This window comes from Cellulosimicrobium sp. AB352, assembly GCF_049538415.1.
Classification (GTDB): Bacteria; Actinomycetota; Actinomycetes; order Actinomycetales; family Cellulomonadaceae; genus Cellulosimicrobium; species Cellulosimicrobium funkei.
Genome location: NZ_JBMVFX010000014.1, coordinates 55,323 through 112,077 on the forward strand (window position 1 = coordinate 55,323; position 56,755 = coordinate 112,077).

The following is a 56,755-nucleotide window of genomic DNA, read 5'->3' on the forward strand; positions in this document are numbered from 1 at the left end:
CGGGTCCAGGGGTAGTCGTGGAACGCGGCGGCGAGGGTGCGGGCCGCGGTGGGGACGTCGGCGGCGGTGGCTCGACGGAACGTCGGCGTCATGGTGCGGTGCCTCTCGGGGTCGGGTCGGGCTGGGGCTCGATCGCACCGGTGCGGGCGATCTGCTCGAGGGTGCGCACGTGCTGCCGGAACGCGTCGAGCCCGCGGTCGCTGATGCGGACCCACGTGCGCGTCCGGCGTCCGGCGGCCTCCTTGCGGATCTCCACGAGGCCCGCGTCGGAGAGCGCGGTGAGGGCCTGGGAGAGGGACGAGTCGCTCAGCTCGACCAGGTCGGCCAGGAAGCGGAAGTCCGCGCTCTCGACGTTCGCCAGGGCGGCGAGGATCGAGAAGCGCACGGGCGAGTGGATGAGCGCGTCTAGGCCCTTGCGCGGGTGGCTCACCGGCGTGCGCTCGCGAACGCGCACGCCGCGAACGGGGAGGCGGCGACCACACCGGCGACGACCCACCAGGCCGGCGTCGTCGCGCCGACGAGCTGGAGCGCCGGGTCGAGCATGACGAAGTACAGCACCGCCCAGGTGATGAGGGCGATGCCCATGTCGCGCACCCAGTGCCGGGGCGCCGTCCGGTGGTGCCGCGCGACGGCGGACCACAGCAGGGCGAGGACGACCACGAGCACCGTGGTGGCGGGCCACCACGGTGCGTCGAGGACGTCGATCGTGATCGTGTACGCGAGGGCGGCGACGGCGTGCCCGACGCTGAGCCAGGGGTACCAGCGGGTCGCGCGGTGGGCCTGGGCGGCGACCTCCTCCGCCTGGCCGAGCTGACGACGGGCCTGCTCCGGGGTCATGGAGTTTTGGATCATGCAATCACTTTAACACTCCTAAAGTGGTTGCTGTCCACCCGACGCGGTGTCCTCCCGCATCTCCTCGAGCGGGCGGTTCGCCGTCTCGGGCAGCGCGCGGAGCACGAGCACGAACGACGCTGCCGCGAACACCGCGTAGAGGGCGTAGCTGCCGGGGAGCGACAGGTCCCGGAGCGAGGGGAACGTGAGGTTGACGGCGATGCCCGCCGCCCAGTTCGCGGCGGCGGCGAGCGACGCCGCGCGGGCGCGCAGCAGGTTGGGGAACATCTCCCCGACGAGGATCCACACCACCGGGCCCCACGAGACGGCGAAGGCCACGACGAAGACGTTCGCCGCGACCAGGGTCACGACGCCCCACGCGTCGACGAACGCGACGCCGTCCGCGGTCTGCTGCGCCTGGGCGAACCCGGTCGCCATGACGGCCAGGGCGACCGTCATGCCCACCGACCCCACGAGCAGGAGGCGACGCCGACCCACGCGGTCGACGAGGAAGATCGCGACGACGGTCGCCGCGACGTTGACGAGCGACGTGAGGGCCGAGAGCCAGAAGGCCTGCTGCTCGCCGAAGCCCACCTGCGCCCAGAGCGACGTCGAGTAGTAGAAGATGACGTCGATCCCGACCAGCGCCTGGAGCGCGGCGAGCGCGATCCCCAGCCAGACGATGGGCTTGAGGCGGCCCGGGCCGGAGAACAGGTGGGACCACGCCGGCCGCGCCTCGTGGAGCGTCCCCTCGATGGTCGCGACGCCCAGCAGCGCGTCGCCCTCCGGGACGCGGTGGAGGCGCCGCAGCGTGCGGGCGGCGCCGTCCCGGTCGCCGCGCATCACGAGGTACCGCGGCGACTCGGGCAGCAGGACCGCCGCGACCACGTACGCCAGCGACGGCACGACCGCGACGAGGAACATCCACCGCCAGGCGGGCAGGCCGAGGGCCAGCTCCGCCTCGGCCCCGCCCGCGGCGCGGACGAGGAACGCGTTCGAGACGAGCGCGGCGAAGATGCCCAGGACGATCGACATCTGCTGCGCCGTCGCGAGCCGCCCGCGCAGCCGGGCGGGGGCGATCTCGGCGATGTAGAGCGGGGCGACGACGGACGCCATCCCCACCCCGACGCCACCCAGGAAGCGCCACAGCGCGAGGGTCGGGCCGTCGTGCGCGACGGCGCACAGCACCGACGTGGTGACGAACAGGGTCCCGGCGACCATCATGAGGCGCCGACGTCCGAAGCGGTCCGCGATCGTGCCCGCGGAGAAGGCGCCCACGGCCGCGCCGAGCAGCGCGCTCGCGACGATCACCCCGACGAGCGCGCTCCCGACGCCGAGCTCGGCCTTGAGGGCGTCGACGGCGCCGTTGACCACGGCCGTGTCGAAGCCGAACATGAACCCGCCCAGCGCCGCCCCGACGGTCGACGCGACGACGAGCGGGGTGAGGGCACCGTGGCCGAGCCGGCCCGTCGCGGCGTTCACGGCGTGCCCCGGCGGGGGGTCGTCGGGGCGGAGGTCTGCGTCATCGGAGGTCCTCTCGGAAGGTGTCGACGGGATGGGCGATCGTGCTGAACAGGGCGTTGGCGGCCTGCCGCGAGTCGAGCCGCGTGTGCTGGACGACGACGGGCGCCGACGCGACGACGACGGCCGAGTAGTCGGTGCCGCGGGGCACGGGCTCGGGGTCGTCGAGGTCGTTGAGCGTCACGTGGCGCACCCGCTCGGCGGGCACCACCACGACGTAGGGACCGGCCGGTGGGCGGTCCGCGAAGTAGAGCCGGATCTCGACGTGAGCGTCGTCGGGGCCGGCGTTGAGCAGGCACAGGCTCTCGTGGCTCGCGAGGGTGGGGTCGTCGCCCGTGCCGTACGGCGGGATCCAGCCGTCGCCGATCGCCCAGCACGTCGCCCCGACCCGGGGGCGACGTGCCGGGGCGTCCGGCGCGCTCATACGCTGATCGACGACTTGGCGAGGACGCCGCCGTCGCACCCGACGAGCGACCCGGTCGTGTACGACGAGCGGTCCGACAGCAGCCAGAGCACGGGCTCGGCGATCTCCTCGGGCCGCGCGAGCCGACCCAGCGGGACCTCGTGCTCGATCTGCGCGCGCGTCGCGGCGACCTCGTCGGCGGGCACGTTGGCCCACATGAGGGGGGTCTCCGTCGGGCCGGGGACGATCGCGTTCACCCGGACCCCGTGGCGCGCGTAGTCGACCGCGAGCGTGCGGACCATGGACGAGATCGCCCCCTTCGAGGCGCCGTACGCCGTCGCGCCCCCGGCCGCGAAGCCGACCGTCGCGGCGGGCGAGCCGCACAGCACGACACTCCCGCCGTCGCCGTCGATCATCGCGCGCAGCACCTCGCGCACGACGAGGAACGTGCCCGTCACGTTGACGTCGAGCACGCGGCGCCACGTGGCCGGGTCGAGCTCGTGCGCCGCCCCGCCCACGTCGATCCCGGCGCCCGCGAAGAGGCCGCGCAGCGGCGGTCCGGATTCCGCGGCCGTGCCGACCGCCGCCGCGACGGCGGCGGCGTCGGTCACGTCGAGCACGTGCGCGCGCCCGTCCCCGCCCGCCTGCCGGGCGAGGTCCACGGTGGCCGCGGCGCCGTCGGGGTCGAGGTCGAGCACGTGCACGAACCAGCCGTCGCGCGCCGCGCCCACGGCGACCGCGCGGCCGATCCCCGACGCCGCGCCCGTCACGACGAGCGACCGCGGGCTCACGACGCGCTCCCGAGCAGCGCGTCGACGTCGCAGTAGCGCGCGAGGCGGTCGCGGTCGAGCGTGATGCCGAGGCCTGGGCCGTCCGGGATCGGGAGCATCCCGTCCGCGTCGAGCGTCCAGCGGTGGGTCGTCAGGTCGTCGATGTAGGGCGAGCCGGTGACGTACTCGACGAGGTCCGTGTCCGGCAGGGCGGAGGCGAGCTGGAGGTCCGTGGCGAGCCCGACGGCGGTGTTCCACCCGTGCGGCACGAGCTTGACGCCGTGGTCGTGCGCGGACCACGCGATGCGCCGCAGCTCACTCGTCCCGCCGACCTTCGTGACGTCGGGCTGCACGATGTCGAGGGCGCCGCCCTCGATCCACGGCTGGAACGCCTGCCGACGCGTGAGCACCTCGCCGCCCGAGATCGGCACGGGCGAGCGCCTGCGCAGGTGCGTGTAGTCCTCGATCGCGTCCGGCGGGAGCGGCTCCTCGAACCACGCGACGCCGTACGCGTCGAGCATGCGCGCGGTGCGCAGGGCCCACTTGTAGCCCTGGCTCCACGCGCTGTCGCTGCCACCGGCGTCGACCATGAGCATCGCGTCGGGGCCGACGGCGTCGCGCGCCGCGGCGACGATGCGCTCGTCGAGCCGCTCGTCGACCCGGCCGAAGGGGCCCCAGCCGATCTTGAACGCGGTCCACCCCTCGGCGCGCAGCGCGGTGAGGTGGTCGCGCAGCGCGTCGGGCTGGTCCATGAGCAGCGACGCGTACGGGCGCACCCGGTCGCGGTACCGCCCGCCGAGCAGGCGCCCGACGGGCTGGCCCGTCGCCTGGCCGAGGAGGTCCCACAGCGCGGTGTCGACGCCGCTGATCGCGTGCGTGATCGACCCGCCGCGGCCCATCCAGAACGTCGTGCGGTGCAGCCGCTCGCTCGTGCGCTCGGGCTCGAGCGCGTTCGCCCCCAGGAGCAGGGGCCGCAGGACGTCGAGCGCGCCGCGCACGAGGTCCTCCGTGGTGAACACGCTGCCGACGCCGACGAGACCCTCGTCGGTGTGGACGGCGACGAGGGTGTGCACGACGTCGTCCTGCCGCAGCTCCTCCTGCCAGCCGCCCTCGGGGGTGGCGCCGCGCAGCCCGGCGGCGGTGATGGCGGTGATCCTCATGGGTGTCCTCTCGTCGGTGCCGTGGACCGCGACTCTAGGTCCGCAGATGGTAGATGGTCAACCATCGGCCACCCACTAGGGTGGAGCCCTCCCGAGTGAGAGGTCGCCGTCGTGCCCGTCCTGCCCGCATCGCCGCCCGAGTCCCGGCGCGACTGGGTCCTGCGCCACCTGCGCGAACGCATCGCCTCCGGCGACCTGGCCGCCGGGGACCGCCTCGTCGAGCGCGACCTCTCCGCCGCCTACGGCATCAGCCGCGGCCCGGTGCGCGAGGCGATCATGGTGCTCGAGCAGGAAGGGCTCGTCGTCTCCCACCCGTACCGCGGCGCCGTCGTGGTGGACATCTCCCAGGAGGAGATCGCCGAGATCCTCGTCCCGGTGCGGACCGTCATCGAGAAGGTCGCTTTCCGCTCGGCGGCGCGCGCGCAGGACCCCGCGCTCCTCGACGCGCTCGACCGCACGGTGGCGGCGATGGAGCGCGCGGCGGACCCGCTCGACGCCCGTCGCCTCGCCGACCTCGACCTCGAGTTCCACGAGGCGGTGATCGCCGCCGCGAGCCACACGCAGTCGCTGCAGATCTGGCGGCTCATCCAGCCGCGCGTCCGCGCGTACTTCGTCCGCGACGCGCCGCACCACGAGGACCCGCACGCCGTCGTCGAGCAGCACCGGGAGCTGCTCGCGTCGCTGCGGTCAGGCGACCCGGACCGCGCGGAGCGGGCGGTCGAGGAGCACATCGCCGTCTACCTGCAGCCCTGAGGCGCGCCCCGGCCGGTGGCCCCGATCGGTGCCCGGACGCACCATGGGAGGACGGGGCACGACGTCGTGACCCGGCGGCGCGCGGTCCCGCGTGCCGTGCCGACGACGACGGGGGCAGCGCGATGTGCACAGGGATCAGGTTCTCGGACGACCAGGACAGCGTGTACCTGGCACGCAACCTCGACTGGACGAGCGGGTACGGGCAGCAGGTCGTGGTGACGCCCACGGGCTACGCGCCGCGCTCGCCGTTCGGTGCCGTGCGCTCGATCGAGCACGCGGTCATCGGCATGGGCATCGTGGAGGAGGACACCCCGCTCTACTTCGACTGCGGCAACGACGCGGGCCTGGCCGTCGCGGGGCTCAACTTCCCGGGCTACGCGGCCTACGCGCCCGGACCGGTCGACGGCGCGGTCAACGTCGCCGCGTTCGAGCTCCCGCTGTGGGTGTGCGCGCAGTTCGCGAGCGTGGACGAGGTCGAGGCGGCCCTCGCGGACGTGGTGGTCGTCGACCGGCCCATCAACGAGAAGTACCCCAGCTCGATGCTGCACTGGATCGTCGCCGACGCGCAGCGCGCGATCGTGCTCGAGCACACGGCGGACGGCCTGCACGTGTTCCAGGACGACGTCGACGTGCTCACGAACCAGCCCGGGTTCGACTGGCACCACGAGAACCTGCGCAACTACCTCAACGTCTCGCCCGACTTCCCCGAGGACACGGTCGTGGGCCGGGCCCACCTCGCCCCGTTCGGCTCGGGCTCGCACATGCGCGGCGTCCCCGGCGACTACTACTCGCCGTCCCGGTTCGTCCGGGCCGCGTACGTCAACTCCCACTACCCGACGAAGGGCACCGAGGAGGAGAACGTCAGCCGCGCCTTCCACACGCTGCAGCAGGTCGCGATGGTCGACGGCTGCGCCGCGATGGGGTCGGGCGAGTTCGAGATCACGGTGTACACCGGGCTCTTCTCGTCCCGCACCTCGACGTACTACTGGAACACCTACGAGGACCCGGCGATCCGGAGCGTCGCCCTCGGTGACCACGCCACGGGCGGCACGGAGCTCGTGCTCGTCTAGCGCGTCACGACGCGGCGCTCTCGACTCGCGACGCGGAGCCCGCCCCGGCGCGCTCGTCCGGATCCTCGCGCTCGCCGTCGCGGTCGCCGGCGTCCGCCGCGTGGAGCGCGGCGACGGTGAGCAGCGGCACCGCCGGGATGAGCGCGATGAGCGCGATCCGCACGCCGAAGTCGTTGACGAGGGAGCCCGCGACGGCCACGATCCACAGGGCCAGCAGGGTCGGGCGCACGAGCGGCCAGGCGGCCTCCGTCCGCGCGAACCAGCGCGGCGTGAAGCGTCGGGGCCAGAACAGCAGCAGCGCGGCCGCGACGAGCACGGCGATCGTCAGCCACACCGGCACCCCGCCGAGCACGGACCGTGCCGCGTAGCCCGCCTTGCGCAGCAGCGTCTCCCACGCCGACCCGTCGACGACCTGCCCGACGAACCGGCCCAGGTGCGAGCGCTCGTCGGCCGGGCGCAGCCAGTCGAGCACGCCGACAGCGGCGACGAGCGCGACGCCCGCCGTGGCGACGAGCAGGAAGCGGCGCCACGTGACGCGCGCGCCCGAGGCGGCGAGTCCCAGCACCGCGAACGCGGGCACGACGACGAGGCCGCCGCCGAGGTCGGCGCCGAGCGTCGGCCACACGTCCACGACCATCGTCACGAGGCCGATGACCCCCACCGTCGCGGCGGCGGCGTACCGGTGGCCGCGTGCGACGAGCCACTGCGCGAGCGCCGCGGCGACGACGAGCGCCGCGACCGCGTACACGGAGAACGTCGGGTTCCCGAACCCGTAGAAGCGGGCGCCGAAGGTGGGTGCCGAGCCGAGCGGGCTGGCCCGGTTGAGCGGGGTGCCGACGAGCGCGTCGAGCGTGAGCACGGCGAACGTGATGCCCGCGACGATCCCGGGCCCGAGCCACACCGGCCGACGCGGCGCGAGCGCGCCCAGGCCGGCGACGGCCGCCGTCGCGAGGACCGTGGAGACGACGATCGCGAGCGTCTGGTTCCCGAACCGCCACCAGCCCGTGAGCGACACGAGGAAGGCGGCGGTGGGCACCGCGGCGACGACGAGCGCGGACCCGCGGGCCCAGTGCGCCGCCCGGGCCCAGCGGGCGCGCGCACGGTCACCCGTCGCGCGCGCGGCGCGCGGCGCGAGCAGGAGGCAGAGCCCGGCGATCACGAGCCCCGCGTAGAGCGGCACGTCGACGAACGCGGTGTAGACGGCGCGGCGCACGTGGTCGCGGGTCGTGAGGTCGGCGAGGGCGTCGGCGGTCGACGTCGCGTCGGCCGGGCGCGGCGAGCCCCAGGCCAGCGGCGTGTCCTGGATCCGCGCCGGCGTGGCGGCGCCCGCGGCGTCGAGCACCGTCGCGGGGACGTCGAGCACGCGCGCGACGCCGTCGGTCCGGGTGGCGGCGCTCGTCAGGTAGCGCGACTGGTCGGGGCCGTCGGACGACGGGCGCACGAGCGTCGTGCCGAGCGCGGGCCGCGTACCGGGTGTCCCGGCCACGTCCACGACGAGCACGGTCGTGCCGCTCGGAGCGGCGTCGAGCACGGCACCGACGGTCGCGTCGACCGCGGTGAGGCGGTCGGCGCGCAGGGTGCTGCGCAGCGTGGCGCGCTCGTCCGCCGGGAGGTCGGGGTCGACGACCGGCGGGGTCGCGTCGCCCGCGTCGACGACGGTCACGGGGCACGCGAACGCGTCGGAGCCGGGTGCGGTCGCGTCCGCGAGGTCGCGGTAGCGCGCGACCTGGCCCGCGGAGTCCGCGAGCGCGACCGCCGCACCGGGGCCTACCGCCGTCGCGCACACCGCGCCGTCGGCGCCCGCCGCGGCGAGCGCGTCGCCGAGGACGCCGAGGCGCGCCTGGTAGCCCGAGCCACGCTGGAGCGCGACCAGGTCGTCCCAGCCCTCGACCTGCGCACCGTCCGCGCCGTCGGGGGCGGGCTGCGCCGTCGGGCACGCCCACGCGCCGTCGGGCGCGCGCTCGGTCGCGACCTCGGCGAGCTGCCCGGCGGAGAGCGCGAGCCAGCCGCCGACGGTGCAGCGGCTCGCCGCGCCCGTGGGCTGGGAGACGCCGCCGGCTCCCGCGCCGTCGGTGAGCAGGGCGTGGAGGTTCGGGGTGGCGGACGACGTGACGTCGCTCCACGTGACGCCCGTGGTCCCGACGACGACGACCGGCCGGTCCGTCGCGATCGCGTCGGAGCGGGTCACCGACGCCTCGCCGCCCGCCGGGGCGGCGCTGGCCGCCGGTCGGAGCCCGGTCGAGGCGAGCACCGTGGCGGCGAGGAGGACGACGAGCAGGAGCCCGCCCCCCACCGTCGCGAGCATCGTCGGCATGCGCCGGATCCCCGGCTCGGGGACGGCTCCCGCGGTCTGCCGGGGTGCGGGGCGCGCGAGGAACCCCGGGACGATCATCGCGGTCGCGACCACCACGACCATGACGGCGATGATGACGCCCGAGTCGTTGAGGACGGAGCCGACGCCCGCGACGACGACGAGCGCGACGACGAGCGGGCGCAGCACCGGCCAGGTCTCGTAGGCCCGCGCGACCTCCGGGAGGCGGAAGCGCTCGGGGCGCAGCACGGCGACGGCCACGAGGACCACGAGCACCGCGGCGACCGCGCCGAGCGGGTTCGCGAGGGTCGCCCACGCGCCGAGCGCCTTGCGGCCGATCACGTCGAGCGCGGCGCCGTCCACGACGGTCTGGACGAACCCGCCGAGGTGGGACCGCCCGCCCGGCAGCAGCCAGTCGACGACCGCGACGACCACGACCACGAGCACCGTCGCGAGCGCGACGACGAGCGCGCGCAGCCACGTGATGCGGATGCGGCCCACGAGGAGCGCGAGGACGGCGAACGCGGGGACGAGGGCGAGGATGCCGCCGAAGTCGGCGCCGAACGCGGGCCAGCCGTCGATGACGACCGTGACCACCCCGACGGCGACGACGGACCAGGCCGCGAGCCGGCGTCGTCCGCGGGCGGTCGCGGCCGACGCGAGCCCGCCCGCGAGCACGAGGCCGGCGACGGCGTACACGGCGAAGGTCACGTTGTTGAAGCCGTAGAAGCGCGTGAAGCCCACGACGGCGGACGTCCCGAGCAGGGAGGCCTGCTGGAGCGTCGTGCCGGTCGCGCCGTCGACGGTGAGCACGAGCCACGTCACCCCGGCGAGGGCCGACGGCAGCGCCCAGGGGCGCCGGGGAAGGAGGCGTGAGACGACCCACGCGACGAGGGCGACGACGACCGCGCTCACCGCGAGCGCGAGCGTGAGCGCCGGGGCGGGCGCGCTCCACACCCACCAGCGGGACAGGCTCGCGAGCGACGCCGCGACGGGAGCCGCCGCGACGACCATGAGCACGGCGGAGAGCACGCGCAGGCCGCGCGGCCCCGGGCCGGGCTCGCGCCCGCGGCGGACGGCGGCGCGGCGCGCCCACAGGACGCCGCCGAGCGCGAGGACCAGGGTGGCGACGAGGAGGCCCACGAGCACGGGGTAGAGCGTGGGGATGGTGCTCGTGAGGACGTTGAGGTACTGCCGGTTCTCGACCGTCCGGGCCACGTCCATGCGACGGACCTCGCCCTGCTCCAGGGCGGCGCCCTCAAGGCCTTCGGTGCTGCCGCCCGCCGACTCCACGACGGTCGCCGTCAGGTCGGTGAGCTGGACGATGCCGTCCTTCTGCGTGCTCGGCGAGTGGAGCCACCGGCTCGTCGGCTGCCCCTTGCGCCAGTCGACGACGACCTGGAGCCCCGTCTCGCCGACCGGTCCGGCGGACACGCCGGCCACGACGACGCGCGTGCCCCGATCGACCTCGTCCATGACCCGGGCGAGCGCCTCGTCGAGCTCGTCGAGGCTCTCGCCGCGGCCGGTGGCCGAGTCGACGATCTCGCCCTGGTCGACGACCGTCACGTCGCACGCGTCGAGGCCGCCGTCGGGGAGCGCCGCGAGCGAGGGCGTGTACCGCTCGACGTGCCCGACGGCGTCCGCGAGCATCACCGCCGCACCCGGCCCGACGGCGGTCGTGCAGACGCCCGTCTCGGCGATCCGGAGCGCAGCGGTACCGGGGTCGTGCCGCGCCGCCTGCGCGGGCGTCTCCTCCGTGGCGGGCGCCGTGAGGACGGCCCAGCCGGGGACGTCCGCGGGGCGTGCGTCGGGCGTGGTGGTGCCGGTCGTCGCGGCGGCGGGCACGGGCAGGGGGAGGCAGCCGCTCGCCGGCTCCTCGGCGTCGGTGGGGAGCGGCTCCGCGGGCTGCTCCGCCGTCTGGGCCGAGACCATGCGCCCCGCCGACAGCGTGAGCCACGCGTCGGTCGTGCAGACCGTGCGCCCGAGGTTGAGCGACGCGACGGACCCCGTCCGGATCATCGACCACAGCGTGGGCGTCGCGGTGGGGGAGACGTCGCTCCAGTACAGGCCGGCCACCGCGACCAGGACGACGGGCCGCGGGTCGTGCGTCGGCACGGCGGTGAGCGGGCTCGTGGCCTCGGCGGCGCCGGCCGCGGTGCCGGAGCCTCCCGACGCGACCGCCGGGGGCGCCCCGGTCGTCGCCGCTGCCGCGGTCGTCGCCGGGCCCGCCGTCGCGAGGAACGTCAGCAGCAGCGCGACGGCGGTGGCGAGCGCCGCCGTCCGCCGCCCGAGGCCCCGGTCCCGGCGGACGGGCTGGGTGCGGGCAGGGGGGAGCGCGGTGGCCGGGAACGTCACCGGGCCAGCCTACGGGGGCGCGACGCGCCGCCCCCGACCGGCCCGACCGCGTCGGCGCAGGTCCGCGCGCGACGCTCACGCCGCCTCCACGGGGGCTGCGCGCAATCTTCTGGACGAGCAGACTTGGGAGCGTGTACAAATTGTATCCATGTACAAGTTGAAGGAGCGACGGTGCGTGCGCTGACCCGCGCCGAGGCGCGGTCCGCGATCGTCAACGTCGACCCGGCGGAGGGGAAGGTCCGCCTGCCCGGCCACTTCGACGCGCTGCGCTGGGAGGAGCTCGACTACCTCGGGTGGCGCGACCCGCGCGCGCCCTCCCGCGCGTTCCTCGTCGCGGACGTCGACGGGCGCGCGGTCGGGGCGCTCCTGCGCCAGAGCCCGAGCCACGCCGAGGCCGGCTCGCGCGCCGTGATGTGCGCCCTGTGCCGCTTCTCGCGGCGCTTCAACGAGGTCGCGCTGTTCGCGGCGCACCGGCCGTCGCGCGACCCGCGGAAGCGGCTCAGCAGCGTGGGCCTCCTGCTGTGCACCGACCTCGACTGCCACCGCAACGTCCGGACCGTCCGGTCCGGCGGTCCGCTCGACCCCCCTCCCGACGAGGTCGTGCGGACTCGTCGGGAGGGCCTGCGGGCGCGTACCGTCGCGTTCCTGCACACCCTGACCGACGGCGCCCCGACGGCGCGGACGAGGAGTCGTTGATGGCCTACCTGCCGCGCGCGGAGCGTCGGGACTCCATCGTCGCGGCAGCGGCGGCCGTCGTGCGCCGCGACGGGCTCGGCGCCGTCACCGCGCGCGTCGTCGCCGACGAGCTCGGCGGGTCGCCGGGGCAGATCCACCACCACTTCGCGTCGACCGACGAGCTCGTCGCCGAGGCGTGGCGGCGGTACGCCGACGTCGAGATCGGCGCCTTCGAGGAGGCTGCCCGCGGCCGCTCCGCCCGTGCCGCGCTCGAGCTCTTCTTCGAGGACCTGCTCGGGCCCGACGGTGACGGCCAGGCGCTCGCCCGGTGGGCGGAGGCCGGGGCGCACGCGCAGCTGCGGCCCGCCGTCGCGCGGGCGTACGTGGAGACGCTCGGGCTCCTGACCGACGTCCTGGCGGACGTCCTCGGCGACCGCGGCGACGCGCGACGTCGGGAGGCCGCGGGACGCCTGCTCATGGTCGGCGTCGGCCTCGCGGGCCTCACCCGCGTCGGCGGGGAGCGGGTCGTCCCGCCGGCGGCCGTCATGCGGTCGGCGATCGACGCGGAGACGGCCCGCGCGGACTGACCTCGTGGACCGACCGCGCGGCACCGACCGCGGACCGGGCCCGTCGCCCGCCGCCGCGCGTCAGGCCGTGCGCACCACCAGCGCACCGGGGTCGACGCGCGTCTCGATCTCGACCGCGAGGCCCAGCACGTCGCCGTCGACCTGCGCCTGCTCGCCCTCCTCGACGCGCACCCGGACCCGCCGGGCGCGCGCGTGGTCGATGCGCCCGATCTTGGCGGGCAGGTCGTTCCGCACGCCGAGGCCCTGCATGACGACCTCGCCGAAGAGCTGCGCCCACCCCACGACGCCGCCGCGCGTGTCGACCGCGGCGACGTCGAGCACGCCGTCGTCGATCACGGCGTCGGGCAGGAGCGTGATGCCGCCGGGGAGCCGCCCGCAGTTGCCGATCATGAGGGAGCGCAACCGCGCGTCGACGGGCGGCGAGTCGTCGAGCTGGATGCGGGCCCGCATGCGCCGGCCGTGCAGGTGGCGGATCCCGGCGACGAAGTAGGCGACCCAGCCGACCTTCGCCTTGAGCTCGTCGTCCGCGTCGGCGACCATCGCGGCGTCGAACCCGAGGCCCGCGATGACGAGGAAGATGTGCTCCTTGCCGGGTTCCCGGACGGGGTCGAGGGTCGTGCCCTCCACGTCCCCGGGGCCCGCGGGGTCCGCGTACCGCAGGACCGTGACCCAGCCGACGTCGATCGGGCGGTCCGACCCCGCGATGACGACGGCGAGCGCCGCGCGGGCGTCGCCCACCGGCAGGTCGAGGTTGCGCGCGAGGAGGTTGCCGGTGCCGACGGGCACGAGGCCCATCGTGCGGCCGCTGCCGACCATGCCCTCCGCGACCGCGCGCACCGTGCCGTCCCCGCCCACGGCGACGACGACGTCCGCCCCCTGGGCGAGCGCGGCGCGGGTCTGCCCGACGCCCGGGTCGGCGACCGTCGTCTCGAACCACAGCGGGTCCGGGAGCGCGGCGTCGGCGAAGGCGCGGCGCACCACGGCCTCCAGGCCGACGACGTCGGGCTTCGACGGGTTGGCGACGAACGCGACGAGCTCGCGCGGGTCGTCCTCGGGGGGCGTCTCCTCGACGGGGAGGTCCGCGCCGTGCGCGCGCCGCAGGCGCGACTGCTGGGCGCGCAGCCCCAGCGCGACGACGAGGGCCACGACGGCGACGGCGAGCGCCGCGATCGCGACCCAGAGGGTCCAGGCCATGGCGACACCGTAGCGGGGTCGTGGCTGTGGAGGACCACGACCGCTGCGCCGCCGGGTTTCGTGAGGCTGCTGGCGTGATCGACCTCCGCCTGGGGAGGACCACGACCGCTGCGCCGCTGGGTTCGTTAGGCTGCTGGCGTGATCGACCTCCGCCTCCTGCGCGACAACCCCGACATCGTCCGTGCCAGCCAGGTCACCCGTGGTGACGACCCCGCGCTGGTGGACGCCGCCCTCGACGCCGACGCGCGCCACCGCGCCGCGCTGAGCGAGTTCGAGAGCCTGCGCGCCGAGCAGAAGTCCCTCGGCAAGCAGGTCGCGCAGGCGCAGGGGGAGGAGAAGCAGGAGCTGCTCGCGCGCACCAAGCAGCTCGCCGCCGACGTCAAGGCGCGGCAGGCCGACGCGGACGCCGCGGCGGAGGAGCTGCGCGGGCTGCTGTTCCGCATCTCGAACGTCGTCGAGGGGGCGCCTCCCGGGGGCGAGGACGACTACGTCGTGCTGCGCGAGGAGGGCACGATCCGTGACTTCGCGGCTGAGGGGTTCACGCCGCGCGACCACCTGGAGCTGGGCGAGGGCCTGCGCGCGATCGACACCGAGCGCGGCGCGAAGGTCTCGGGCGCCCGGTTCTACTACCTCACGGGCGTGGGTGCGCGCCTCGAGCTCGCGCTGCTCAACGCGGCGATGGACACGGCGGTCGCGGCGGGCTTCACGCCCGTCATCACGCCGACCCTCGTGCGGCCCGAGGTCATGCAGGGCACCGGGTTCCTGGGCGCGCACGCGGACGAGATCTACCGCCTCGAGAAGGACGACCTCTACCTCGTCGGCACGAGCGAGGTCGCGCTCGCGGGCTACCACGCGAACGAGATCGTCGACCTGTCGGCCGGCCCGCTGCGCTACGCCGGGTGGAGCGCGTGCTACCGGCGCGAGGCCGGCTCGCACGGCAAGGACGTGCGCGGCATCATCCGCGTGCACCAGTTCCACAAGGTCGAGATGTTCTCCTACTGCGACCCGGCCGACGCCGCCGCGGAGCACCAGCGCCTGCTCGGCTGGGAGGAGCAGATGCTGCGCCTCGTCGACCTGCCGTACCGCGTCATCGACACGGCGGCGGGCGACCTCGGGTCGAGCGCCGCGCGCAAGTTCGACTGCGAGGCGTGGCTGCCCACCCAGCAGCGCTACCTGGAGCTCACGTCGACGTCGAACTGCACGACGTTCCAGGCGCGCCGCCTCAACGTCCGCGAGCGGGTCGAGGCGGACGGAAAGACGGAGACGCGGACCGTCGCCACGCTGAACGGCACCCTCGGCACGACGCGCTGGATCGTCGCGATCCTCGAGAACCACCAGCAGCCCGACGGGTCGGTCCGCGTGCCCGAGGGGCTGCGGCCGTACCTCGGCGGCCTCGAGGTCCTCGAGCCGGTGGTGGCGTGACGGACGCCCGGGAGACCACCGATGCGGCCGAGCCGCTGCTCGTCGCGCTCGACATCGACGGCACGCTCATGTCCTACGACCAGGAGCTGTCGGAGGACGTGCGCGACGCCGTCGCGGACCTGCGCGCCGCGGGGCACCACGTGGTGCTCGCGTCGGGCCGGTCGCTCATCGCGATGACGCCCGTCGCGGAGATCCTCGGGATCGACCGCGGCTGGGTCGTCGCGTCCAACGGCGCCGTGACCGCGCGGCTGGACCCCGACGAGCCCGACGGGTACGTCCTCGAGGACGTCGTGACGTTCGACCCGGGCCCGGCCCTGCGGCTCCTGCGCGAGCACCTGCCCGACGCGCGGTACGCCGTCGAGGACGTCGGCGTCGGGTTCCGCATGAACGAGCTCTTCCCCGACGGCGAGCTCGACGGCGTGCATCGCGTCGTCGAGTTCGACGAGCTGTGGTCCGGCGAGGTGACGCGCGTCGTCGTGCGGGCGCCGGGGTCGACGAGCGAGCAGTTCCACGAGCTCGTGGAGCGGCTCGGCCTCGACGACGTCACGTACGCCGTCGGCTGGACGGCATGGATGGATCTCGCGCCCCTCGGCGTCACGAAGGCGACCGGCCTGGAGCTCGTGCGTCGCACCCTGCACGTCCAGCCGCACCGGACCGTGGCCGTCGGCGACGGGCGCAACGACGTCGAGATGCTCCGCTGGGCGGCCCGCGGCGTCGCGATGGGCCACGCGGACGACGTCGTGCAGGCGGCGGCCGACGAGGTGACCGGCACCATCGAGGACGACGGCGCGGCGCGCGTCCTGCAGAGCCTCCTGCCCGCGCGGTAGCGCCCGGGCGCCGGGGGAGAGGCGCCCGACCGGGGCCGCACGCCTCAGGGTCGGGTGAAGGTGATCTTCCCCGCTGCGTCGCGTGCGACGGTCCCGGTGTACGAGGCGCGCACCTCGACGGGCAGGTCGCCGTCGTCCCAGAGCAGGACGGTGTACTCCGCCGTCGCCTCGTACGCCCCGTCGACGTACCGGATCTCTGGCCCGGGTTCGGCGAACCACTCCGTTCGGGAGGTCTCGCGCGCGTTCTCGACGAGCTCCGACGGGCAGGACGGACCGGCGAGGCCTTCGTCCTCGCAGGCGGCCCGCAGTCCCTCGACCGCTTCCTCCACCCCCGGCTCGACGTCGGGCCGCAGGGTCGGGGTGAACGCGAAGCCCTCGGCCACGACCCCGTCCTCCCGGACGACGTCGGGCACGTAGGCCGTGAACGACGAGCCCCGGCGCAACCCTTCGAGGAGACCGGTCGGGTCGGTGTACTCGACGGCATAGGCACCCGGGAGCAACGTGACGGGAGTGAGCTCCGCCGCCGGGTACTCGACCTGGCCGTTGACCGTCAGCGTGCCGGACACCGGCTGACCCGCACCGATCGTGTCGGCGGTGCCCAGGTCGCTGATCGTGGTGCGGTCGCCGTCGCGGGTCGTCCGGACCTCCAGGCGCACGGCGCCGTCGACGCCGTCGAGGGTGAACTCGACCGTCACGCTCGCGCCGGCCGACGAGCCGGAGGACGCCACCACGCGCGCGTCGGTGGGCCGAGCCACGGAGGCGCGGTAGAAGTCGTCGTCGACGAGATCCTCGTCGAGGTCGATCGTGGTGAGCGCCGCGGCGTCGCTCGCCCTCCCGGCCTCCAGGCTCGCGAAGAAGTCCTCGACCACCGTGACGCTCTCGGTGGTGTCGGTGTCGACCGCGCCCGGTGCGCACCCGGCGAGCACGACGGAGACGGCGAGACCGCCGGTGAGGCGGGCAGCGGCTCGCCGCCGCCGAGCGTCGCGGGGGCGGCCGGCCACCGTGGTCCGCGCCTCCCCGGAGCCTCGGTCGAGGTCGCGTCCGTGAGCGTCGTGCGTCATCCCTGCATCCTCTTCGATCGACGACGGGAACGTGGCGCCACGGCGTCAGGCGCGTCCCGGCGTCAGGCGCGTCCCGGACGGTGCGGCGGAAGGGGGCGGGTAGCGACGTCTGGCGGTGCTCGGACGTCGCTCGGCGCCCGCAGTGACGATGCCCGCCGACCCGCGGTACCGCGGCTCTACCTCGGCGGACCGGGGCTCTACCTCGGCGGACCGCGGCTCTACCTCGGGGACGGTCAGTCGCGGGGCTCGCGCGCGGTGAGCACGACGGGACCGTCCTCGGTGATCGCGACGGTGTGCTCGCTGTGCGCGCCGCGCGACCCGTCGGCGGAGCGGAGGGTCCAGCCGTCGGGGTCGGTGTAGATCTCGTCGGTGGTCTCGAGGAACCAGGGCTCGATCGCGATGACGAGGCCCGGCTTGAGCGGGAACCCGCGCTTGCGGCGGCCGTCGTTGGGGATGTGGGGCTCGCCGTGCATGGTGCGGCCGACGCCGTGCCCGCCGAAGTCGGTGTTCACCGAGTAGCCCGCGGCGTGCGCGACGTCGGCGATGGCGGCGGAGATGTCGCCGACCTTCTTGCCCGGCTGCGCGGCGGCGATGCCCGCCTCGAGCGCGCGCTCGGTCGTCTGGATGAGCCGGGCGTCCGCCTCGCCGAGCGCGCCCGCGCGCGGCGTGCCGACGACGAACGACAGCGCCGAGTCCGCGACCCACCCGTCGACGGAGGCGGCGAAGTCGATGCTCAGCAGGTCGCCGTCGCGCAGCGCGTAGTCGTGGGGCAGGCCGTGCAGCACGGCGTCGTTCACGGACGTGCAGATCACCTTGCCGAAGGGGCTCGCACCGAACGACGGGTGGTAGTCGATGTAGCAGGACTCGGCCCCGCGGTCGCGGATCATCCGGTGCGCGACCTCGTCGAGCTCGAGCAGGTTCGTCCCGACCTTCGTGGCGGCGCGCACCGTGGTGAGGACGTCGGCGACGAACCGTCCGGCGGGCCGCATCTGCTCGATCTCCCGCGGGGTCCTCAGCTCGATCATCGTGGTCCTTCCGGTTCGCAGGTGGTGGTGCCCGACGACGGCGCGGCGGGCTCGGGCGTGCCGAGCGGTGCCGAGGGCGGGCCCGACCACGATATCGGTCCCCGCGGGAGCAAGCGCTTGCATCGATCTGCTCACGATGCGGCACGGCGCCTCGCCAGGCTCCGTCCCGGCGTGGCAGCATCACCCGTCGTGGCAGGTATCGACGACGTCGCCCAGGCCGCCGGGGTGTCCACGGCGACCGTCTCGCGCGCCCTGCGCGGCCTGCCGAACGTCTCCGAGGCGACGCGCCTGCGGGTGCTCGCGGAGGCGGCGCGGCTCGGGTACGTGCCCACGCCGTCGGCGTCGTCCCTGGCGACGGGGCGGACCCGGACGATCGGCGTGCTGACCCCGTGGGTGAACCGGTGGTTCTTCGCCAACGTCATCGAGGGCGCCGAGCGCGCCCTGCGCGACCTCGGCTACGACGTGCTGCTCTACACGTTCGACGTCCGTCGCACGTCGTCGCGCCGGCGGGTCGACCCGAGCGTGCTGCGCCACCGCGTGGACGGGACGCTCGTCGTCGGGCTGCCGCTGGACGACGACGAGGTGCGCTCGCTCGTCGGGCTGGCGCGCCCGCTGGCGTTCGTGGGGTCCGGGCCGGCGGAGCAGGTCACGGTCCGGCTCGACGACGTCGCGACCGGGCGGGCGGCGACGCGCCACCTGCTGGACCTCGGGCACCGGGTGATCGGGCACGTGACCGGGGTGCCGGACCTGGTGTCGTCGTGGTCCCCGCCCGTGGAGCGCGCGCGGGGGTACGTGCGCGCGCTCGAGGAGGCGGGCGTCGTCGTGCAGCCGGACCTCGAGGTGAACGGCGACTTCGACGTCGCGGGCGGCCGCGAGTCGACCGCGGAGCTGCTGCGCCGCCGTCCGGACGTGACCGCGGTGTTCGCGGCGTCGGACGAGATGGCGATGGGGGCGATCCTCGCGGCGCGCGACCTGGGCCTGCGCGTGCCGGAGGACCTGTCCGTCGTGGGCGTGGACGGGCACGACCTCGGCGAGCTGGTCGGTCTGACCACGATCGCGCAGGACGCCTACCAGCAGGGCTTCGACGCGGCGCTCCTGCTCCTCGACATGATCAACGGTGCCCCCGTCCCCGAGAGCCTGACGTACCCGACGGAGCTCGTCCGGCGCGGTTCGACGGCGCCGCTCGCCCCGAGCGCGTAGGCCCGCCCGCGTCCCGGGCCCGCGCCGGGACGCCTCGGCACGAGCACGGTGTGGGAGCGCGACCAGCCGCACGCGGCCCGAGAGAGCGCGTACCCGGCCCGCGTGACGGAATCGTTACGCAAACTCACCTCTGCTGTGCTTGCACCCGCGGCATGCAACCGCTTGCATGGTGGGAGGGCGAGAGCGCACCCGCGCTCGCGACGTCGCGATGCGCCCGGTCCTCACCGGACCGGGGTGACGACGTCCGGACCCACGACGAGGTGGAGGCTGAGATGACCAGGACCACGAGGACCAGCGCGGCGCGTCGCCGCACGCTGGCGGTCGCCGCCGGCGGCGCGAGCCTCGCGCTCGTGCTCGGGGCGTGCAGCAGCGGGGGCGGCGGCGGGGGCGACGAGGAGTCGCCCAGCGCGGAGGTGGACTGCGCCGACTTCGAGCAGTACGGCGACCTGTCCGGCAAGACCGTCTCGGTCTACTCGACGATCGTCGACACCGAGGCCGAGCAGCAGCAGGCGTCGTACGAGCCGTTCGAGGAGTGCACGGGCGCCACGATCGACTACGAGGGCTCCAAGGAGTTCGAGGCCCAGCTCCCCGTCCGCATCCAGTCCGGCAGCGCGCCGGACATCGCGTACCTGCCGCAGCCCGGCCTCCTGCGCCGCATCGTCGCGGACTTCCCCGACGCGATCCAGCCGGTCGGCGACCAGGCCGCGGCCAACGTCGACCAGTACTACACCGAGTCCTGGAAGGAGTACGGCACCGTCGACGGCACGCTGTACGCGACGCCGCTCGGCGCGAACGTGAAGTCGTTCGTCTGGTACTCGCCGTCCATGTTCGAGGAGGCGGGCTACGAGGTCCCGACGACGTGGGACGAGCTCATGGAGCTCTCCGACCAGATCGTCGCCGACAACCCCGAGGGTGACGTCAAGCCCTGGTGCGCCGGCATCGCGTCCGGCGAGGCGACCGGCTGGCCGGCCACCGACTGGATGGAGGACGTCGTCCTGCGCACGGCGGGCCCCGAGGTCTACGACCAGTGGGTCAACCACGAGATCCCGTTCAACGACCCGCAGATCGCGACGGCCCTCGCCGCGGTCGGCGACGTGCTGAAGAACGAGGACTACGTCAACGGCGGCCTGGGCGACGTGAGCAGCATCGCGACGACCGAGTTCACCGAGGGCGGGTACCCGATCATCGACGGCCTGTGCTACATGCACCGCCAGGCCACGTTCTACCAGGCGAACTGGACGACCCTCGACCCCGACCTCGAGGTCGCCGAGGACGGCGACGTGTGGGCGTTCTACCTGCCGGGCGAGTCGGCCGACGACAAGCCGCTGCTCGGTGGCGGCGAGTTCGTCGCGGCGTTCAACGACCGTCCCGAGGTCCAGGCCTTCCACGCGTACCTGTCGAGCCCCGAGTGGTCCAACGCCAAGGCGAGCGTGACCCCGCAGGGCTGGATCAGCGCGAACAACGGTCTCGACCCCGAGCTGCTGCAGTCGCCGATGGACCAGCAGGCGTACGAGCTGCTCACGGACGAGAGCTACACGTTCCGCTTCGACGGCTCGGACATGATGCCCGCCGCCGTCGGCGCCGGCTCGTTCTGGTCCGAGATGACCGAGTGGATCGCGAGCGACAAGTCCGACCAGGCCGTGCTCGACGCCATCGAGGCGTCCTGGCCGACGTCCTGACCCGCGAGCGGCCCGGGGGCTGACGGCGCGGCGCGAGCCACGTCGTCGGGCCCCGGGCCCCGCGCGTCGACCCGGGGGCGGGGCGCCCGGGCAGGACCCGGGCGGCCCGCCCTCGGCGACCGTCCCTCGTCGTCCACCTCGTCCTCCCGGCCGCCGCCGGCCACCTCAGGAGCCTCACATGGACTGGTTGCTCGAACCCTCCGGGACGGGGGGCAAGCTCGCGGTGATGGTCGTCGCGATCCTGCTCTTCGTCGTCGTCATGGGTCTGATCCTCTTCCTCGTCGACCGGCCGAAGCGCGTGCCCGGCTGGGTCGTCGCGATCGCGTTCGCCGGGCCCGCGGTCGTCATGCTCGCGTTCGGCCTGCTGTACCCGGGGCTGCGCACCATCCGCGACTCGTTCTACAACCGCACGGGCTCCGCGTTCGTCGGGTTCGACAACTACGTCACCGCGTTCACGCGGGACGAGTTCCAGATCGTCCTGCGCAACACCGCGATCTGGGTCATCGTCGTCCCGCTCGTCTCGACGTTCCTCGGGCTGGTGTACGCGGTCGTCGTCGACCGGTCCCGCTTCGAGAAGCTCGCCAAGACCCTGATCTTCCTGCCCATGGCGATCTCCATGGTCGGCGCGGGCATCATCTGGAAGTTCATGTACGAGTACAAGCCGGCCAGCCAGCCGCAGATCGGCCTGTTCAACCAGGTCCTGGTGTGGCTCGGGCTGGAGCCGCAGCAGTTCCTGCTCAGCGCGCCGGCGAACACGTTCTTCCTCATCCTCGTGATGATCTGGATCCAGGCCGGGTTCGCCATGACGATCCTCGCCGCCGCGATCCGCGCCATTCCGGACGACATCGTCGAGGCGGCCCGGCTCGACGGCGTCGGCGGCATGCGGATGTTCCGCTACATCACGGTGCCGAGCATCCGCCCGGCCCTCGTGGTCGTCCTCACGACGATCGCCATCGGCACGCTCAAGGTCTTCGACATCGTCCGCACGATGACGGGCGGCCGGTTCGAGACGTCGGTCGTGGCGAACGAGTTCTACACGCAGGCGCTGCGCCAGGGCGAGCAGGGCCTGGGCGCCGCGCTCGCCGTCATCCTCTTCGTGCTCGTCATCCCGATCATCGTGTACAACGTGCGGCAGCTGAAGCAGGCGGAGGAGATCCGATGAGCACCCCACTGTCCGCCTCCGTGCCCGACGCCCCGCTCGTCGACGAGACCGTCGAGGAGGGCAGCGGCAAGGGCGTCGTCGCCGGCCTCGACGCGCGCGCCGACAAGGTGCGCCGCAAGGTCTCCTCGCGGCCGGCGTCGATCATCGCGATCGTGCTCGCCGTCCTGTGGACGATCCCGACGTTCGGGCTCCTCGTCACGTCGTTCCGGCCGCCGCGCGAGATCCGCCGGTCGGGGTGGTGGGAGGCGTTCGCGAACCCCGAGTTCACGGTCGACAACTACACGGATGCGCTGTTCGGCGGCTCGACGAGCTTCGCGACGTACTTCGTCAACTCCCTCGTCATCACGCTGCCCGCGGTGATCATCCCGATCACGCTCGCGTCGCTCGCCGCGTACGCGTTCGCGTGGGTGAACTTCAAGGGCCGCAACCTGCTGTTCGTCGCGGTCTTCGCGCTCCAGATCGTGCCCATCCAGGTCACGCTCGTCCCGCTGCTCACCCAGTACGTGGACTGGGGGATCGACGGCTCGTTCTGGCCCGTGTGGCTGTCGCACTCGATCTTCGCGCTGCCGCTCGCGATCTTCCTGCTGCACAACTTCATGAAGGACATCCCGCGCGAGCTCGTCGAGGCCGCCCGCGTCGACGGCGCGGGGCACGTGAAGATCTTCTTCCAGGTCCTCATGCCGCTCCTCGTCCCCGCCATCGCGGCGTTCGGCATCTTCCAGTTCCTCTGGGTGTGGAACGACCTGCTCGTCGCGCTGACGTTCGCGTCCGGCCAGGACACCGCACCCATCACGGTGCGGCTCGCCGAGCTGTCCGGCTCGCGCGGCGCGAGCTGGCACCTGCTCCCGGCGGGCGCCTTCATCTCCATGGTCGTGCCCGTGGTCGTGTTCCTGGCGCTCCAGCGGTACTTCGTGCGCGGCCTGCTCGCCGGCTCGGTCAAGGGCTGACGCCGGCCGCGGCGAGCCGGTGGCGGCGGCCCGTCCCGCACGGCGGACGGGCCGCCGTCGCACGACCGGCGTGCGACGTGCCTTGGCGGGCGCGGTCGTAGAGTCGGTCGGTGCCCACCCGAACAGCCGCCCTCGACCGCGTCCCGGCACCGGCGCTGTTCGTCGTCTCGGGCCTCACGCAGTACCTGGGCGCGGCGATCGCCGTCGGGCTGTTCGCCGTCGCCGGGGCGGTCGAGGTGGGGTGGCTGCGCATCGCGGCCTCCGCGCTGCTCCTGCTGGCCTGGCGCCGCCCGTGGCGGCGCCGCTGGACGCGGCACGACCTCGCGTGGGCCGCGGTCTTCGGGGTCGCGCTCGCCGCGATGAACCTCGCGTTCTACGTCGCGATCGACCACCTCCCGCTCGGCACCGCCGTCGCGATCGAGTTCCTCGGCCCGGTCGCGGTCGCGGCGGTCACCGGCAGCGGCTGGCGCGAGCGCGGCGCCATCGCGGTCGCGGCGGCCGGGGTCGTGCTGCTCGCCGGCGTGACGGTCGGGTCCGACCTCCCGCGCGACGACGCCGTGCTCGGCCTCGCGGCGATCGGCGTGGCCGCGGCGTGCTGGGCCGCGTACATCGTGCTCGGCCGCCGGGTCGCCGTGGGGGGCTCGGGCGTCACGTCGCTCGCGGTCGGGATGACCGTGGGCGCGCTCGCGTTCGCGCCGTTCCTCGCGCCGGACGCCGTCCCGGTGCTCGGCGACTGGCGGCACGCCCTGGCCGTCGTGGGGATCGCGCTGTTCTCGTCCGTCGTGCCCTACGCGCTCGAGCAGGTGATCCTGCGCCGCGTCAGCGCGGCGACGTTCTCGGTGCTCCTCGCGCTGCTCCCGGCGACGGCGGCCGTGGTGGGCGCCGTCGTGCTCCGGCAGGTCCCGAGCCCCCTGGAGCTGGTCGGCCTCGTGCTCGTCTCCGGGGCGATCGCCATGACCGCCGCGCGCCCGGGCGCGCGCGGGCGCGGGGAGCCGGACGACGTGCTGCCGACCGACCCCCCGCCCGCCTGAGCGGGCCCGGACCTCAGAGGTACTGGCCGGGCGAGGGGCGGCCGTCGTGCTCGTCCGGTCGCGGCTGCTGCCCCGGCATGCCGCCGGGCGCACCGGGGCCCATGGGCGGCAGCGAGCCGGGCGGGAGGGCCCGGCGCATCTGCGAGAGCTGCGCCTGCGCGGCCATCTGCTGCGCGACGAGCGCCGTCTGGATGCCGTGGAACAGCCCCTCGAGCCAGCCCACGAGCTGCGCCTGCGCGACGCGCAGCTCCGCGTCGGTCGGGACGCTGTCGTCCGAGAACGGCAGCGTGATGCGGTGCAGCTCCTCGACGAGATCCGGCGAGAGGCCCTCCTCGAGCTCCGTGAGGGACCGCTCGTGGATCTCCGCGAGCCGCGAGCGCGCCGCCTCGTCGAGCGGGGCGTCGCGCACCTCGTCGAGGAGCTTCTTGATCATGCCGCCGATGCGCATGACCTTCGCCGGCTCCTCGATGACGGTCGCCGGGTTGCGGTCGGGGTCGGTCGAGTCGTCGCTCTCGACGACGCTCACCCCCGTGCCGTCGGGCATGACCACGGTGGAACGGCCGGGCTCGTCGTCGCCCTGCGCGGTCGCCGCGGGGTCGGGAGCGGTGGGCTCGTCGGGACGGGGGTCGCGCGGTTCGTCAGCCATGGGACCAGTCTTGCGCGTGCCACCCCCGCGCGCACCGACGGGCGCCCCCGCCGTCACGGGACGAGCAGCACCTTGCCGAACACCTCGCCCGAGTCGAGCAGCTCGTGGGCGCGCGCCGCCTCGTCGAGCGGCAGCCGTGCGTGCACGACCGGCCGCACCCGGCCGTCCTCCACGAGGGGCCAGACGTGCGTCAGCACCTCGTGCACGATGCGCGCCTTCTCCTGCGGCGGCCGGGCCCGCAGCGTCGTCCCCGCCACCGTGGCCCGTCGGGCGAGGAGGAGCCCGAGGTCGAGCTCCGCGCGTCGTCCCTTCTGCATGCCGATGACGACGAGGCGCCCGCCCGTGGCGAGGACCTCGAGGTTGCGCGGCAGGTAGGCCGCGCCGACGACGTCGAGCACCACGTCCGCGCCGTGGCCGCCCGACGCGTCCCGCACCGCGGCGACGAAGTCCTCCTCGCGGTGGTCGACGGCGAGGCTCGCCCCGAGCGCGAGGCACCGGTCGGCGCGGTCGCGACCGCCCGCGGTCACCGCGACGTGCGCCCCCAGCGCGGCACCGAGCTGGACGCCCACCGTCCCGACGCCGCCCGAGCCGCCGTGGACGAGCAGCCACTCGCCGGGCGCCAGGCGGCCCACGTCGACCACGTTGCTCCAGACGGTGCACACCGCCTCGGGGAGGGCGGCCGCGTCCACGAGGTCGACGCCGTCGGGGATAGGGAGCACCTGCGTCGCGCGCACCCGTACCTGCTCCGCGTACCCGCCGCCGTCGAGCAGCGCGACCACCCGGTCGCCGACCGACCAGCCCGACACCGCGTCCCCCACGCGGGCGACCGTGCCCGAGACCTCGAGGCCCGGCCAGTCGGGTGCGCCGGGCGGCGCAGGGTAGGATCCAGCGCGTTGTAGCAGGTCAGCACGGTTCACGCCAGCGGAAGCGACGTCCACCACGAGCTCGTCCGGCCCAGGGGTCTGGTCAGGGAGCGTGGAAACCGTTAGTTTCTCAGGGCCACCGGGGCCCGATATCGTGACGCCTCGCATCTCGCCGAGACTACGCGGAGGGCCCGGGAGGCGCCGGATCACCGACGGGGGCACCGCGTGACGAGGGCGATTGTTCGTGCTCCTCGCGGATTAGGTGTCCGGGAGAAGTGCACCGATAGTTAGTACGCACGACCGGGGAGCGAGCCCGGGAGGCGCCGCTGCCACGCGCGTCGACCATGCCGCCGAACGGGTGGACCAGGTGATGGAGGCAGGTTCGTATGCTCCGCAGGTTGAGCGTCCGCGGGAAGATCCTTGCGGCACTCGCGGTGCCCGTCCTCGTCCTCTTCGCCGCCGCGGCGATCATCTCGGCCCAGGCCATCGGGACCGCGCGCGACGCGAGCCAGACGAGCGCGCTCGTCGCGGCGCTCGCGGCGCAGGACGCGGCCGGGACGGAGATCGCGGCCGAGCGCACTTACTCGTTCCTCGACGCCAACAGCACGCGCGACACGGCCGAGGAGGCCGAGGCGCAGATGATGGCGCAGCGCGAGAAGACCGACCGCGCGCTCGACGCGCGCGACCGCGCGTACGAGCGGCTCGACACGTCGGCGCTCGACCCCCGCGTGCGCAAGGCGGTGGCCGACACGATCGGTGACCGGTCCGAGCTCACCGGTGTCCGCCAGGCGATCGACCGCTCCGGCCTCGGCCAGCTGCAGCGCAACTCGTTGTACGGCGACCTCATCGACGCGGCGCTGGACGTGCCGCGCACGCTCGCGGACACCACTCCCGACCGCAGCCTCGCGCAGTACCTCGACACCTACGTGCTCCTCGACGAGCTGCTCGCCCAGCAGGCGCTCGAGCAGCCGCTGGCCGGAGCGGTGCTCCAGGCCGCGCAGGCGGGGCAGCAGAGCGACACCACCAACCAGCAGGCCGCCGTCCTCATCACCACCGGTAACTCACTCGCTGGTCGGACACGCGCCGCGGTCCGCCAGCTGCCGGGGGAGTTCCGCCTCGAGACGCCGACGGCGACCTACAACCAGATCCGGGAGAACCTCATCGGGTCGCGCCCGGCAGCCACGCCGCCCAGCCAGGCCGCGCAGTGGCCGACGCTCTCGCAGGAGGACCGCGACCAGACCGCCCCCGTGCGCGACGCCGTGCGCACCGAGACCGCGGAGAAGGCCTCGGACCTCGCCGGGGCCGCCACGACCCGCGCCGTGATCACCATCCTCGTGACGCTCGCCGCGGTCGTCGCCTCGATCCTCGTGGCGGGCTTCATCGCGCGCGCGATCGTCAACCCGCTGCGGCGCCTCACCGACGCCGCCGAGGACGTCCGTGAGCAGCTCCCGAAGCTCGTCGAGCAGGTCGCCGTCCCGGGCCAGGGCCCGGGCATCGACCTCGCGCCGATCACCGTCGAGTCCAGCGACGAGGTCGGCCAGCTCGCGACCGCGTTCAACGACGTGAACCAGACCACGATCAAGGTCGCCCGCGAGCAGGCCGCGCTCCGCGGCTCGATCGCCGAGATGTTCGTCAACGTGGCCCGCCGCGACCAGGTGCTCCTCAACCGCCAGCTCGCGTTCCTCGACGACCTCGAGCGCTCCGAGGAGGACGCGGGCACGCTGTCCAACCTCTTCCGCCTCGACCACCTCGCGACCCGGATGCGCCGCAACGCCGAGTCCCTGCTCGTGCTCGCGGGCATCGACTCGGGCCGTCGGGTGCGCCAGCCGATGCCGGCCTCCGACGTCATCCGCACCGCGTCCTCCGAGATCGAGCTGTACGACCGGGTGCGCCTCAACCTCGTCGTCGACCCGCTCATGCTGGGGCACAACGCGCTCAACGCGGCGCACCTGCTCGCCGAGCTCCTCGAGAACGCGACGATGTTCTCGGAGCCGCACACGCCCGTCGAGGTCACCACCGGCCGTGACGCGGACTTCGTGCACATCACCGTCCGGGACCACGGTCTGGGCATGACGGCCGAGGAGATCGCGGAGGCGAACCGCAAGGTCGCGACGCACGCGGCCTCGGACGTCGTCGGCGCCCAGCGCCTGGGCCTGTTCGTGGTCGGCCGCCTCTCGGAGCGGCTCGGCGCCAAGGTCCGCTTCAGCGCCGGGGGCGACGAGCAGGGCACCGAGGTCGTCGTGTCCTTCCCGGCGGTCCTCTTCGTCCCCGACTCGAACGTCCCGCTCCCGCAGCCGACGGACCCGCTGGAGACGAGCACCCAGGCCGCCGCGCAGCAGCTCACGAGCACGGGCGTGATGCCGGCGCTCCCCGCCGAGCCCGCCGCTCCCGCCCCCGCCCCGACGACGTCCGTCGCGGCCGTGGAGCCCGAGGCCCCCGCCGCCGTGCCGGTCGACCTCGACGCGCTCACCGACGGGACCACGCAGACGGGCATGCCGCGCCGTCGCTCCCGCACGGTCGACCCGGCGGCGGCCGCGCCCAGCGCGTCGTTCGCGTCGGGCCCGCAGACGGGCGCCATCGTGCTCCCGCCGCTCGCGACCCCGGCACTCCCGGACGAGCTGCCCGCCGCGGACGAGGCCTGGACCCCGCCCGCGGAGGTGGCTCCCGCCGCGTCGGCGCTCCCGAGCCGGTCCCGTGCCGCCACGACCCCGGTCGAGCCCGTCTCGGCCGAGATCCCGGTGCTCGACGTCAGCACCCGCAGCGCGCTCTTCTCGAGCTTCCGCCCCGTGGGCGAGCGGCCGGTCACCGAGAACCCGGTCGAGCTGCCGGTCGCGCCGGACGTCACGGCGACCGACATCCCGCTGGTGAGCGACGTGCCGACGGCCGAGGCCGCCGTCCACCACGAGGTCGTCTGGACCCCGCCGGAGGTCGCGGAGCAGCCGGCCGCCGCGAGCGCGGCGACGGGCACGGAGCAGGCCTGGGCGCCCGAGCAGGCCTGGGCCCCGGAGCAGCCCGCCGAGCAGGCGTGGACCCCGGAGCAGCCCGCCGAGCAGGCGTGGACGCCGCAGCAGCCCGCCGAGCAGACGTGGGAGCCCGAGCCTGCGCAGGAGACCGCGTCCGCGGGCTGGGCGCCGTCGTCGTTCGCCGACGCGCCGCTCGACGCGACCCGCGTCGTCCCGCCCGTGGCGCCGCAGCCCGAGCAGCCCGCGGCCGAGCGCGCGCCGCTCGCCGACCGGAGCCAGGCCGCGACCGAGGTCCGGCCCGTGGCGCCCTCCGCCCCGGAGCAGACGGACGTCCCGGTCGTGGCCGAGGGCCGTGCCGCGGACGGTGCCGAGGAGATCCCCGCCGAGCTCTCGTTCGAGGCGCTTCCCCGCTTCGAGGAGCTCATGGCCGACCTCCCGACGCGCCGATCGCTGCGCGAGAGCCAGGCGCGCAAGCGCGGTCTCTTCGGGCGTCGTCCGCGGACGACCGCCACGCCGCAGGCGACGCGACCCGCCGGCCCCTCGGCGGAGGCGCTCGCCTCGCGCCCGGCGGTCTCGACGCCGGCGCCGGCACCGGCGGCGGCCGCACCCGCGGCGTCGAACCCGGTGGCACCTGCGCCCGCGGCGCCCGCCCCGGTCCAGGGGGCCCCGGCCGCGCGGCAGGAGCCGGGCGCGCCGGCACGCACGTCCGCGTTCGCGCCGCGCGCCGACCTCCCTGCTGCGCCCACGCCGTCCTTCGCCCCCGAGGCGCCGGCGGCCCCGGTGCAGGAGACGCGGAGCCTCCCCCCGGTCCAGGACGACCCGTACCCCGCGGTCCGACCGTCCGCGCCCGAGCCGGCCCCCGCCGCCGCGTGGGACGCCGCTCCCGCCAGGGACGCGGCGTCGGGCTACGGTCCGCCGAGCCCGCTCGCCCGGCGCCCGGTCGCGGAGTCCCTCGAGCCGCTGGACGCGGGCTACGTGTCCGACTCCGTCGAGGCGCGGTCGGACTGGATGGCGTCGGCGGTGCTGTACGAGGAGATGTCCACCCTGCTGCAGGGCAGCACCGATTTCCAGGAAGCGACCTTGGCGGACCCGAACGACGGCATCTACCAGCCGCTCAAGGTCGACGCCGCGGCGTCGGGCCTCGCGCGACGCTCGCGCGGCGAGGAGCGCGACGGGTACGTCGACCGCTTCACGGCGCGGATCGACCGCGACCCGGAGCAGCTGCGGGCGCGCCTGTCGGCGTTCCAGTCGGCGACCGCCCGCGGGCGTGTCGAGGGGCAGGACGAGACGAGTTCGACGTGGAACCCCGAGGCCATGGATTATGTCCCTGATTCAGCGCCGCAGGCGCGGTGACGACATGCCGTCTGCGGCAACTGACGAGGAGGAACAGTGAACGCGCTCAGCACCGAGGCCACGAACTTCGGGTGGCTGCTCGACAACTTCGTGCGGACCGTACCGGGCAGCCGGCACACGCTCGTGGTGTCGGCGGACGGCCTGCTCATGGCGATGTCCGACCAGCTCGACCGGACGAGCGGTGACCAGCTCGCCGCGATCGTCTCGGGCATGTCGAGCCTGACCCGCGGTGCGGCCCGCCAGCTCAACGGCGGGAACGTCCGGCAGGCCATCATCGAGATGGACAACGGGTTCCTGTTCCTCATGAACGTGTCGAACGGCTCCGTCCTGGGCGTGGTGGCCGAGGCGAACTGCGACATCGGCCTCATCGGCTACGAGATGGCGCTCCTCGTCTCGCGCACGGAGGCGACCCTGACGCCGCAGCTCATCTCGGAGATGCGGGGTAGCCTTCCGGTCGACGGTGCGACCCGAACCCCGGTGGGATGAGGACTGATCGATGACGAACGTACCTTTCGGCAGCATGGGAGCCCACGACGGGTACGAGGCGGCGACCGTCCGCCCGTACGCGGTGACGGGTGGTCGCGTGCGGTCCGCCACGTCCGACCTCCCGCTCGAGGCGCTCGTCGAGGTCATGCCGGGTGCCGTGAACAGCTTCGGGCTGCCGCCCGAGAAGCGCTCGATCCTCCAGCACGCCGCGCACACGTACGTCTCGATCGCCGAGCTCTCCGCGCTCCTGCGCCTGCCGCTCGGCGTGACGAAGGTGCTCGTCGCGGACCTGCAGGAGGACAACTACATCACCGTCCACACGTCGACCCCGCTCAACGTCCACACGGGTCACGGCAGCAACCACTCGGGTCTGTCCCTGAGCGTCTTGGAGAGTGTTCTCAATGGCATTTCCACCCTCTGACGGCTCGGGGAGCGGGCCGCAGGCAGGGCAGCCGTCCGGGGCGAGCGGGGGTGCGCCCGGCGGTCAGCCGGCGCTGCGCCAGACGGCGTGGGCTCCGGTGAGCGCCCCCGTCGGCGTGCCGACCCAGGCGGCTCCGGCGACGCCCGGCCAGCCTGCGGCACCGCAGCAGCCGGCCGCGGCCCAGCCCGTCGCTCCGGCGGCGCCGCAGCCGGCGGCACCGCAGCCCGTTGCGCCGGTGGCACCGCAGCCCGCGACGGCTCCGGCCGCACCGCAGCCGGTCGCCCCTGCTCCGGCCGCCGCGCAGCCCGCCCCCGCTCCGGCCGCCGCGCAGCCCGCCCCGGCTCCGGCCGCCGCGCAGCCGTCCCCGGCCGCCGCGCAGCCTGCGTCGGCTCCCGTCGCGCAGGCCGCGGCCCAGCCGCGCACCGCGCCGCAGCCCCTGGCTGCCGCGCAGCCCGTGGCTCCCGCTCAGCAGGCGCCTGCTCAGCAGGCGCCCGCTCAGCCGGTCGCCCCGGTGCAGCAGGCGGCCCCCGCGCGCCCGGTCGCGGCAGCGCCCGTGGCTCCGCCCGCCGCGGCGGCGCAGCCCGGGGGCGCGGCGGCGTCCCGGACCGCGCCGACGGTCGTGAAGATCGTCGTCGCGGGCGGCTTCGCCGTCGGCAAGACGACGTTCATCGGCTCGATCTCGGACGTCGAGCCGCTCAACACCGAGGCCGCGATGACGGAGCACTCGGTGGGCGTCGACGACGCGGGCGGCGTGTCCGACCGCAAGACGACGACGACCGTCGCGATGGACTTCGGCCGCGTCTCGCTGCCGGGCAACCTGTGGCTCTACCTGTTCGGCACGCCGGGCCAGGACCGCTTCCTCTTCATGTGGGACGACCTGGTCCGCGGCGCGATCGGCGCCGTCGTGCTCGTCGACACCGACCGCCTGGAGCAGTGCTTCCCGGCGATCGACTACTTCGAGTCGCGCAACATCCCGTTCGTCGTGGGCGTCAACTGCTTCGACGGCGTGGCCAAGCACAAGCTCGAGGACGTCCGCGAGGCGCTGCAGATCCCGCCGCACGTGCCGATGCTCTACACGGACGCGCGCTCGCGCGCGGCGACGAAGCAGACGCTCATCGCGCTCGTCCAGCTCGCGATGCGCCAGCTCCGCGGCGCGGCCTGACCGCTCCCGCACCCCGCGCCACCGCACGACGGCGGGCCGCCCTCCACGGGTCGGCCCGCCGTCGTCGTGCACGGGCGGGGCGTGCCACAATGGCTCGCCGGGAGGGCTGACAGAGCGGCCTAATGTGACGGTCTTGAAAACCGTTGTGCGGCGACGCACCGGGGGTTCGAATCCCTCGCCCTCCGCCAGTCGTGCCGTCAGGCCGGGTCGGGAGCCGTGCTCCGTCCCGGCCTGACGCGCGCCGGGCGCAGTGCTGCCGGGGCGTGCGCCGGGACCAGCGGGTGCCGCGGTGCCACCGGGTCCAGCACGGCGTACGCACCGCCGAGCGGCGGGCGCACGTCCTCGTCCCCCGCGTTGGGCCAGAGCGCACAGGCCCGTTCCGCGAGCGCCGTGATCGTGAGCGACGGGTTCACCCCGAGGTTCGCGCTCACCGCGGACCCGTCCATGACGTGCAGGCCGGGCTGACCGTGGACACGGTGGTACGGATCGATCACACCCGTCCGCGGCGAGGCGCCGATCGCGCACCCGCCGAGGATGTGGGCCGTCATCGGGACGTCGAAGGGCTCGCCGACGGTCCCTCCCGGCATGCCGCCCATGCGCCGGGCCATGCGGCGCGCGGCGTCGTTCCCGGCCGGGATCCAGGTCGGGTTGGGCGCGCCGTGCCCCTGGCGGGACGTGAGGACCTTGCGGCCGAGGAACCCGCGCCGCAGTGAGGTGGTGAGCGAGTTGTCGTGGCTCTGCATGACGAGCGCGATGATCGTCCGCGACGACCAGCCGCGCAGGTCGGCCATCGCCGGCAGGTCCCGACGCCGGCGCCACAGCTCCCGCATCCAGGTGCGCCACCTGCCCGGGCCACCGTCCGTGAGGACGGTCTGGAGCAGCCCCATGGCCCCCGACCCCTTCCCGTACCGCACGGGCTCGACGTGGGTCCGGGCGTCCGGGTAGAACGACGACGTGATCGCGACGCCGCGCGAGTAGTCGGGTGCGTCGGACCGTCGCTGGTGGTCGCGACGCCGGACCGTGGCGCCGAGCAGGGCCTCGGAGTTGGTGCGCGTGAGGTGTCCCAGTCGCTCGGAGACCCCCGGCAGGCGTCCCGAGTCCCGCATGGCGTGGAGGAGTCTCTGCGTGCCCAGCGCCCCCGCGGAGAGCACGACGTGTCGTGCCGTGTAGCGCCGCCGTCCTGCCCAGGGGCGCCCCGAGCGATGGGCGAGGACCTCGTGCACGACGCCGCCCGCGCCGTCGGGCACGGGCCGCACCTCGGTGACGGTCGTGAGCGGCAGGACCTGGGCGCCGCCGCGCTCGGCGAGGTAGAGGTAGTTCTTCACGAGCGTGTTCTTCGCCCCGACCCGGCACCCCGTCATGCACGCGCCGCACTCGGTGCAGCCGCGCCGCTCGGGCCCGGCCCCGCCGAAGTAGGGGTCGGGGGCGGTGACCCCCGGCTCCCGTGTCCCGCCTCGGCCGAAGAACACACCGACCGGCGCCTTCACGAAGGTGTCGCCCACCCCGGTCTCGCGGGCCACGTCCTCCAGGACGTCGTCCGCGGGGGTGCGTCCGGCGTAGGTGGTCACGCCGAGCATCCGGCGCGCCTGGTCGTACCAGAGCGCCAGCTCGGACCGCCAGTCGGCGACGTCGGCCCAGGCGGGGTCCGTGAAGAAGTCGTCGAGCGGCTCGTACAGCGTGTTCGCGTACACGAGGCTGCCGCCGCCGACACCGGCGCCGGCGAGGACGAGCACGTCGCGGAGGCGGTGGATGCGCTGGATCCCGAAGCACCCGAGGGCGGGTGCCCACAGGAACGACCGGAGACGCCACGACGTGCGGGGGAGCTCCTCGTCGGTGAAGCGGCGGCCCGCCTCGAGGACGCCGACGCGATAGCCCTTCTCGGTGAGGCGCAGGGCGGCGACGCTGCCGCCGAACCCCGAGCCGACCACCAGCACGTCGAAGTCGGTCGGGACGCGCGGGCCACCGCGCCCGGGTACGTCGGCGGGGGCGGTGCGGGGGACGTCGGCGGCCATGGGCAGACGGTACGCCACGACGGCGCGGGGCTCTGGCCGGGAGGTCCGGGACCTTCGGCGAGTGCCGGTCGCGGGGCGGTACGGGATCATGGCGTCGTGACGCCTGAGCCCTCCCCGGCCGACGAAGCCGGTCTCGAGCCCGTCGACCTCATCCGCCGGTCGGGCACCGTGCTGCGGATCGGTCGGCTCGCGCTGTCCGCGGGCACCGGCAGCTACCGCGTGAAGTCGCACATGACGCGCGCGGCCCGGGCGTTGGGCCTGGACCGCATCGCGGCGCACGTGACGCTGACGGAGATCACCGCGACGTCCTACCGCGGGCCGATCTTCCGCACGGAGCTCACCGAGGTGCGCTCCATCGGGATCAACGCGGACCGGCTCGCGCAGCTCGAGCGCTTCTCGGCCACGCTGCCGGCGGGGGCCGACCTCGACGAGGTCGACGCGGAGCTCGACCGGATCGCGCGCCGACCGCCGCTCTACGGGGCGTTCCTCAACGCCCTGTGGGCGGGGATCGCGTGCGCCGCGTTCGCGTTCCTCAACCACGGCGGCCTCGTCGAGTGCGGCGCCGTGCTCGTCGCGGCGGCGCTGGGGCAGGGGGTCCGGCGCGCGATGCTGCACCGCGGCATCAACCAGTTCGGCGTGACGATGCTCGCGGCCGCGGTCGCGAGCGTCGCGTACCTGGGGCTCGTGCTGGGGCTCTCCGCGCTGGCCGGGGTCGAGGGCGGCCACGAGGCGGGGTACGTCTCGGCGGTGCTGTTCCTCGTGCCGGGGTTCGCGCTCGTGACGGGAGCGCTCGACCTCGCGAAGCTCGACTTCTCGGCGGGCGTCGCGCGCGTGACGTACGCGCTGATGATCCTCGCGTCGGCGGCGCTAGCGGTGTGGGGCGTCTCGGCCGCCGCAGGCCTCGCCCCGGACCCGGTGCCCGCACCGGTCCTCGCGGAGCCGCTGCTGTTCGGCCTGCGCGCGGTCGCGAGCTTCCTCGGGGTGCTGGGGTTCGCGCTGATGTTCAACAGCCCCTGGGCGATGGCGCTCGGGGCGGCCTCGATCGGCATGGTGGCGAACGTGGGGCGCCTGCTCCTCGTCGACGGCGACGTCGTCCCGCAGGCGGCCGCCGCGGCGGCGGCGCTGCTCGTGGGCCTGCTCGCGGCGACAGTCGCGCCCGCGCTGCGCGTCCCTCGTATCACGGTGTCCGTCCCGGCCGTGGTCATCATGGTCCCCGGCGTCACGGCGTACCGGGCGGTGTACGAGTTCAACACCGGCGCGACGGCGCAGGCCCTCGCCTACGCGGTCGAGGCGGGCCTGGTCATCGTCGCGCTCGCGATCGGGCTCGCCGTCGCGCGGATGCTCACCGACCGGGAGTGGACGTTCGAGCGGTAGGAGGGGACGCCGTCGGGCCGGCGGTTTGGTCTGGTGGCGACGCCCTTGTACCCTGGGCGACGCAGGCTCTCCGCGGAGTCCTGCGAGGAGACGTCGCATAGTCAGGTCTAGTGCGCCACCCTGCTAAGGTGGTAACGGGGCAACCCGTTCGAGGGTTCAAATCCCTCCGTCTCCGCTCAGGAAGGTCTCGGTGTGCACGCACCCGGGGCCTTTTCTGTTGCCCGGGATCGTGCGGCCTCCACCGCCCGACGCGCGGGCGGGGCGGCCGGGCTCGTGGCGAGCCCCAGCCGCCCCGGTGCCGTCACCGGCCCTGCGTGACGCCCCGACGTCGTCCCTGCGCCGTGGGCCGTGCCCTACGCCGTGCCGGTCGTCGCGAGCGCCGACCGCACGACGAACCGCGACGCGCCCGCCCCGGCGAGCACGAGCGCGGACGCCCCCAGGACGCACAGCAGGAACTGCAGGGCGACGCTCGCGTTCGTGAAGGCGTTGATGCCGAGGACGGGCACCATGAACAGCAGCACGGCCGCGGTCGCGACGCCCACGCTGACGACGAGCGGCACGAGCGTCTCGCGGAAGCGCGCCCGGTCGAGCGTCCGCAGGTCGGTGCCCGCGAGGACGAGCGTGCGGTACTCGCCGCGCTGGTCGATGACCCGGCCCGCCTGCATGACACCCGTCGAGACGGCGGCCAGGACGCCCGCGATGGCGAGGGTGAGGAAGCCGCCCGTCTTGATGTCGACGAGGAACTGGGCCTCCGCGGGGTCGGACGCGGTGCCCGGGTCGAAGAGCGCGAAGATGCTCGCGAGGCCCGCGATGAACGTCGCGAGCGCGACCCCGCCCACGGACCGCCACGCGGTCTTCGGGTTGTCCACGATCCGCCGTCCGGCGAGCAGCGTGGGCACGCGGCGCGCGGAGCCGGCGGTGATCCTGCCGACGACCCAGATGACGAACGGCCCGACGAGGTTGAGCGTCGCGAAGCCGATCAGCAGGATGACGACGACGACGGTGATCCCCACCGCGGCCGAGCCGAACGACAGGTTGGTCGCGACGATCATCGCGACGGCCGCGAGCCCGGTCGCGAGCAGGCGCACCGCCTTGAGGCCCGGGGGAGTGACGCGCGCGGCGACGCCGAGCGGCGTGATCGCGACGCGCCGGAGGCTGACGAGCGCCGACACCAGCGCGACCGCGACCACGAGGACGACGGCGCCCAGCAGGGCGGGCACGCCGACCCACAGCTCGGCGACGTCGAACGTGCGGCCCTGGAAGCGCAGCTGCGCGACGAGCGGCAGGAGGGCGCCGTAGCCGACCAGGCCGACGAGCGCGCCCGTGACGGCCTGGGCGGCGGCGTCGAGCACCGTGAGGGACGTGACCTGGCCAGTCGTCGCCCCTGCGAGCCGGAGCGCCGCGAGGCGCGCGTCGCGGCGCGCGACGGCGAGCCGCGCGGCCGCCCCGCCGAGCGTCACGAGCGGGATGAGCAGCAGGAGCGAGGCGATGCCGGCAAAGATCGGGTACTGCGTGTCGTAGGACGTCACGGCCGCGTCCACGCCCTCCTGCATGCCCTCGATCCCGCCCGCGCGGCCGAGGAACGCCCCGAACCCGCCCACGACGACGAGCAGGATCGCGGTGGTCGTGGCGAACGCGATGACGGCGAGCACGTTGGTCAGGCCCTGCGGGTCGCGCTCGTCGGCGCTGCGGCGGCGCAGGAGCCACCAGAGGTCGACGGTCCTCATCGGGCGCTCTCCTGACCGGGGACGGCCGGGGCGGCGACGTCGTGGCCGGGCGCGAAGAACTCGCCGGAGATGAGCCCGTCGCGCATCGTCACCGTGCGCGAGCAGTGCCGCGCGACCCCGGCGTCGTGCGTCACGACGACGAGCGCGGCACCCGAGTCGCGGGTCGCGCGGGTCAGGACGTCGAGCACCTCCGCGCCGGTCGACTGGTCGAGGGCGCCCGTCGGCTCGTCGGCGAACACGACGCCCGGCGACCCGACGAGGGCGCGCGCGATCGCGACGCGCTGCGCCTGCCCGCCGGAGAGCTCGCCCGGCCGGCGCTGCTCCATCCCGGCGAGGCCGAGGTGGGCGAGCCAGCGGGCGGCGACCGCGGTGGCCTCCGCGCGGGCCGTGCCGGCGAGCATGAGCGGCAGCGCCGCGTTCTCGACGGCGGGCAGCTCGGGCAGGAGCTGGCCCGACTGGAAGACGAAGCCGAAGTCCTGGCGGCGCAGGATCGTGCGCCGCGCCTCCGAGAGCGTCGCGACGTCCTCGCCGCGCCACGACACCGAGCCGGACGTCGGCGTGATGATGCCCGCGAGGCAGTGCAGGAGCGTCGTCTTGCCGGACCCGGACGGGCCCATGATCGCGAGCGACTCCCCGGGACGGACCGTGAGGCTCACGCCCGCGAGGGCGTGCGTCGCGGTCTGCGCGGAGCCGTAGACCTTGGTGAGCGCGCTCGCGACGAGTGGCGAGCCGCCGGGGACGGGAGTGGGGCCGGTGAACGTCATGCGTCGATCGTCCGCCGGGGAGCGGTGCCGCCGCGTCGGGCTGGGGACGGGACGTCGCCCGGCCCGGGTCCGACCGTGGGGGGACCGTGCGGCGTCGTTCGTGCGGCGACGGTCGGACGGCGTGGCGTCCGTCACGCCGCGGCCTCCGGGCCCGGATCCGGTTTGGGATCAGGGCGAGGACGCGGTAGTGTTCTCGACGGCCGGTGAGCGATCAACGGCCAGCACGACCAGCGCCCGTAGCTCAACGGATAGAGCATCTGACTACGGATCAGAAGGTTGGGGGTTCGAATCCCTCCGGGCGCACAGCGGAACGGCCTCACCCGACGGGTGGGGCCGTTCGTCGTTTCCCGCGCGTCTCGTGACGCCGCGGCTGGGCGACCTGCCCTCCCGGTTTCCGCACGATCGTGCTACGTTCGCCGGGTGACCAAGGGCGACGACACGCGGCAGGCGATCCTGCACCGCGGCGTGGAGGCTGCGTACCGCGTCGGCCTGGCGGGCCTGACGATCGGTGAGCTCGCGCGCGCCACGGGCATGTCGAAGAGCGGGCTCTACGCGCACTTCCGCTCCAAGGAGTCGCTCCAGCTCGCGGTGCTCGACCAGGCGCGCGCGGAGTTCGTCGACACGGTCGTGGCGCCCGCGCTGCGCACGCCCCGCGGCGAGCGGCGCCTGCGCGAGCTGTTCGAGCGCTGGCTCGTGTGCGACCTGCGGCAGCAGCCCGGCGGTTGCCTGTTCGTCAAGGCGGCGACCGAGCTCGCCGCCCAGGAGGGGCCGGTCCGCGACCAGCTCGTGCGCGACCACCAGGACCTGTACGACGCCGTCGCGCAGGTCTACCGGACGTGCGTCGCCGAGAGCGGCTTCCGCGACGACGTGGATCCGCAGCAGTTCGCGTCCGAGCTGTACGGGGTGATGCTCGCGCTGCACCACGCGCACGTCTTCATGGCCGACCCGCTGGCCGAGGACCGGGCGCGTCGCGCGTTCGAGGCGCTCCTCGACGGGTCGCGCGCACCCGTGCCGGTCGCCTGAGCGCCTGCCCCGCACCCGACCCACCCCGACGGAGAGGATCCTCGTGACCACCTCGCGAGCCGAGAAAAGCACGACCGTTCGCCTGGACCGACGGCGCGCCGCGCGTCGTCGGAAGGCCGCGGCTCGACTCGCGCTCGTGCGCGCCCGGTTCGCGGTGCTCCAGACGGTGTCGCCCCGGCGGGCCGCCCGGCTCGCCCTCGACCTGTGGTGCACCCCGCCCGACGGCGCAGGTCGTCGCCGCGACGACCGTGCCGTCGCCGGTGCCCTGAGCACCGTGACGACGTCGTCCGGCGCGCGGGTCGTCGTCGAGTCGTGGGACCCGCACGCCTCCGCGGACGACGCGCGTGACGGGACGGTCGACGGGGCGGGGGCCGGCGTCGTCTACCTCGCGCACGGGTGGGGCGGGCGGCGCGGCCAGCTCGGCGCGTTCGTCGAGCCCTTGCGTGCCGCGGGCCACCGCGTCGTCGCGTTCGACGCGCCGAGCCACGGGGACTCCGGGCCCGGCCGCCTCGGTCCGCGGCGCAGCACGATGCCCGAGCTCGCGGACGCCCTCGCCGCGGTGGTGCGCGAGCACGGGGAGGCGACGGCCGTCGTCGGGCACTCGCTCGGCACGGCGACGACCGTGCTCGCGGTGCGCGACGGCCTGCCCGCGGGGCGCCTCGTGCTCGTCGCGGCGATCGCCGACGTCCTCGGCCAGCTCGACGGGTTCGCCGACCTGCTGGGCCTGTCGCGCCCGACGCGCGAGCTCCTCCAGAGCCGGCTCTCCGACCTGGCCGGGCGCCCGCTGCCCGAGCTCGACGTGCGCGAGACGCTGCGCACCCACCCGGTGCCGCCGGCGCTCGTCGTGCACGACCGCGCCGACAAGGAGGTCCCGTACCCCGTGGGTGCCGCGCTCGCGGCGGCCTGGCCCGAGGGCGAGCTGCTCACGACCGACGGGCTCGGGCACCACCGGCTGCTGCGCGACCCCGACGTCGTGCGGGCGGTCGTCGACTACGTGACGCCACCCGCCGCGCGGCCCGACCCGGAGCCCGTCGTCAGGCCGGCGGCCGGTAGCCGGTGACCTGCGTGAGCGCCCGTGCGCGGTTCGAGCGCGCGAGCATCACGCAGCCCGGGACGAACGCCCCGAGCAGGAGCGGCCCGACGACGAGCATCGCGGCCCACATCATCAGGGCGAGGTAGCCGGCGGCCGAGTTGCTCGACGGGTCGCTGTCCGCGTAGGCGAGCAGGCCGATGCTCAGCGCGCCCGCGGCGACCATGAGGACGACCGGCACCCAGATGAGCACCCAGGCGGTGCGTCGGTACCGCGGCGTGAAGGCGGCCGCCGGCGGCGGGGGCGTCGGCGCGTACCCCGGCGGCGGGTACCCGGGACGCGGCGGGTAGGTGGGCTGCGGGGGATAGGCGGGCTGCGGCGGGTGCGCGCGGTACGGCGGGCCCGGCGAGAAGCCGCCGTACGGGGAACCGCGCCGCGGGTCGTGCGGGGGGTGGGGCGGCGGGGAGGTCATCCCTCCTGGATACCAGCCGGACGAGGATCGTGCGCGGACGTCCGGTGGCGTGCTCGGGTGTCGGGGGACCCCGGTAGCGTCGGACCATGCCGTCGGACAAGGTCGACCTCAAGGCGTTCCACCGCGAGCTCTACGCGCCGCCCCGCGGCCGGTTCGTCGAGGTCGACGTGCCGACCCTGGCCTACCTCGCCGTCGACGGCGAGGGCGACCCCAACACGGCGCCGGCCTACGCGCAGGCGGTCGAGGCGCTGTTCTCCCTGTCCTACGCCGTGAAGTTCGCGAGCAAGCGCGCGGGGCGGGACTACGTCGTCGGGCCGCTCGAGGGGCTGTGGACGGCCGACGACCTGGGCACGTTCGTGCGCCGCGAGAAGGGCGCGTGGCGGTGGACCCTCCTCGTCCTCCAGCCCGACTGGGTCGACGAGGACACGGTGGTCGCCGCCACGGAGACGCTCCGGGCGAAGAAGGAGCCCCCGGCCGCGCTCGACCTCGTGCGCCGCACGAGCCTCACGGAGGGGCGGTCGGTGCAGACGCTGCACGTCGGCCCGTACGACGACGAGGGCCCGGTGCTCGCCGAGCTGCACGACGTCTACCTGCCCGAGCACGGGCTCACGTTCGCCGGGCCGCACCACGAGATCTACCTGAGCGACGTCCGGCGCACCGACCCCGCGAGGCTGCGCACCGTGCTCCGCCAGCCGGTCCGCCCGGTCTGACGCGCAGGCCCGCCCGGCGCCGCCACGCCCGAACGGGCCGTCGCGTGCGGCCCGACCCCGCGCACCCGCGGCGCGACGTCAGGCGGCGACCCGCCGCCGCGCCCAGGCGAGGTCGGTCGCGTCGAGCACGTCGGTGAGGCGGCGGCCCGCGAGGCCGCGCGCCCAGGCGGGGGACGCGCCGTCGGGCACGGCCTCCTGGAGCACCCACTCGCGCACGCCGAGGCGGCGCAGGTGCGTGCCGAGCGCGAGGAGCTCGGTGCGCGAGTGGACGCTCGGGTCGACGGTCGTGCGCACCTCGTGGTCGACGCCCGAGCGCAGGATCACGGCCAGCGCCTCGAACGCGCGCCGGCCCGACGGGATCGTGCCCGTCACGACGGGGTAGCGCGACGGCAGGTGCTTGATGTCGAGGCCGACCCAGTCGACGAACGGCAGCAGCCGGGCGAGCCGTGCGGGCCACGGGCCGGCCGTGTGGAGCCCGACGTCGAGCCCGAGGCCCCGCACGTCGTCGATTGCGCCGAGCAGCCCGGGGTGCAGGGTGGGCTCGCCGCCCGAGAACACGACGCCGTCGAGCAGGCGACGGCGCGGCGCGAGGAACGCGACGACCTCGGACCAGGGGACCGTGTCCTGCGGCTGCGGGCCGCCGAGCGCGGCGACCGCGCACAGCCCCGGGTGGTGGCAGTAGCCGCAGCGCCACGGGCAGCCCTGGGTGAGGACGGTGGCGACCCGTCGGCCGGGCCAGTCCGTGACGGACAGCCGGTCCAGTCCGGCGACCACGAGGCCGGGGCGGGTCATCGGCGGCTCCTTCGGACCACGACGGCCCGGCGGTCCGGACCTCCTGACGGCGGTGCCGTCAGGACCTCGAACGTATCCTCGCGGGCCCCCGCGCCGGACCGGCCGAAGGTCCCGACCTGCCGGGCCCGATCCGGGCCCGGTCCAGGCCCGACGCAGCCCCACGCGGGACGCACGTGCCGTACGCGACGGACCCGGGGCCGCGCGCCCCGGGCGGGCGCACGACCCCGGGTCCGGGGGCCGGGACGGTCAGCCGCAGGCGGGCTGCCCGTGCTCCGGCGTCGCGACGGTCTCGCGCTCGTCGGCGTCGTCGGACGGCGCGGCCGTCGCGGTCACGGGGCCGGTCGTGGCCCCGCGGACGGCGAACGACTGGTACGCGTTCTTGCCGGGTGCCACGGACGGGAAGCTCTTCGCGCCCCACGGGGTGGCGACGTCGACGTCGAGCGGGACGTCGTCGTCGTTCACGACGCGCACCGCCACGTACGCCTTGCCCGCGAGGCACCGCACCTCGGCCGTCGCGGTCACGGCGACGGCGGCCGGCGACGCCGGGTCCGCCGCGCCGGGCGCGAGCACCCGGAGGGCCGTGAGGCCCGGGTCGCCGTCCCGCCACGACGTGCTCAGCGCGACGTACCGGGCCGTGCGGTCCACGGCGAGCGTGCCGCGCGCGCCACCGGCACCGATCGTGCCGACGTCGGTGAAGGTCAGGCCGTCGTCGCTCACCGAGAGGACCGACTCCGGCGCGCCGCCGCGCTCCCACGCGGCGACGACGGTGCCGATCTCGCGCGGCGCGCCCAGGTCGGTGACCATGCGGCCGTCCGGCCCGGGGACCCACGCCGTCGCGGCGTCGCCGTCGACGGCGAGCGAGGGCGACGTCATGCCCGTGGGCAGCACGGACGCGGGGAACGTGAGCGTGCTGAGCGCGTGGTCCGCGACCGGGAACGGGGTCGAGTCCCGGAGGGTGACGCGCGTGCCCGACGGCGCCGCCCCGACCGTGCGCGTCGCGCCCGTCTCGGCGTGGCGCAGCTCGACCGGCGACCCGTCGCCGCTGACGCGGAACGAGCGGGCGTCGTCGACGGCGACCGTGACCCCGGTCGGGGTCTGCCCGGCGGGTGTGGCGACCGTCGCGCGCGGCGCGAGGACGACGGCGTCGCCCGCGGGGACCGTGACCGCGAGCGTCGAGGCGTCCGCCCCGACGGTCTGGGTGCCGGCGTAGACCGGGACGGCCCCGCCGTCGTGCGGGACGGTGAGGGTCGTCGCGACGTCGGCGCCCGTGAGGTTGAACGCGACGACGTACCCGTCGACCGCGCTCACGAGCACGCCCGCCGCGTCGGCCGTGGGCACGCGGACCCCCGCCTGCGCGGCCGTCGCCGCGGCGTCGCCGGGGACCATCTCGACGAGCCGGGGCCCGGTCGCGCCGTCGGTGAGCCGCACGACGTGCCGCGTGTCGGTCGCGCGCGAGACGGTCACGGGGGCGTCCGAGCCGCGCACGACGAACCCGGCCTCGCCCTCGACGTTGAGCCAGTCGCCCTCGCTGCTCAGCACCTGGTCGCCCGTGTACCGGAACGACGCGGCGTCGTGCCACGTCTGCCCGTCGAGCGACGTCTGGACGCGGTACTCCTGGCCCGCGGCGACCTCCCAGCCGAGCTGGACCTGGCTCACCGCGGTGGGTGCGCCGAGGTCGACCTGGACCCACGAGTCGGGCCGCGTGCGGTCCGCGACCGCGACGGCCCAGCGCGTCGTGGCGGAGCCGTCGGTGACGGCGCTCGCGGGGTTCGACCCGTTGGCGCTCGACGCCGTGGCCGGCTTGCCCGCGGCGACGTCGGTGCCCGCCGGGGAGAACGCGCGCAGGTGGTAGAGCGAGTAGCCGTAGGCCGCGTCGCCGCGCACACCCTGCATGCGGACGTAGCGCGTGGTGACCGGCGCGGGCTCGTCCGCGCCCTCCGGGGTGAGGTCGACGGTGTCGAGCCGCGCGACGTTCACGTCCGCCGGGGCCTTGCCGTACGCGGTCGCGGTGGTCCACGTCCGGCCGTCGGTCGACGTCTGGACGAGGTACCGCGCGCCCGCGCTCGCCTCCCACGCGAACCGCACGGCGCCCACGGTCGTCTCCTCGCCGAGGTCGACCTGGATCCACGAGTCCGGTCGCGTGCGCTCGCCGACCGCGACGGCCCAGCGGGTCGACGGGTTGCCGTCGGTCACGCGCGCCGCGGTGCGGCCGCCCGCCGCGTCCTGGCTCGACGCCGTCGCGACCTTCCCGGCCGCGAGGTCGGTCGTCGACCCCTCGTCGCCGTAGGCGTGGAACGCGAACATCGAGTAGCCGTACTGCGGGTGGCCCTGCTGCCCGAGGAGCCGGACGTACCGCGCCGTGACGGGCGCGAACGACAGGTCGTCGACGCGCGCGGCCTTCGCGTCCGCGGGGTCGGCCGGACGCGTCACGGGGAGCGTCGCGGTGGTCTCGCCCTCGGCGGTCGTGTAGGTGCGCGACCCGTCGAGGCCCGAGTAGCCGTTCATGGCGAGGTTGCGGACGGACAGGCTCGCGTCCTCCGTGCCAGCACCGGTCGACGCGTAGACGGCGGCGCCCGTCGGGAGCGTGACCTGGCCCGCGTACCCGCCGCCGACCCGGAACACCGACGACGTGCCCTCGAAGCCGTCGCGCGGGCGGGTGTACGTCGTCACGTGCCGCTCGTCGACCGTGGCACCGGTCGTGGGGTAGAGGAACGGGGTCGAGCCCGAGACGTGGAACAGCCACGAGTCGTGCGCGGGGACCCAGGGGAACTTCACGAACCCCTTGCGGCTCGACGCCGCGGCCCACGCGTCCGCCGTCTGCTGGATGGTCAGGCCCGGCCCGGCGCCGAAGTCGCGCACGCCGGCGAGGCGCTCGAAGAACTCGTCCTGCGGCGTCGGCTCGACGGGGCCCTCGGGCGACTCGGCCGCCTCGACGTGCAGGAGGTAGGAGATCGCGATCTCCGCGCGCGCCTCGGGCTCGTACTTGGGCTCGCCCGAGAACTTCGCGAGCCGGTAGACCGGCGCGTACGACTGGTAGTCCTCGAGCGCGGCGGCGAGGTTCGCCTCGGCGCGCGCGGCGTCGGGGTCGCGCAGGACCTGGCCGAGGAACGCCATGGGGATGGCGTCGCGGCCGTAGAGGAACTCGCGGTCGGCGACCATGGGCATGAACGGCTCGCCCGCGTCGGACATGACGAGCTTGATGGACTCCCAGAGCTCGGCCGAGTTCGGCTGGTGCAGCAGGATCTCGGGGAGCGGCTCGTCGCGGAGCAGGAAGTGGATCGCGTTGCGGCCGCCCGAGCGCCAGATGTCGGACTGGTAGTGCGGCCCGAACGACCCGTGGTTCTCCACGAGGTACGTGTCGTGGATGGTCTGCATGGTGTTCGTCGACACGGCCTTGCCCGCGACGACGGCCGGGTTGTTCCGGTCGGCCGTCGGCTGGCCCGCGGCGTTGCGGCCCCAGTCGCCGAGCTGCTCGGCCCAGCGTGCGGCGTCGGGGTCGTCGGGCGCCCAGGCGAGGCCGGGCGCGAGGGCCTGCGTGTAGACGCCGACCTCCTCCTGCGCGGTGTCGCCCTCGTGCTTGCCCGTCGGCCAGTCCGCGGTCCACGAACCCGAGAGCGGGTCCTTGCCGAAGTCGAGGTCGGCCGTGTACTTCGACTGGCCCGTCGCGATCGTCGTGAGGTTGGCCTGCGTCGTGGCGTCGAGCTCGTCCCACAGCAGCGTCCCGGCCGCGAGGAAGTAGGACTGGAACGTCGAGTCCCAGAACAGCTTCTTGCCCCACGTGCCCGCCGGGTCCACGAACCGGTTGGTCGCTGCGTAGTGCCGGATCGTCGCGAGCGTGCGGGCACGCAGCGTCTCCTCCGGGACCCCCGCGAGCTCGGCGTCGTACTCGCCGTGGGTCAGGAGCACGGCGTTGCCCAGCACGACGGCGAAGTTGAAGTCCTTGAGCTGGTACACCCCGGCGGACTCGTCCCAGACGGTCTCGACCCAGCGGGTGTGGCGCAGCAGCGCGCCGTAGTAGTCGGCGGCGGTCGCGTCGGGGGCGCCGTACGCCGGAGCGGCGTCGACCGTGGTGGACGCCGGGGCCACCGGCGGGGAGGCCGGCGCGCCCTGGGCGGTCGCGGGGGCCAGGAGGAGGGAGCCGGCCGTCGCGAGCGCGAGGGCGGCGGTCGTCGTGCGGCGCCGAGCGCGGCGCACGGCAGGGGGCGGGGCGGGCGATCGGGTCATGGTGCGTGTCTCTCGTCGTCGTCGTCGGGAGCGGTCCGCCGTGGACGGCGGTGCGGCGCGGGCGGTTGCCGAGGGGCCAGGCGTGCGGAGCGCCGGTGCTCGTCATCCTGACAGCGCTGTCTGCCCGTGTCCAGGGGTTCCGGAGAACTGCTGCGGGTGATCCTCGACGGTGCGGGACGAGCGGAGGCCCGCCGGGGGACGTGGTGCGACCACGCTCCCCGACGGGCCTCCGGGCGGCGGACGACGGACGGTCGGGGCTCAGCCCTTGACCGAGCCCGACATCAGCCCCCCGACGAAGTACTTGCCCAGGACGATGTACACGAGCAGCGTCGGGAGCGACGCGAAGAGCGCACCGGCCATGGAGACGCCGTAGTTCTGCAGCAGCGCGCCGTTCGCGAGGTTGTTAAGCGCGAGCGTCACGGGCCCGTTCTGGCTGGAGGAGAAGAACACCGCGAAGAGGAAGTCGTTCCACGCGGACGTGAACTGCCAGATGAGCACGACCACGAAGCTCGGGATCGAGATCGGCAGGATGATCGACCAGTAGGTGCGCAGCATCCCCGCGCCGTCGACGCGCGCGGCCTCGACGAGCTCGTGCGGCACGGTCATGTAGTAGTTGCGGAAGATGAGCGTCGTGATGGGGATGCCGTAGACGACGTGCAGCAGGATCAGCGACGGCACGCCGCTCGGGATGCCCAGGCCCAGCACGAGCTGGTTGAGCGGGATCATCACGGCCTGGTACGGGATGAACATCCCGAAGAGGATGAGCGTGAAGACGATGTTCGCGCCCTTGAACGACCAGCGGGAGAGCACGAACCCGTTGAGCGAGCCGAGGAAGGCCGCGATGATCGCGGACGGCACGACCATCTGCACCGTGCGCCAGATGGCGGGGGACAGCGCGGTCCACGCCGTCTGCCAGTTCTCCGTCGTCCACGTCTGCGGGAGCGACCACGCGCGCGCCGGCGACGCGTCGCCCGCGCCCTTGAAGCTCGTCACGAAGAGCACGTAGACGGGGATGAGGACGATGACGAGGAACAGCACGAGCGCCGCGTACTTGAGCGTGCGGCCGACGGAGAAGCGCTCGCGCGGCGTACGGCGCGCGGGTTGGCGCGGCGTGCCGACGACGTCGGGGGCGGGCACGGCCGGCGTCGAGGTGGTCGTCATCGCTTCTCCTGACGGTTGGTGCGGATCAGGTAGGGCACGATGACGACGGCCACGATGATCAGCAGGATCGAGCCGACGGCCGCCGCGTTGGCGTAGTCGAAGCTCGACTTGAAGACGTACATGTCGACGGCCGGAACCTTGGTCTGGTAGTTCGCGGGCTTCGAGATCGACATGATGAGGTCGAACGCCTTGAGCGACATGTGGCCGATGATGATCAGCGCCGAGAGCGCGATGGGCGAGAGCTGCGGGAACAGCACGTGGCGGTACAGCTTCCACTCGCTCGCGCCGTCCATGCGGGCGGCCTCGCGCAGCTCGTCGGGGATGCCGCGGAACCCGGCGAGGAACAGCGCCATGACGTACCCGGAGAGCTGCCAGATCGCGGGGATCGCGATGGCCGTGATGCCCCACGTGACGTTGTTCCACCAGTTGTTCTGCAGGAAGTCGAGCCCGACGATCTGGAACAGCCGGTTGAGGCCGCTCGCCTGCTCGCCCTGGTTCGAGTTGAGCAGCCAGCGCCACACGACACCGGACGCGACGAACGACACGGCCATGGGGAACAGGTAGACGGAACGGAAGATCCCCTCGCCCTTGACGGGCTTGTCCAGCATCCACGCCCACAGGAAGCCCATGAGCAGCGTGCCGGCGAGGAAGACCACCGTGTAGAGCACGAGGTTCTTCAGCGAGTGCTGGAACGCCTCGCTGCCGAGGAGGGCCGTGTAGTTCTCGAACCACACGACGACCGACGGCTTCTGGCCCGTGGCCTGTGCCGCGGTGTGGTTGTCCGTGATCGACGTCTGGAAGTTCGCGCCGATCAGGCCGTAGACGAACACGCCGACGAGGATCAGCGAGGGCGCGAGCAGCAGCAGCGCTGGGCCGGCGCGTCGCAGTGACTTGAGCATGGTGGGTCTTCCCGGTCGTGGGGGCGTGGGCCGCGGCGCGGGGGAGCGCCGGCGTCCCGGGGACGTGTTCCGGCCGCGCGGGTCCGCCGCGCGCCGTCGGGACGTGCCCGACGACGCGCGGCGGCTCCGGCGGAGCGGTGTCAGCCCTGCGCGGTGGCGGCGGCGAGCTCGGACTGGTAGGTCGCGAGGTCGGACCCGCCCGACGTGAACTTGCTCGTCGCGTCGGAGATCGCGTTGAGCGTCGCGACCGGGGCGGCGGCGCCGTGCGCGAGCGAGGAGACGATCGTGTCGTTGCCGAACGACTCGATCGCCGTCTGCTGGTACTCCGAGAACTCCGCGGGGTCGGCGTCGGTGCGGGCCGGGATGGAGCCCTTGGCCTTGTTGAACGCGACCTGGCCCTCGAGCGAGCCCACGGTCTCGAGCCACGCCTTGGCGCCGTCGGGGTGCGGGGCGCCCACCGGGAGGGTGAACGAGTCGGCGAGGAAGTCGAACACGCCGTCGGTGCCCGGGACGGGGAACGCGGTGAAGTCGGTGCCGAGCGTCTTGCCCTGCTCCTCGAACGCCGCGACGGCCCAGTCGCCCATGACGTTGAACGCGGCGTTGCCCTCGATCACCATCTGGGTCGCCTCGGGCCAGTCGAGCCCGTCACGGTCGGTGTTGGTGTAGCTCATGAGCTTCTCGAAGTCCTCGAGGGCGGCCGTGACCTCGGCACCCTCCCAGTCGGTCGAGCCGTCCCACAGGCCGTTGTAGCCCTCGGCCCCGAGGTCCGCGAGGAGCACGGTCTCGAGGAGGTTGACCTGGGTCCAGGTCGTCGCGACCGACAGCGGCGTGACGCCCGCGGCCTTGAGCTTGTCGAGGTCCGCCATCCAGGCGTCGAGGTCCGCGTAGGTCGCGGCCGGGTCGACGCCGTTGGCCTCGAGGACCGTCGGGTTCGCCCAGACCACGTTCGCGCGGTGGATGTTCGACGGGATCGAGTAGATCGCGCCGTCGTCGGACTTGAGGCGGTCCACGAGGTCGGCCGGGAAGACGTCGGTGAGGCCGAACTCGTCGTAGAGCGAGGAGACGTCCTCGATCTGCGCGGCGTCGATGTAGTCCTGGAGCTCGGCACCGGCGTGCGCCTGGAACGTGTCCGGCGGGTCCTGCGCCTGGAGACGGGACTGGAGGAGGTCCTTGGCGGCCGAGCCGGCACCGCCGGCGACCGCGCCGTTGATGAACTCCACGTCGGGGTGCTGCTCCTCGAACACGCCGACCAGCGCGTCGAGACCCGCCTTCTCGGAGCCGGCAGCCCACCAGGTGAACACCTCGACCTCGTCGCCGCCCCCCGAAGCGCCCCCGTCACCGGTGCCCCCGTCACCGGAACCACCGCCGCTGCACGCGGCGAGTGCGAGACCCACGAGGGCGGCCGTCGCCACCGTCGCGCTCGTCCTGCGATCGATTCGCATCGTGATATCCCTACGCCTTCTTCGGTCGTGGGGGACCGGCGGACGACCACGTCGCACCGGCCGGGCGCACCGGCGCGCCCTCGAACCCGAGGCCCATACAACGGCGACCGGCGCTTGATGTCAAGAAATGAACTCAAGCGACGCTGAATCGTGATGTACGCGTCAGAACATGGATCCAAGCCGCCGGGTCGCGTGGGCGGGATCATTCTGACAGCGCTGTCCGATCCCTGTCGAGCCGCCCGCCCCCACCTGGGCGGCGAGGCGCCTCACCTGGAGGGGTACGTCCCGGCGGTATCCTGGCCGACGTGCGCGCTGACCGGGTGACACCGGGCTCGCAGACTTCACTGCGTGAGGCCAACCGAGCCCGGATCGTGAGCGCCGTCCAGCAGCGTGGCTCCCTCACGCAGATCGAGCTGGCCGGCGTCACCGGGCTGTCCCCGGCCACCGTCTCCAACATCGTCAAGGAGCTCACCGGCGCGGGCGTCCTGCACACCTCGCCCTCCACCCGCAGCGGGCGCCGCGCGCTCCAGGTGACCCTCGCGCGCAACCTCGGGCTCGTCGCGGGGGTGCACTTCGGCACGCGCTCGATGCGCGTCGCGCTCGCGGACGCGTCCATGCGCGTGCTGGCCGACCAGCGCATGCCGCTCGCCCCGGACCACCGCGCGGACACCGGCCTCCAGCGCGCCGCGCTGCTCGTGGGGGAGATGGTCGCGTCGGTCGACGCGTCCCCCGAGGAGCTGCTCGCCGTCGGTGTCGGGGTGCCCGCCCCCGTGGACGTGCGCGCCGGGCGCATCGCGACCGTCGGCATGATGCGCGGCTGGGACGGCGTCGTCGTCCCCGAGCTGCTCGAGGCCGAGCTCGGCGCGCCCGTGACGGTGGACAACGACGCCAACCTCGGCGCCCTCGCCGAGACCCGGTTCGGGGCGGCCGTCGGGCACGACGCCGTCGCCTACCTGCGCGTGTCCCACGGCGTGGGCGGCGGGCTCGTCCTCGGCGGGCGCGTCGTGCACGGCCGCGCGGGCGTCGCGGGAGAGATCGGGCACGTGACGATCGACGAGAACGGCCCGGTGTGCCGGTGCGGCAACCGCGGCTGCCTCGAGATGTACGTCGGCGCGGGCGTGCTGCTGTCCATGCTCTCCGAGAGCCGCGGCCACCTCACGCTGCGCGACGTCATCGCGCGGGCCCAGGAGGGGGACCCCGGCTGCCGCCGCGTCCTGTTCGACGCCGGGCAGCACCTCGGTGTCGCGGCCGCGAACCTGTGCAACCTCGTCGACCCGGAGATCGTCGTCGTCGGCGGGCAGCTCGCCGAGGCGGGCGAGGCCCTGCTCGGCCCGCTCCGCACCGCGCTCGAGCAGCGCACGGTCCCGAGCACGGCCGGCCCGGTGCGCGTCGTCGCCTCCGAGCTCGGGTCGGCGGCCGAGGTGCGCGGCGCGCTCGCCGTCGCGCTCGACCTCGCGCGCGTGAGCGGCTCCCTGGGGGTGAGCGCATGAGCGGGGACGGGGCTCGCCCGGGGAACGCCCGCCGTCGTGCGCGGGGCGCGGTGACGACGTCTGTGGCGGCCGTCGTCGTCGCGCTGCTCGCGCTCGCGGGCTGCGCGCCGCCGGAGGAGCCCGCCGGGCCGTCGGAGGGGACCATCGGGCTCCTGCTGCCCGAGGCGAAGACCGCGCGCTACGAGACGACCGACCGCCCGACCTTCGTCGGGGTGGTCGAGCGGCGCTGCCCGTCGTGCGAGGTGCTGTACGCGAACGCCGCCCAGGACGCCGCGAACCAGCAGCAGCAGGCCGAGTCGATGCTCGCGCGCGGCGCGGACGTCCTGGTGCTCGACGCGGTCGACGCCGTCGCCGCGGTGAGCGTCGTCGCCGAGGCCCAGCGCCTCGGCGTGCCCGTCATCGCCTACGATCGCTTCGTCGACGGCGCGGACTACTACGTCTCGTTCGACAACGAGCTCATCGGGTACCTCATGGGGGAGGCGCTCGTCGGCGCGGTCCTCGACCGTGCGGAGCAGGACCCGCCGGCGCAGGGCCGGCGGCCGGGCGTCCTGCTCGTCCAGGGCTCGCCGACCGACCCGAACGCCGCGGAGCTCGCCGCCGGCGCACATCGCGCGCTCGAGGGAGAGGACATCGACGTGCTCGCCGAGTACGACACGCCCGACTGGAGCCCCGACAAGGCGACCGAGTGGGTCGAGGGGCAGCTCACGCAGTACCCGGGTCGCGTCGACGGCGTCTTCGCGGCGAGCGACGGCATCGCGGGCGGCGCCATCGCCGCGATGAAGGCCGCCGGCCTCGACCCGGTGCCGCCCACCACGGGCCAGGACGGCGAGCTCGCGGCCGTCCAGCGCGTCGTCTCGGGCGACCAGTACATGACCGTCTACAAGGCCACGACGCAGCAGGCGCGCACGGCCGCCGAGCTCGCCGTGCGGGTGCTGCGCGGCGAGGACCCGCGCGCGACCGCGGTGATCGACGGCGTCCCGAGCCTCCTGCTCGCGCCGCGCGCGGTCGGCGTCGACGACGTCCGGCGCGTCCTCGTCGACGGCGGCGTCTACACGGTCGACGAGATCTGCACCCCGTCCTACGTCGACGCGTGCGTCGACGCGGGTCTCCTGGAGGCGGCACCGTGAGCGCCCCCGTCCTGACCCTGCGCGGGGTCTCCAAGAGCTTCGGCGGCGTCCGGGCGCTCGTCGACGTCGACGTCGAGGTGCGCGAGCACGAGGTCCTCGCCGTCGTGGGCGACAACGGTGCCGGCAAGTCGACGCTCGCGGGCGTCGTCGCGGGCGCGTTCCGCCCCGACGCGGGCGAGGTGCTGCTCGACGGCGCGCCCGTCGTGCTCGACTCGCCGGCGGCCGCGCGCCAGCACGGGATCGCGGCGGTGTTCCAGCAGCTCGCGCTCGTCGACGACCTCGACGTCGTCGAGAACGTGTTCCTCGGGCAGGAGGTCCTCCACGGGCCGTTCCTCGACGAGATCGCGATGGAGCGCGAGGCGTGGGGCCTGCTCGACCAGCTCGCCGCGACCGTCCCGTCCGTGCGGCAGCCGGTGCGCACGCTCTCGGGCGGCCAGCGGCAGGTCGTGGCGGTCGCGCGCGCCCTCCTCGGGTCGCCGCGCGTGCTCGTCCTCGACGAGCCGACGGCGGCGCTCGGCGTCCGGCAGACGGCCGAGGTCCTCAACCTCATCGAGAAGCTGCGCGAGCGCGGGCACGCCGTCGTCCTCATCAGCCACCAGGCGGGCGACCTCCAGGCCGTCGCCGACCGCATCCTCGTGCTGCGGCTCGGCCGCGTGCACGGCGAGTTCCCGGGCGACACGTCCTACGAGGACCTGCTCGCCGCGATGACCGGCGCCGTGCGCCCGGCGCGCCCGGGCGGACCGAGCGGGAGCACGGGCTGGACCGAGCGAGAGCGGCGCACGGGCGGCACCGGGGCGGTGCACCGATGAGCGTCCCCGGCCGCACCTCGGGCGCGGCGCTCGACCGGCCCCTGACGGGCGCGCTGTCCGGGTCCGTCGTGCAGCAGCTGCGCGGCGCGCACCTCGGCATGCTGCCGATCGTCGCCGCGCTCGTCCTCATCTGGGTCGTGCTCGGCGCGATCAACCCGGCGTTCCTCTCCGCGGAGAACCTCGTCAACCTCACGCTCCAGAGCGCCCCCACGGGGATCATCGCGCTCGGCGTCGTGCTCGTGCTCCTCGTCGGCCAGATCGACCTGTCGGTCGGCTCGGTGAGCGGGCTCGCCGCGGCGGTGCTCGCCGTCGGCACGGTGGGGCTGGGCTGGCCCGTCGGGGTCGCGATCGTCGCGGCGCTGGCCGTCGGGGTCGTCGTCGGGCTCGGCTACGGGCTGCTGTCCACGCGTCTCGGGCTCGCGTCGTTCGTCTTCACGCTCGCGGGGCTCCTCATCTTCGCGGGCGTGCAGCTGCGCGTCCTCGGTCCCAAGGGATCGATCAACCTGCCGTTCGAGTCGTGGCTCGTGCGCACGGTCCAGCAGGGCTTCCTCGCCCCCGCGGTCGCGTGGGGCCTCGTGGTCGTGGTCGTGGCGGGGTACGCCGCGCTGCGCGTGGCCGACCACGTGCGCCGCGTGCGGGCGGAGCTCCCGAGCCCGGGCCTGGGCCGCATCGCGGTCCGCACGGCGGTCCTCGCGGCGGTGCTCGTCGCGACCGTCGCGTACCTCGGCACGGCGCGCGGGATCGGCTACACCGTGGTGCTCTTCGTGGCGCTCGTGGTCGTGGTTGACGTGCTGCTGCGCCGCACGCGGTGGGGACGCTCCGTGCGCGCCGTCGGGGGCAACCGGCGCTCCGCGCTCCTCGCGGGCGTCGCGGTGCGCCGCACGGTCGTCTCGTGCTTCGTCGCGTGCTCGACGTTCGCCGCGCTCGGCGGCGTCCTCGCCGCGGGACGGCTCGCGGCGGCGAACCAGGGGACCGGCGCGGCGGACACCTACCTGACGGCGATCGCGGCCGCGGTCATCGGCGGCACGAGCCTGTTCGGCGGGCGCGGGAGCGCGTGGTCGGCGCTGCTCGGCGTGCTCGTGCTCCAGTCCATCGCGAACGGGCTCACGCTGCTCAACCTCGACACGGCCACGCGGTACATCGTGACCGGAGCGGTCCTGCTGCTCGCTATCGTCGTCGACATGCTGATTCGTGGTCGACGGGAGGTCTGAGATGGTGATGCAGGGGGAGAGCGCGGGGACGGTCCCGCCGGGCGAGGTCGGGGTCGTGGTGCCCGACACCCCGACGGAGGCGGCCGTGGCGCGTCCGCACGGCGGACGCGGAGGTCGGCGCCCGACGCTCGCCTCCGTCGCGGAGGTCGCCGGCGTGAGCCTCAAGACGGCGTCGCGCGTCCTCAACGACGAGCCGAACGTCGCGCCGCAGACGCGCGCGAGGGTCCAGGAGGCCGCGCAGCGGCTCGGCTTCCGGCGCAACGCCGTGGCCGCGGACCTCGCGCGCGGCGGCTCGTCGCGGCTCGTCGGCTTCGTCACCGGCGACCTCGCGAACCCGTTCTACTCCGCGCTGGCCAGCGGTATCGAGCGCGAGCTCCGCCACCACGGCCTCCAGCTCATCACCACGAGCTCGGACGAGGAGCCGGAGCGCGAGCGGTCGCTCACCGAGGCGCTCGTCGAGCGCCGCGTCGGCGCGCTCGTCGTCACCCCGACGTCGACGGACCACTCGGGCCTGCGCCGCGAGCTCGAGGACGGCCTGCCGGTCGTGTTCATCGACCGCCCTGCGCGCGGCGTCGAGGCGGACACGGTCGTCATCGACAACCGCGGGGGAGTGCGCGACGCCGTGACGCACCTCCTCGCGCACGGGCACCGCCGGATCGCGCTCGTGGGCGACGTGTCGCGCCTGTGGACGTTCCAGGAGCGTCGCGACGAGTTCGTCGCGACGCTGCGGGCCGCGGGCGTCGAGGACCCGGGCCGCTACGTGCGGGACGGCGCGCACGACGCCGACCTCGCGCGCGTGTTCGTCGCGGAGCTCCTCGCCCTGCCCGAGCCGCCGACGGCCTTCGTCACGGCGAACAACAAGATCACGGTCGGCGCGCTCCACGCGCTGCGCGACCGCGAGTCGACGGGCGGGGCGGCGGACGTCGCGCTCGTCGGCTTCGACGACTTCGAGCTCGCAGACCTGCTGCACGTGACGGTCGTGGGGTACGACGTCGTCGAGATGGGCCGGCAGGCGGCGGCGCTCGCGGTGTCCCGTGCCGAGAACCCGGAGCTCGCCCCACGGCTCGTCGTGGTGCCGACGCGGCTTGTCGTCCGCGGCACGGGGGAGGTCCCCGGCCCCGGGGCCTAGGTGTGGCCGCGGTGCCCGTGCGCGTGTCGGTGCGAGCACGGTCGTGCTGACGGCGCGCGACGCCCTCGGCGGTCGAGCGGGTAGCGCGAAAGTCACACCGAGCGTGACTTTCGCGCCCGAGGGTCCTCTCGTCCGCGCCCTCCCGGCGGGGCCCTGGCCGCGTTGACAAAGCCCGGAACCGACGCATAGGTTCAGGTCGCCCCTGACAACGCTTCCCCCCTGCGCGTTGTCAGGGGCACCCCTGCAGCCTGACAGCGCTGTCAGACGATCGAAGGAGATCGCGGCATGACCAGACCACTCCCGTCCGGACGCGCGGTCGCGCGGTCCGGCAGCGGCCGCGCCCGGCCTCTCGGCCTCGTGCTCGCCGCCGCTCTCGCCGTCCCGCTCGGAGTGCCTCTCGCGGCCCCCGCGGGAGCTCTCGCCGCCGCTCCCGCCGCGGCCGCCGAGCCGGGCGACTTCTCGTCGTCGTTCGAGTCCGGCGACCCGGCGGCGCTGCCCACCACGGTGGCCGAGCGCGACGGCGCGCCCTGGCAGGCGAACGTCGGCTCGTTCACGGCCGGCCTGCCCGGGAGCGTCCTCGGGCAGCTGAAGGGCGTCACGGCGAGCGCGCAGAACCTGCCCAACGAGGGCGCGGCGAACCTCGCCGACGGCAGCTCGGGCACCAAGTGGCTCGCGTTCGCGTCGACCGGCTGGGTCCGGTACGAGTTCGCCGAGCCCGTCTCGTTCGTCGCGTACACGATGACCTCCGGCGACGACGCCGCCGGTCGCGACCCGAAGACCTGGACGGTCGAGGGGTCGAACGACGGGTCCACGTGGGCCGCGCTCGACCGCCGGACGGACGAGGACTTCCCGAACCGCCAGCAGACGCGCACGTTCGAGCTCGAGGCGCCCACCGCGGCGTACACGTACCTGCGCCTCAACGTCACGGCGAACTCGGGCGACTCCATCGTCCAGCTCGCCGGGTGGGACCTCTCGGCCGACCTGAGCGCCGGCCCGTCCGCGGCCCCCATGACGACGAAGGTCGGCACCGGGCCGCGCGTCAGCTTCACCAACAAGGCGGGCGTCGGGTTCTCCGGCCTGCACTCGCTCCGGTACGACGGCTCGCACCTCGCCGACGGCGAGACCTACGCGACGAACGTGCTCTACGACGACGTGGACGTCGTCGTCGGCGAGGACACGCGCCTGAGCTACACGATCTTCCCCGAGCTGCTCGACGACCTGCAGTACCCGTCGACGTACGCGGCGGTGGACGTCCTGTTCACCGACGGGACCTACCTGTCCGACCTCGGCGCGCGCGACGCGCACGAGACGGTCGCGACCGCGCAGGCGCAGGGCGAGGGCAAGATCCTCTACGCCGACCAGTGGAACTCGGTGCGGGTCGACCTCGGCGACGTCGCCGCGGGCAAGACCGTGGACCAGGTGCTGCTCGGGTACGACAACCCGGGCGGTCACGCCGGGACGAAGTTCGCGGGCTGGCTCGA

Annotated in this window: 47 protein-coding genes and 3 tRNA genes (2 of these 50 only partly in view); 28 read left to right on the forward strand and 22 right to left on the reverse strand. The window is 74.6% G+C overall.

Annotated features, from left to right (window positions below; genetic code table 11):
- The 7 genes in view from ACPCUX_RS11705 to ACPCUX_RS11735 are tightly spaced (at most 40 nt apart) and all read right to left on the reverse strand, a layout consistent with a single transcriptional unit that may run on beyond the window.
- Window positions 1–92, reverse strand: partial view of a GNAT family N-acetyltransferase gene (locus tag ACPCUX_RS11705; RefSeq protein WP_194216293.1) — the 5' portion only. The gene continues 475 nt to the left of window position 1, outside the view; 92 of the gene's 567 nt are visible here — the first part of the coding sequence; the start codon lies at window positions 90–92; its stop codon lies beyond the left edge, outside the window.
- Complete coding sequence (locus ACPCUX_RS11710) at window positions 89–430, reverse strand: transcriptional regulator (protein ID WP_021482310.1); 342 nt, start codon at window positions 428–430, stop codon at window positions 89–91. The genes ACPCUX_RS11705 and ACPCUX_RS11710 overlap by 4 nt, the downstream gene beginning before the upstream one ends.
- On the reverse strand, window positions 427–852 hold the full coding sequence (locus ACPCUX_RS11715; RefSeq protein WP_423388807.1) for a hypothetical protein: 426 nt from the start codon (window positions 850–852) through the stop codon (window positions 427–429). Before ACPCUX_RS11715 ends, ACPCUX_RS11710 begins: the two co-directional genes overlap by 4 nt.
- Before the next feature lie 18 nt (window positions 853–870).
- Window positions 871–2,313, reverse strand: coding sequence for a sugar porter family MFS transporter (locus tag ACPCUX_RS11720; protein ID WP_423388808.1), 1,443 nt, complete (start codon window positions 2,311–2,313; stop codon window positions 871–873).
- Between the two features lie 40 nt (window positions 2,314–2,353).
- The gene (locus tag ACPCUX_RS11725; protein ID WP_423388809.1) at window positions 2,354–2,776 is read right to left on the reverse strand and encodes a sensory rhodopsin transducer; all 423 of its coding nucleotides are present in this window, start codon (window positions 2,774–2,776) and stop codon (window positions 2,354–2,356) included.
- On the reverse strand, window positions 2,773–3,546 hold the full coding sequence (locus ACPCUX_RS11730) for an SDR family NAD(P)-dependent oxidoreductase (protein WP_423388810.1): 774 nt from the start codon (window positions 3,544–3,546) through the stop codon (window positions 2,773–2,775). Before ACPCUX_RS11730 ends, ACPCUX_RS11725 begins: the two co-directional genes overlap by 4 nt.
- Window positions 3,543–4,685, reverse strand: coding sequence for a mandelate racemase/muconate lactonizing enzyme family protein (locus ACPCUX_RS11735; RefSeq protein WP_423388811.1), 1,143 nt, complete (start codon window positions 4,683–4,685; stop codon window positions 3,543–3,545). Before ACPCUX_RS11735 ends, ACPCUX_RS11730 begins: the two co-directional genes overlap by 4 nt.
- Window positions 4,686–4,796: 111 nt before the next feature.
- Here ACPCUX_RS11735 and ACPCUX_RS11740 point away from each other — a divergent pair, with 111 nt between their 5' ends.
- A complete protein-coding gene (locus ACPCUX_RS11740; RefSeq protein WP_194521825.1) occupies window positions 4,797–5,438 on the forward strand; it encodes a GntR family transcriptional regulator in 642 nt (213 codons plus the stop codon).
- A gap of 122 nt (window positions 5,439–5,560) precedes the next feature.
- Window positions 5,561–6,508, forward strand: a complete 948-nt coding sequence (bsh, locus tag ACPCUX_RS11745) for a choloylglycine hydrolase (RefSeq protein WP_423388812.1) — start codon at window positions 5,561–5,563, stop codon at window positions 6,506–6,508.
- A 4-nt stretch (window positions 6,509–6,512) separates the two neighbouring features.
- On the opposite strand, the gene ACPCUX_RS11750 is transcribed toward bsh, so the two are convergent.
- Window positions 6,513–11,174: a hypothetical protein gene (locus tag ACPCUX_RS11750; RefSeq protein WP_423388813.1), complete on the reverse strand. Its 4,662-nt coding sequence runs from the start codon at window positions 11,172–11,174 to the stop codon at window positions 6,513–6,515.
- Window positions 11,175–11,345: 171 nt separating this feature from the next.
- On the opposite strand from ACPCUX_RS11750, the gene ACPCUX_RS11755 reads away from it, so the two are divergent.
- Window positions 11,346–11,870 carry an FBP domain-containing protein gene (locus ACPCUX_RS11755; protein ID WP_085386688.1) on the forward strand — a complete coding sequence of 175 codons (525 nt, stop codon included), beginning with the start codon at window positions 11,346–11,348 and terminating at the stop codon, window positions 11,868–11,870.
- A complete protein-coding gene (locus tag ACPCUX_RS11760; protein ID WP_222123557.1) occupies window positions 11,870–12,436 on the forward strand; it encodes a TetR family transcriptional regulator in 567 nt (188 codons plus the stop codon). The genes ACPCUX_RS11755 and ACPCUX_RS11760 overlap by 1 nt, the downstream gene beginning before the upstream one ends.
- 60 nt (window positions 12,437–12,496) lie before the next feature.
- On the opposite strand, the gene ACPCUX_RS11765 is transcribed toward ACPCUX_RS11760, so the two are convergent.
- Complete coding sequence (locus tag ACPCUX_RS11765) at window positions 12,497–13,630, reverse strand: diacylglycerol/lipid kinase family protein (protein ID WP_396049490.1); 1,134 nt, start codon at window positions 13,628–13,630, stop codon at window positions 12,497–12,499.
- Window positions 13,631–13,768: 138 nt separating this feature from the next.
- Between ACPCUX_RS11765 and serS the strand changes: the two genes are divergently transcribed.
- Window positions 13,769–15,052 (forward strand): serine--tRNA ligase, encoded by a 1,284-nt coding sequence (serS, locus tag ACPCUX_RS11770; RefSeq protein WP_423388814.1) that lies wholly within the window; start codon window positions 13,769–13,771, stop codon window positions 15,050–15,052.
- The gene (locus ACPCUX_RS11775; protein ID WP_255437965.1) at window positions 15,049–15,879 is read left to right on the forward strand and encodes an HAD family hydrolase; all 831 of its coding nucleotides are present in this window, start codon (window positions 15,049–15,051) and stop codon (window positions 15,877–15,879) included. Before serS ends, ACPCUX_RS11775 begins: the two co-directional genes overlap by 4 nt.
- 44 nt (window positions 15,880–15,923) lie before the next feature.
- Here the strand turns inward: ACPCUX_RS11775 and ACPCUX_RS11780 are convergent, their stop codons facing one another.
- Window positions 15,924–16,940, reverse strand: coding sequence for a hypothetical protein (locus ACPCUX_RS11780; RefSeq protein WP_034652566.1), 1,017 nt, complete (start codon window positions 16,938–16,940; stop codon window positions 15,924–15,926).
- Window positions 16,941–17,173: 233 nt separating this feature from the next.
- On the reverse strand, window positions 17,174–17,965 hold the full coding sequence (gene map / locus ACPCUX_RS11785; protein ID WP_021482979.1) for a type I methionyl aminopeptidase: 792 nt from the start codon (window positions 17,963–17,965) through the stop codon (window positions 17,174–17,176).
- Between the two features lie 189 nt (window positions 17,966–18,154).
- Here map and ACPCUX_RS11790 point away from each other — a divergent pair, with 189 nt between their 5' ends.
- From ACPCUX_RS11790 to ACPCUX_RS11810, 5 genes are all read left to right on the forward strand, one after another.
- Window positions 18,155–19,165, forward strand: coding sequence for a LacI family DNA-binding transcriptional regulator (locus ACPCUX_RS11790; protein WP_034652570.1), 1,011 nt, complete (start codon window positions 18,155–18,157; stop codon window positions 19,163–19,165).
- Window positions 19,166–19,437: 272 nt separating this feature from the next.
- On the forward strand, window positions 19,438–20,844 hold the full coding sequence (locus ACPCUX_RS11795) for an ABC transporter substrate-binding protein (RefSeq protein ID WP_085386685.1): 1,407 nt from the start codon (window positions 19,438–19,440) through the stop codon (window positions 20,842–20,844).
- Between the two features lie 178 nt (window positions 20,845–21,022).
- Window positions 21,023–22,006, forward strand: coding sequence for a carbohydrate ABC transporter permease (locus ACPCUX_RS11800; protein WP_074805176.1), 984 nt, complete (start codon window positions 21,023–21,025; stop codon window positions 22,004–22,006).
- Entirely contained in the window at window positions 22,003–22,953 is a 951-nt protein-coding gene (locus tag ACPCUX_RS11805) for a carbohydrate ABC transporter permease (RefSeq protein WP_021483010.1), read from the forward strand. The genes ACPCUX_RS11800 and ACPCUX_RS11805 overlap by 4 nt, the downstream gene beginning before the upstream one ends.
- 110 nt (window positions 22,954–23,063) lie before the next feature.
- Window positions 23,064–23,984, forward strand: a complete 921-nt coding sequence (locus tag ACPCUX_RS11810) for an EamA family transporter (RefSeq protein WP_144721345.1) — start codon at window positions 23,064–23,066, stop codon at window positions 23,982–23,984.
- 13 nt (window positions 23,985–23,997) lie between these two features.
- On the opposite strand, the gene ACPCUX_RS11815 is transcribed toward ACPCUX_RS11810, so the two are convergent.
- Both ACPCUX_RS11815 and ACPCUX_RS11820 read right to left on the reverse strand, forming a co-directional pair.
- Window positions 23,998–24,630 (reverse strand): bacterial proteasome activator family protein, encoded by a 633-nt coding sequence (locus ACPCUX_RS11815; protein ID WP_043655284.1) that lies wholly within the window; start codon window positions 24,628–24,630, stop codon window positions 23,998–24,000.
- A 53-nt stretch (window positions 24,631–24,683) separates the two neighbouring features.
- Complete coding sequence (locus ACPCUX_RS11820; protein WP_423388815.1) at window positions 24,684–25,661, reverse strand: NAD(P)H-quinone oxidoreductase; 978 nt, start codon at window positions 25,659–25,661, stop codon at window positions 24,684–24,686.
- 230 nt (window positions 25,662–25,891) lie between these two features.
- Here ACPCUX_RS11820 and ACPCUX_RS11825 point away from each other — a divergent pair, with 230 nt between their 5' ends.
- The 5 genes from ACPCUX_RS11825 to ACPCUX_RS11845 all read left to right on the forward strand — a co-directional run bounded on the left by ACPCUX_RS11825 (window position 25,892) and on the right by ACPCUX_RS11845 (window position 32,066).
- Window positions 25,892–29,809 (forward strand): ATP-binding protein, encoded by a 3,918-nt coding sequence (locus ACPCUX_RS11825; RefSeq protein WP_423388816.1) that lies wholly within the window; start codon window positions 25,892–25,894, stop codon window positions 29,807–29,809.
- Between the two features lie 36 nt (window positions 29,810–29,845).
- Window positions 29,846–30,295 (forward strand): roadblock/LC7 domain-containing protein, encoded by a 450-nt coding sequence (locus ACPCUX_RS11830; RefSeq protein ID WP_021483502.1) that lies wholly within the window; start codon window positions 29,846–29,848, stop codon window positions 30,293–30,295.
- A 10-nt stretch (window positions 30,296–30,305) separates the two neighbouring features.
- On the forward strand, window positions 30,306–30,716 hold the full coding sequence (locus tag ACPCUX_RS11835; RefSeq protein ID WP_021483501.1) for a DUF742 domain-containing protein: 411 nt from the start codon (window positions 30,306–30,308) through the stop codon (window positions 30,714–30,716).
- A 553-nt stretch (window positions 30,717–31,269) separates the two neighbouring features.
- Complete coding sequence (locus ACPCUX_RS11840; RefSeq protein WP_043657559.1) at window positions 31,270–31,878, forward strand: GTP-binding protein; 609 nt, start codon at window positions 31,270–31,272, stop codon at window positions 31,876–31,878.
- A 100-nt stretch (window positions 31,879–31,978) separates the two neighbouring features.
- Window positions 31,979–32,066: transfer RNA gene (locus ACPCUX_RS11845), tRNA-Ser, on the forward strand.
- A 9-nt stretch (window positions 32,067–32,075) separates the two neighbouring features.
- On the opposite strand, the gene ACPCUX_RS11850 is transcribed toward ACPCUX_RS11845, so the two are convergent.
- The gene (locus tag ACPCUX_RS11850; protein WP_423388817.1) at window positions 32,076–33,890 is read right to left on the reverse strand and encodes a GMC oxidoreductase; all 1,815 of its coding nucleotides are present in this window, start codon (window positions 33,888–33,890) and stop codon (window positions 32,076–32,078) included.
- Window positions 33,891–33,986: 96 nt separating this feature from the next.
- Here ACPCUX_RS11850 and ACPCUX_RS11855 point away from each other — a divergent pair, with 96 nt between their 5' ends.
- Both ACPCUX_RS11855 and ACPCUX_RS11860 read left to right on the forward strand, forming a co-directional pair.
- Window positions 33,987–35,264: a threonine/serine ThrE exporter family protein gene (locus ACPCUX_RS11855; RefSeq protein ID WP_423388818.1), complete on the forward strand. Its 1,278-nt coding sequence runs from the start codon at window positions 33,987–33,989 to the stop codon at window positions 35,262–35,264.
- Window positions 35,265–35,350: 86 nt separating this feature from the next.
- Window positions 35,351–35,439 (forward strand) — tRNA-Ser (locus tag ACPCUX_RS11860).
- A gap of 178 nt (window positions 35,440–35,617) precedes the next feature.
- Here ACPCUX_RS11860 and ACPCUX_RS11865 read toward each other — a convergent pair.
- Entirely contained in the window at window positions 35,618–36,991 is a 1,374-nt protein-coding gene (locus ACPCUX_RS11865; RefSeq protein ID WP_085386679.1) for a hypothetical protein, read from the reverse strand.
- Entirely contained in the window at window positions 36,988–37,755 is a 768-nt protein-coding gene (locus ACPCUX_RS11870; protein WP_194226565.1) for an ABC transporter ATP-binding protein, read from the reverse strand. Before ACPCUX_RS11870 ends, ACPCUX_RS11865 begins: the two co-directional genes overlap by 4 nt.
- A gap of 230 nt (window positions 37,756–37,985) precedes the next feature.
- Between ACPCUX_RS11870 and ACPCUX_RS11875 the strand changes: the two genes are divergently transcribed.
- From ACPCUX_RS11875 to ACPCUX_RS11885, 3 genes are all read left to right on the forward strand, one after another.
- A tRNA-Arg gene (locus tag ACPCUX_RS11875) sits at window positions 37,986–38,058 on the forward strand.
- A 117-nt stretch (window positions 38,059–38,175) separates the two neighbouring features.
- Complete coding sequence (locus tag ACPCUX_RS11880) at window positions 38,176–38,778, forward strand: TetR/AcrR family transcriptional regulator (RefSeq protein ID WP_031316900.1); 603 nt, start codon at window positions 38,176–38,178, stop codon at window positions 38,776–38,778.
- A gap of 136 nt (window positions 38,779–38,914) precedes the next feature.
- Entirely contained in the window at window positions 38,915–39,838 is a 924-nt protein-coding gene (locus ACPCUX_RS11885) for an alpha/beta fold hydrolase (protein WP_423388819.1), read from the forward strand.
- Here the strand turns inward: ACPCUX_RS11885 and ACPCUX_RS11890 are convergent.
- Entirely contained in the window at window positions 39,813–40,280 is a 468-nt protein-coding gene (locus ACPCUX_RS11890) for a hypothetical protein (RefSeq protein ID WP_128957632.1), read from the reverse strand. The genes ACPCUX_RS11885 and ACPCUX_RS11890 overlap by 26 nt on opposite strands.
- An 86-nt stretch (window positions 40,281–40,366) precedes the next feature.
- On the opposite strand from ACPCUX_RS11890, the gene ACPCUX_RS11895 reads away from it, so the two are divergent.
- The gene (locus tag ACPCUX_RS11895; protein WP_423388820.1) at window positions 40,367–40,990 is read left to right on the forward strand and encodes a GyrI-like domain-containing protein; all 624 of its coding nucleotides are present in this window, start codon (window positions 40,367–40,369) and stop codon (window positions 40,988–40,990) included.
- A gap of 78 nt (window positions 40,991–41,068) precedes the next feature.
- Here ACPCUX_RS11895 and ACPCUX_RS11900 read toward each other — a convergent pair whose 3' ends face one another.
- The 5 genes from ACPCUX_RS11900 to ACPCUX_RS11920 form a co-directional block, all read right to left on the reverse strand.
- Window positions 41,069–41,782, reverse strand: a complete 714-nt coding sequence (locus tag ACPCUX_RS11900) for an anaerobic ribonucleoside-triphosphate reductase activating protein (protein WP_144721362.1) — start codon at window positions 41,780–41,782, stop codon at window positions 41,069–41,071.
- Window positions 41,783–42,028: 246 nt separating this feature from the next.
- Window positions 42,029–46,006 carry a discoidin domain-containing protein gene (locus ACPCUX_RS11905; protein WP_423388821.1) on the reverse strand — a complete coding sequence of 1,326 codons (3,978 nt, stop codon included), beginning with the start codon at window positions 46,004–46,006 and terminating at the stop codon, window positions 42,029–42,031.
- A gap of 258 nt (window positions 46,007–46,264) precedes the next feature.
- A complete protein-coding gene (locus ACPCUX_RS11910; RefSeq protein WP_034652728.1) occupies window positions 46,265–47,167 on the reverse strand; it encodes a carbohydrate ABC transporter permease in 903 nt (300 codons plus the stop codon).
- Window positions 47,164–48,066: a carbohydrate ABC transporter permease gene (locus tag ACPCUX_RS11915; RefSeq protein ID WP_034652725.1), complete on the reverse strand. Its 903-nt coding sequence runs from the start codon at window positions 48,064–48,066 to the stop codon at window positions 47,164–47,166. The genes ACPCUX_RS11910 and ACPCUX_RS11915 overlap by 4 nt, the downstream gene beginning before the upstream one ends.
- A gap of 140 nt (window positions 48,067–48,206) precedes the next feature.
- Window positions 48,207–49,508: an ABC transporter substrate-binding protein gene (locus ACPCUX_RS11920; RefSeq protein WP_194217141.1), complete on the reverse strand. Its 1,302-nt coding sequence runs from the start codon at window positions 49,506–49,508 to the stop codon at window positions 48,207–48,209.
- Window positions 49,509–49,879: 371 nt separating this feature from the next.
- Between ACPCUX_RS11920 and ACPCUX_RS11925 the strand changes: the two genes are divergently transcribed.
- From ACPCUX_RS11925 to ACPCUX_RS11950, 6 genes are all read left to right on the forward strand, one after another.
- Entirely contained in the window at window positions 49,880–50,998 is a 1,119-nt protein-coding gene (locus ACPCUX_RS11925) for an ROK family transcriptional regulator (RefSeq protein ID WP_081895839.1), read from the forward strand.
- A complete protein-coding gene (locus ACPCUX_RS11930) occupies window positions 50,995–52,125 on the forward strand; it encodes a substrate-binding domain-containing protein (RefSeq protein WP_144721368.1) in 1,131 nt (376 codons plus the stop codon). The genes ACPCUX_RS11925 and ACPCUX_RS11930 overlap by 4 nt, the downstream gene beginning before the upstream one ends.
- Window positions 52,122–52,934, forward strand: a complete 813-nt coding sequence (locus ACPCUX_RS11935) for an ATP-binding cassette domain-containing protein (protein WP_144721370.1) — start codon at window positions 52,122–52,124, stop codon at window positions 52,932–52,934. Before ACPCUX_RS11930 ends, ACPCUX_RS11935 begins: the two co-directional genes overlap by 4 nt.
- Window positions 52,931–54,145, forward strand: a complete 1,215-nt coding sequence (locus tag ACPCUX_RS11940; protein WP_144721372.1) for a sugar ABC transporter permease — start codon at window positions 52,931–52,933, stop codon at window positions 54,143–54,145. The genes ACPCUX_RS11935 and ACPCUX_RS11940 overlap by 4 nt, the downstream gene beginning before the upstream one ends.
- A 1-nt stretch (window position 54,146) precedes the next feature.
- Window positions 54,147–55,274, forward strand: coding sequence for a LacI family DNA-binding transcriptional regulator (locus ACPCUX_RS11945; RefSeq protein ID WP_423388822.1), 1,128 nt, complete (start codon window positions 54,147–54,149; stop codon window positions 55,272–55,274).
- 285 nt (window positions 55,275–55,559) lie between these two features.
- Window positions 55,560–56,755, forward strand: partial view of a GH92 family glycosyl hydrolase gene (locus ACPCUX_RS11950; RefSeq protein ID WP_423388823.1) — the beginning only. 4,240 nt of this gene lie beyond the right edge of the window; the window shows 1,196 of its 5,436 coding nt (coding positions 1–1,196); the start codon lies at window positions 55,560–55,562; its stop codon lies off the right edge, out of view.

What these genes read in the sequence shown, in the direction of transcription:
- ACPCUX_RS11870 (WP_194226565.1), bottom strand. Translation starts at nt 37,755, where the DNA reads ATGACGTTCACCGGCCCCACTCCCGTCCCCGGCGGCTCGCCACTCGTC.
- ACPCUX_RS11910 (WP_034652728.1), bottom strand. Translation starts at nt 47,167, where the DNA reads ATGACGACCACCTCGACGCCGGCCGTGCCCGCCCCCGACGTCGTCGGC.
- ACPCUX_RS11900 (WP_144721362.1), bottom strand. Translation starts at nt 41,782, where the DNA reads ATGACCCGCCCCGGCCTCGTGGTCGCCGGACTGGACCGGCTGTCCGTC.
- ACPCUX_RS11915 (WP_034652725.1), bottom strand. Translation starts at nt 48,066, where the DNA reads ATGCTCAAGTCACTGCGACGCGCCGGCCCAGCGCTGCTGCTGCTCGCG.
- ACPCUX_RS11930 (WP_144721368.1), top strand. Translation starts at nt 50,995, where the DNA reads ATGAGCGGGGACGGGGCTCGCCCGGGGAACGCCCGCCGTCGTGCGCGG.
- ACPCUX_RS11805 (WP_021483010.1), top strand. Translation starts at nt 22,003, where the DNA reads ATGAGCACCCCACTGTCCGCCTCCGTGCCCGACGCCCCGCTCGTCGAC.
- ACPCUX_RS11920 (WP_194217141.1), bottom strand. Translation starts at nt 49,508, where the DNA reads ATGCGAATCGATCGCAGGACGAGCGCGACGGTGGCGACGGCCGCCCTC.
- ACPCUX_RS11890 (WP_128957632.1), bottom strand. Translation starts at nt 40,280, where the DNA reads ATGACCTCCCCGCCGCCCCACCCCCCGCACGACCCGCGGCGCGGTTCC.
- map (WP_021482979.1), bottom strand. Translation starts at nt 17,965, where the DNA reads ATGATCGAGCTGAGGACCCCGCGGGAGATCGAGCAGATGCGGCCCGCC.
- ACPCUX_RS11715 (WP_423388807.1), bottom strand. Translation starts at nt 852, where the DNA reads ATGATCCAAAACTCCATGACCCCGGAGCAGGCCCGTCGTCAGCTCGGC.
- ACPCUX_RS11760 (WP_222123557.1), top strand. Translation starts at nt 11,870, where the DNA reads ATGGCCTACCTGCCGCGCGCGGAGCGTCGGGACTCCATCGTCGCGGCA.
- ACPCUX_RS11735 (WP_423388811.1), bottom strand. Translation starts at nt 4,685, where the DNA reads ATGAGGATCACCGCCATCACCGCCGCCGGGCTGCGCGGCGCCACCCCC.
- ACPCUX_RS11795 (WP_085386685.1), top strand. Translation starts at nt 19,438, where the DNA reads ATGACCAGGACCACGAGGACCAGCGCGGCGCGTCGCCGCACGCTGGCG.
- bsh (WP_423388812.1), top strand. Translation starts at nt 5,561, where the DNA reads ATGTGCACAGGGATCAGGTTCTCGGACGACCAGGACAGCGTGTACCTG.
- ACPCUX_RS11815 (WP_043655284.1), bottom strand. Translation starts at nt 24,630, where the DNA reads ATGGCTGACGAACCGCGCGACCCCCGTCCCGACGAGCCCACCGCTCCC.
- ACPCUX_RS11780 (WP_034652566.1), bottom strand. Translation starts at nt 16,940, where the DNA reads ATGACGCACGACGCTCACGGACGCGACCTCGACCGAGGCTCCGGGGAG.
- ACPCUX_RS11765 (WP_396049490.1), bottom strand. Translation starts at nt 13,630, where the DNA reads ATGGCCTGGACCCTCTGGGTCGCGATCGCGGCGCTCGCCGTCGCCGTC.
- ACPCUX_RS11905 (WP_423388821.1), bottom strand. Translation starts at nt 46,006, where the DNA reads ATGACCCGATCGCCCGCCCCGCCCCCTGCCGTGCGCCGCGCTCGGCGC.
- ACPCUX_RS11800 (WP_074805176.1), top strand. Translation starts at nt 21,023, where the DNA reads ATGGACTGGTTGCTCGAACCCTCCGGGACGGGGGGCAAGCTCGCGGTG.
- ACPCUX_RS11895 (WP_423388820.1), top strand. Translation starts at nt 40,367, where the DNA reads ATGCCGTCGGACAAGGTCGACCTCAAGGCGTTCCACCGCGAGCTCTAC.
- ACPCUX_RS11940 (WP_144721372.1), top strand. Translation starts at nt 52,931, where the DNA reads ATGAGCGTCCCCGGCCGCACCTCGGGCGCGGCGCTCGACCGGCCCCTG.
- ACPCUX_RS11835 (WP_021483501.1), top strand. Translation starts at nt 30,306, where the DNA reads ATGACGAACGTACCTTTCGGCAGCATGGGAGCCCACGACGGGTACGAG.
- ACPCUX_RS11865 (WP_085386679.1), bottom strand. Translation starts at nt 36,991, where the DNA reads ATGAGGACCGTCGACCTCTGGTGGCTCCTGCGCCGCCGCAGCGCCGAC.
- ACPCUX_RS11850 (WP_423388817.1), bottom strand. Translation starts at nt 33,890, where the DNA reads ATGGCCGCCGACGTCCCCCGCACCGCCCCCGCCGACGTACCCGGGCGC.
- ACPCUX_RS11820 (WP_423388815.1), bottom strand. Translation starts at nt 25,661, where the DNA reads ATGCGAGGCGTCACGATATCGGGCCCCGGTGGCCCTGAGAAACTAACG.
- ACPCUX_RS11725 (WP_423388809.1), bottom strand. Translation starts at nt 2,776, where the DNA reads ATGAGCGCGCCGGACGCCCCGGCACGTCGCCCCCGGGTCGGGGCGACG.
- ACPCUX_RS11945 (WP_423388822.1), top strand. Translation starts at nt 54,147, where the DNA reads ATGGTGATGCAGGGGGAGAGCGCGGGGACGGTCCCGCCGGGCGAGGTC.